Source organism: Pantoea sp. M_10, assembly GCF_008631515.1.
GTDB lineage: Bacteria > Pseudomonadota > Gammaproteobacteria > Enterobacterales > Enterobacteriaceae > Pantoea > Pantoea anthophila.
In genome coordinates this window covers 852960-910630 of the sequence record NZ_VWUL01000001.1, presented here as the reverse complement: position 1 = coordinate 910630, position 57671 = coordinate 852960, and the positions used below count along the sequence as shown (strand labels likewise).

The window sequence follows — 57671 nt, the reverse complement described above, 5'->3', positions numbered from 1 at the left end:
AAATGCAGGTCATACTGGAAGGGGAGGATGTCACCGGAGAGATCCGTACGCAGGAGGTGAGCAACACCGCTTCCCGTGTCGCTGCCTTTCCCCGGGTGCGCGAAGCACTATTGCGCCGCCAGCGTGGTTTCCGCGAGATGCCGGGTCTGATTGCGGATGGCCGGGACATGGGCACCGTGGTTTTTCCTGATGCGCCAGTGAAAATTTTCCTGGATGCCGGCCCGGAAGAGCGCGCCCGGCGCCGTATGCTACAGTTGCAGGAAAAGGGCTTTAATGTTAACTTTGACCGCCTTTTAGCCGAGATAAAAGAGCGCGACGACCGCGATCGTAACCGCGCAATTGCGCCTCTGGTCGCCGCTGGCGATGCACTGGTATTAGACTCGACTGAGATGTCTATCGACCAGGTCATTGAAAAAGCGCTACACTATGCCCGCGAAAAGCTGGGCATCCCGGCTAAACTGAATTAATAACCCTGTACCACGGATCCGGTGCAGGGCATGTGAAACAACCCCATCCGACATGAAGTCAGATGGACGTTAAATTGAAGAATCCTGAAGATTATCAATATGACTGAATCTTTTGCTCAACTATTTGAAGAATCCTTAAAAACAATCGAAACCCGCCCGGGTTCTATCGTTCGTGGCATCGTCGTTTCTATCGACAAAGATGTCGTTCTGGTTGATGCGGGTCTGAAATCTGAATCTGCAATCCCTGCAGAGCAGTTCAAGAACGCAGCCGGCGAACTGGAAATCCAGGTTGGCGACGAAGTTGATGTTGCTCTGGATGCAGTGGAAGACGGCTTCGGTGAAACCCTGCTGTCCCGTGAGAAAGCTAAGCGCCATGAAGCATGGATCACGCTGGAGAAAGCTTACGAAGACGCTGAAACTGTTACCGGTGTTATCAACGGCAAAGTTAAAGGCGGCTTCACAGTTGAGCTGAACGGTATTCGTGCGTTCCTGCCAGGTTCACTGGTTGATGTGCGTCCGGTGCGCGATACGCTGCACCTGGAAGGCAAAGAGCTTGAGTTCAAAGTAATCAAGCTGGATCAGAAACGCAACAACGTCGTGGTTTCACGTCGTGCCGTTATCGAATCTGAAAACAGCGCAGAGCGCGATCAGCTGCTGGAAAACCTGCAGGAAGGCATGGAAGTTAAAGGTATCGTTAAGAACCTCACTGACTACGGTGCATTCGTTGATCTGGGCGGCGTTGACGGCCTGCTGCACATCACTGATATGGCGTGGAAGCGCGTTAAGCATCCAAGCGAAATCGTTAACGTTGGCGACGAAATCACCGTTAAGGTGCTGAAGTTCGACCGCGAGCGTACCCGTGTTTCTCTGGGTCTGAAGCAGCTGGGCGAAGATCCATGGGTTGCTATCGCGAAACGCTATCCGGAAGGCACCCGCCTGACCGGTCGTGTGACCAACCTGACTGACTACGGCTGCTTCGTGGAAATCGAAGAAGGCGTTGAAGGTCTGGTACACGTTTCTGAAATGGACTGGACCAACAAAAACATCCATCCGTCTAAAGTTGTTAACGTAGGCGATGTGGTTGAAGTTATGGTTCTGGACATCGACGAAGAGCGTCGTCGTATCTCCCTGGGTCTGAAGCAGTGTAAATCTAACCCATGGCAGCTGTTCGCTGAGACGCACAACAAAGGCGATCGTGTTGAAGGTAAAATCAAGTCAATCACTGACTTCGGTATCTTCATCGGCCTGGACGGCGGCATCGACGGTCTGGTTCACCTGTCTGACATCTCCTGGAACGCGACTGGCGAAGAAGCCGTTCGTGAGTACAAAAAAGGCGACGAAATCGCTGCCGTTGTACTGCAGGTTGATGCAGAGCGCGAGCGTATCTCTCTGGGCGTTAAACAGCTGGCAGAAGATCCGTTCAACAACTACATCACTCTGAACAAGAAAGGTGCGATCGTCACCGGTAAAGTGACTGCAGTTGATGCTAAAGGTGCTACAGTTGAATTAGCAGACGGCGTTGAGGGTTACCTGCGCGCTTCTGAAGCTTCACTGGACCGCATTGAAGACGCCACTCTGGTTCTGAACGTTGGCGACGACGTTGAAGCTAAGTTCACCGGCGTTGATCGTAAAAACCGTGTCGTAAGCCTGTCTGTCCGTGCGAAAGACCAGGCTGATGAGAAAGAAGCTATCAACACTGTTAACACCAAACAGGAAGAAGGCAACTTCTCTAACGCGATGGCTGAAGCGTTCAAAGCGGCTAAAGGCGAGTAATCGACCTGAAGCACCGGGTGGGCAACCACCCGGTTTCGGTAAAAGCTGTCATACTTTCCCTAAGGGATAAACCGGAGGTTACATGACCAAGTCAGAACTGATTGAAAGACTGGCGGGACAGCATACTCATATACCGGCGAAAGTCGTTGAGGATGCAGTAAAAGAGATGCTCGAGCACATGGCCACGACGCTGGCACAGGGTGAGCGCATCGAAATCCGGGGATTCGGCAGCTTTTCTTTGCACTATCGCGCTCCGCGCACCGGGCGTAACCCGAAAACGGGTGACAAAGTGGATCTGGAAGGTAAATACGTTCCCCACTTTAAGCCAGGTAAAGAGCTGCGCGATCGCGCAAATATTTACGGCTAAGCCGATACCGAACCCGATAAACGACATCTCCGGATGTCGTTTTTTTTTGCCCGCTATCCTGTCTGCGATCGGCTATCCACGCTGTTCTCATCTGACGCTATCCATCGCAAGTTCTTTGCGAGCCCGCTCGGGCCAGCGCAATTATTCCCTGTTACTTTCTCCTGAGGGGTTCAGACTTACCGAACTGACCCGATGGATATGATTATGCTGACATGGACTGTTCTGGCGCGACTGACGATTGTGGCCACACTGCCGCTACTGCTGATGGCCCGGCTGCCTTCAGGCCAGATGATACTGATGTTCCTTCTTACCGGTCTGGTGCTGCTGCATTCTCCTTATCAGCCTGTTCGTCTGATCGGTATCACGCTGCTGCTTCTGAGCTGGGCGTGCTACGACGCCCGTCTGATGGTGCGGGACATTGAACATTTCTCTGCACGTACCAGGAGCTACACGATTCAGATCGCTGAACTGCGCCAGGCGCGCAGGCAAATCCAGGTTCGCCTGCTGGAAGAAGAGGGCAGAAGGATATTTCCGCCGCGCTTCGCCTGGATCTATTTCGATGCTGACTCAGCGCTCTACTGTCCCGGACAGCGCTGGACGATGCAACTGCGTCTGCGACCGGTCCATGCCCGTCTCAACGAAGGCGATTTTGATGCCCAGCGTTTCGCACTCGCTAACAATACGCCGCTACAGGGTCGGATCCTGAAGCAGGTCGCAATTGATGAGCGCTGTGACGCGCGCTGGCGGTTTATTCTGGGGCATCGGGAGAGCACCCGCGGCCTCGCTTCACGGGCGACGCTGGAAGCGCTGGCGTTTGGCGTTCGTGATGAGATGAGCCAGCAGACGCGTCAGCTTCTGCGTGAGACGGGCACTGCGCACCTGATGGCGATCTCCGGTATGCACATCGCCTTAGCGGCCAGCACCGGCTGGCTGATTGCGCGCGGCGTGCAGTTCTTTTTGCCAGCCCGCTATGTCGGCTATCTTTTTCCTCTCATCGTGAGCTGGCTGTTCGCCGCACTCTATACCTGGCTTTCAGGCGCGCAGCCGCCCGCAGAGCGTTCGTTGCTTGCCCTGACGCTATGGGGAATAACCCGGACTGCCGGTATTCAGCTGAACAGCTGGCAGGTCTGGACATTCTGTATTGCACTGCTGCTGGTGGCAGACCCCTTAACCGTACTTTCTGACAGCTTCTGGCTCTCGGTACTGGCTGTCGGCATGCTGCTGGTCTGGTATCACTGGTTTCCCTTGCCTGCCGCGCTTCGGCATCAACGACGCTGGCTGCCACTTCAGCTGCTGCATCTGCAGGCGGGCATGATGATTTTAATGGTACCGCTGCAGGTGGCGATTTTTAACGGCATCAGCCTGACGGCCCTGATGGCAAATTTCGTCGCGATTCCGGTTGTCTCATTCATTACCATGCCCCTGATGACGCTCGCCATGCTGTTGCCGGTCACACAGCTCTCCGGCTTCTTCTGGATCGCGGCCGATCTTTCCCTGCGAGCGCTGTTTTACTGCCTGAAGCAGCTGCCGTCGGGCTGGTATCCACTGAGTGGCACAACCTGGTTTACGGTCATGGTCTGGGGCGGCCTGATCCTCTGGCGCGCGCAGCTCTTTTTCGCTTTTCCTGTGAGCAGCAGCGCGATAGCCCTGGCGATGATACTCAGTCGCCAGCCCAACCAGGAACGGGGCTGGCGTATCGATATGCTGGATATCGGACACGGACTGAGCCTTGTGATCAGCCAGGGCGACGAGGCGGTGATCTATGACACAGGGCCACGCTGGCAGAACGACAATGCAGGCAGTCGGGTGATTATTCCGTGGCTGGAGCGCAGGCAGCTGCGCCTGAAGCAGGTGATCCTCAGCCATAAACATCTTGATCATACCGGCGGGCTGGATGCGATCAGAAAGCGCTGGCCCGCAGCGGAAATCAGAAGTGCGCTGGCGGACAGGACGCACTTACCCTGTGTACGTGGCACGCAGTGGCGCTGGCGACAGCTCACTTTTCGGGTCATCTGGCCGCTGACGGCCCCTTTACCCGGTGGAAATAACGACTCCTGCGTGATGATTGTTGATGATGGTCAGGTGCGGCTGATGTTAACCGGCGATATTGAAGCCAGGGCGGAGCGTCAGCTGGTGGCCCTGGAAAAGGAGGGATTGAAAGTCGATATCCTGCAGGTGCCGCACCACGGCAGTCGCACTTCGTCCACCTCACTGCTGCTGCGCAAAGCGGCAGGCCACACCGCCATCGCCTCTCTGGCGCGCTACAATGCATGGCGTATGCCTGCAAAACGGGTCGTGGAAGCTTATCACGCCGCCGGTTTTCACTGGCTGGATACCGGGCAGTCAGGGCAAATCAGCATCAGGATAGAGCAGGGCAGCGTGCAGGTTTTCAGCCTGCGGGATCAATTAATGCCCCGTTGGTATCATCAGTGGTTTGGCGTCAAACGTGATTCCAGGTAGAATGGCCGGCTATTTCCAACAGCGTGAATAAATAATGCATCAAGATAAAGATCTCTCTACGTGGCAGACGTTCCGCCGACTCTGGCCGATGATCGCGCCAAATAAAGCGGGATTAATTGTGGCCTCTGTCGCCCTGATTATTAATGCTGCGGGCGACGCCTTAATGCTCTCCCTGTTGAAACCGTTACTGGATGATGGTTTTGGTAAAGCCGACCGGTCAGTGATGCTGTGGATGCCGTTGGTGGTGATCGGCCTGATGCTGGTACGTGGCGTAACCAGCTATATCTCCAGCTACTGCATCTCCTGGGTCTCCGGCAATGTCGTGATGAATATTCGCCGTCGCCTGTTCAGCCATATGATGGGCATGCCGGTTTCATTTTTTGACCAGCAGTCGACCGGCACCCTGCTGTCGCGTATCACTTATGACTCTGAACAGGTCGCCTCATCCTCTTCCGGTGCGCTGGTCACCGTGGTGCGTGAAGGGGCATCGATTATTGGCCTGTTCATCATGATGTTCTACTACAGCTGGCAGCTGTCGTTAATCCTGATCGTGCTGGCACCTATCGTCTCCTTTGCCATCCGCACCGTTTCTAAGCGCTTCCGTTCAATCAGCAAAAGTATGCAGAACACCATGGGGCAGGTGACCACCAGCGCCGAGCAGATGCTGAAAGGACATAAAGAGGTACTGATTTTTGGCGGTCAGGAAATTGAGTCAGAGCGCTTTAACCGCGTCAGTAACCGTATGCGTCAGCAGGGAATGAAGCTGGTCTCAGCCTCCTCTATTTCCGATCCGGTGATTCAGCTGATCGCCTCTCTGGCCCTGGCTTTTGTTCTTTACGCCGCCAGTTTCCCGAGCGTCATGGATACCCTGACCGCTGGCACCATCACCGTGGTCTTCTCTTCGATGATTGCTCTGATGCGCCCGCTTAAGTCTCTGACCAACGTCAATGCCCAGTTCCAGCGCGGCATGGCAGCCTGTCAGACCCTGTTCTCCATTCTGGACAGTGAACAGGAAGTGGACAATGGCACCCGCGAAATTACCCGCGCCAAAGGCGATATTGAGTTCCGCGACGTGACCTTTACCTATCCGGGCCGTGAAGTCCCGGCACTGCGCAATATCAATCTGTCGCTGCCCGCCGGAAAAACGGTCGCGCTGGTGGGCCGTTCCGGTTCCGGTAAGTCCACGATGGCGAGCCTGCTGACCCGCTTTTATGACATCCAGCAGGGTGAAATTCTGCTGGACGGTTTTGACCTGCGTGAGTACACCCTGCGTTCGCTGCGTAATCAGGTGGCGCTGGTGTCGCAGAATGTGCATCTCTTCAACGACACGATTGCCAATAACATCGCCTATGCGCGCAGTGAGCAATACAGCCGTGAAGAGATCGAACGGGCAGCGACCATGGCGCACGCCATGGACTTTATCAATAAAATGGATAAAGGCCTGGATACGGTCATTGGTGAGAATGGCGTGCTGCTGTCTGGCGGCCAGCGTCAGCGTATTGCCATCGCCCGTGCCCTGCTGCGCGATTGTCCGATTCTGATCCTTGATGAAGCGACCTCAGCTCTGGATACCGAGTCCGAACGTGCGATTCAGTCAGCCCTGGATGAGTTGCAGAAGAACCGCACCTCGCTGGTGATTGCGCATCGACTCTCCACGATTGAGAAAGCGGATGAGATTGTGGTGATTGAAGATGGTCAGATCGTTGAACGTGGAACGCATCAGGTGCTGCTGGCTGAACGCGGTGCCTATGCCCAGCTGCACAAGATGCAATTCGGCCAATGATTGAACGTATCTGGAGTGGTCGCTCACCGCTGTGGCTTCTGCTCTGGCCATTGAGCCTGCTGTATGGGGCGATTACGGCTCTGATACGTTTCAGTTACCGCCGGGGCTGGCGAAAAAGCTGGCGTGCGCCCTTGCCGGTTGTGGTGGTGGGTAACTTAACCGCTGGCGGCAATGGAAAAACGCCGGTGGTGATCTGGCTGGTTGAGGCGCTGCAGCAGCGCGGGCTGCGTGTGGGGGTCGTCTCCAGGGGATATGGTGGCAAGGCGGATCACTATCCTCTGCGGGTGACCAACCAGACCGGCACCGATCAGGCCGGGGATGAACCGGTCCTGATTGCCCAGCGCACCGGGGCACCGGTCGCGGTCGCCCCCCGACGTCAACAGGCGATTGAGGCGTTACTGCAGCAGGGCCCGCTGGATGTCATTATCACGGATGATGGCCTGCAGCATTACGCTCTGCAGCGCGACCGGGAAATTGTGGTGGTGGATGGCCTGCGTCGCTTCGGTAATGGCTGGTGGTTGCCCGCCGGTCCGATGCGCGAACGAGCCAGTCGTCTGCAGCAGGTTGATGCGGTAATCATCAACGGCGGCGATGCACTGGCTGGCGAGATTGCCATGCATCTCCAGCCTGGCCTGGCCACTAATCTGCTGACCGGCAAAACCTGTCCGTTGCAGCAGCTGGATGCAGTGGTGGCGATGGCCGGTATTGGTCATCCGCCCCGCTTTTTCAACACCCTGAAGCAGCAGGGTATGACGCCGCTGGCAGAAGTCGCCTTTGCCGATCATCACGCCTACAGCGAAGATGAGCTGACCCGCTTACTGCAGCCGGGCCAGCAACTGCTGATGACCGAAAAAGATGCGGTGAAATGCCGCCCGTTTGCCCAGCCGTCGTGGTGGTATCTGCCGGTAGATGCCCGGTTATCCGGCCATGCCGTGACGCCCTTACTGGACGATATCGAACAGCTCTGCCGCCGCACGTCCTGACCCCCCAATGCGCATTCAGGTGAGGCCTGATAAGGAAAAGAATGAACACCACGCATTCACTTTCGTTACAGCAGGCCCGTCACCTTCATCTTGCCGCCCAGGGCCTGCTGCGCGCCCCCGCAAAGCGCGCGGTCTATCAGGATCTGATCGCGTGCATCTCCCGCATGTCGCTGCTGCAGATTGATACGATCCATGTGGTGGCCCGCAGTCCTTATCTGGTGCTTTTCAGCCGTCTTGGTGACTTTCCACAGCGCTGGCTGGAACAGGCGCTGGCTGAGGGTGAGCTGTTTGAATACTGGGCGCACGAAGCCTGCTTTATTCCCCGCGCCGATTACCGGCTTCTGCGTCATCGCATGCTGTCGCCGGAGCGGCTGGGCTGGAAATATAATGCGCAGTGGGTTGCTGAGCATCAGCAGGAGATAGCCGATCTTCTGCAGCAGATCAGGGAGAAGGGGCCGGTACGGGCCGCCGACTTCAGCCATGCTGATAACCCCAAATCGGGATGGTGGGCATGGAAACCGCACAAGCGCCATCTGGAAAATCTCTTCAGCGCCGGTGAACTGATGGTTACCGAACGGCGCAATTTTCAGCGTGTCTATGACCTGCGCAGCCGCGTGATGCCTGACTGGCAGGATGCCATCCATGGTATCAGCGAAGCGGAAGCCATCCACCAGATGTTGCTGAACAGTGCCCGCAGTCTGGGCCTCTTTCGCACTGCCTGGCTGGCCGACTACTACCGACTGAAACGGGCACCACTGAACGCGTTTATCGCTGAGGCGCAGGCAGCCGGAGAACTGGTGGCCGTCAACACGGAAGGGCTGGGGGCGATGTGGCTTCACCGGGACCTGCTGCCGTTACTGGAGACCCCGCTGCAGGCGACGCACAGCGCGCTGTTGTCGCCGTTTGATCCGGTGGTCTGGGATCGCAAACGTGCGCTGGAGCTGTTCAGCTTTGACTATCGTATCGAGTGCTATACCCCGGCGGAAAAGCGGAAATTTGGCTATTTTGTGCTGCCGATACTTCATCGCGGCCAGCTGAAAGGCCGGCTGGATGCCCGCATGCTGCGCAAGGCTAAACAGCTGGAAATTAAAAATATCTGGCTTGAAGATAAGACCCGTGTGACGGCACGCTTTGTCGTGGATATCCGGCGGGCGATCGAACGTTTCGCCGCATGGCAGGGTGCAGAGAGCGTCGTCATCCTCAACATGCCAGAGGCCCTTAGCGATTGCTGGCCTGCGCTGTGGACACTGGCATAATCTCTTTTGCGGCAGCTGCCGCAGAGAACGTTTTACCCCATCCCGCATGAAGCGGGCTATGGTATGCTTTACCCCTTAAGCATTTGCTCCCTGATGGAGGACATATGGATCATCGTTTACTCGAAATCGTTGCCTGCCCGGTCTGTAATGGCAAACTCTACTTTAACAATGCTCAGCAGGAGCTGATCTGCAAACCTGATGGCCTGGCCTTTCCGGTCAGAGAGGGGATTCCGGTACTGCTGGAAACAGAAGCCCGTACGCTCTCTGTTGAAGAGATTCATCCATGAGTTTCACCGCCATCATTCCTGCACGTTATGCGTCAACCCGCTTACCCGGCAAGCCGCTGCTCGATATTCATGGTAAACCGATGGTGGTGCATGTGATGGAGCGCGCCCGCGAGTCGGGTGCCAGCCGGGTCATTGTGGCCACCGATCATCCCGATGTGGCGCAGGCCGTGGAAGCGGCAGGCGGCGAAGTCTGCATGACGCGCGCCGATCACCAGTCCGGCACAGAGCGGCTGGCGGAAGTGATCGAAAAGTATCAGTTTGCCGATGATGAAATCATCGTCAACGTGCAGGGCGACGAACCGATGATTCCGGCAGAGATTGTGCGTCAGGTGGCGAATAATCTGGCAGGGTCGGCAGCGGGCATGGCGACGCTGGCCATACCCATCACGGATGCGGAGGAAGCGTTTAATCCCAATGCGGTGAAAGTAGTCATGGATGCGCAGGGTTACGCACTCTATTTTTCACGGGCGACTATCCCCTGGGATCGTGAACGCTATGCTGCGTCACGCGACCAGATTGGTGACACGCTGCTGCGCCACATTGGTATTTACGCCTATCGTGCCGGTTTTATCCGCCGCTATGTTGCCTGGGCACCTTGTCCGCTGGAGCAGATTGAGCTGCTCGAACAGCTGCGGGTGTTATGGTACGGCGAGAAAATTCATGTTGCTGTTGCGCAAACTATTCCCAGCGTGGGAGTAGACACGCCAGACGATCTGCAACGTGTCCGCGAGGCCATGCAGGCCTGATTATCGGGGAGCCTGTCTCCCCGTTTCCGCACAACCTTATTGATCCGCCACTAAACTTATCGCCAACACTTCCTTCAGGATATTGTGATACTCATCTGAGGAGGATGCCGCATGGAAGAGCTTAAATCGGAACTCACGCTGGCGCTGGGGGAAACGATCAGCCGCCTCGAAATCATCAGCGATCAGCCGCCCACCCGACTTTATGCGCTATACGATCGGGAAGGCCTCCCTATGCCGGTCGTGGCAAAATATTTTCGTCATCAGGGCCGGGCAGCGATAGAAGCGAAAAAGCTGACGTTGCTCGGTCAGGCCGGACGGATTGCGGTGCCAGCCGTGTATGGTCTGGTGATGAGCCAGCGTCCTCCGGTTCATGAAATGCTTCTGCTGGCGCGACTCAATGGCGTGACGGCGGAGGCCCCGGCGCGGGATGCTCAGCGCTGGCAGCAGTTTTGTGAGCAGGTAGTCGAGGGGCTGCTTGCCTGGCATCGGCTCGACAGCCATGGGCTGGTGGGTACGGTGGACAGCACTCAGCAGAATCGCTGGCCCGCCTGGTATGCTCAGCGGGTTGAGGTGCTGTGGGCGACGCTGAATTATCTGCGACCACCGGCTTTGACGCTCGAAGATCGCCAGATTCTGTTTCGCTGCCGGGCGCGACTGGCGCATCTGTTCCGCGGCTTTGACGATCCCTGCGTAATGGTGCATGGCAACGTCCGGCTGCAAAGCATGCTGAAAAACAGCCGCAGCGATCAGCTAATCGCGATGACCCAGCCCGGCCCGCTCCTCTGGGCACCGCGTGAGATTGACCTCATCCATCTGGATGACTCTCCTGCTGAAACCGCGCTGCTGCACAGCTATCTGCAGCGGGCACCGGTTTCAGAGGGCTTTGTCTGGCGTCGTTGGGTTTATCAGGTGTGGGACTGCGTCGACCAGCTGATCCAGACCGGCACCTTTAATCGTCCCCGTTTTGACCATGCCTGCGCGCAGCTACTTCCCTGGCTCGGCTGAGTCCGGTTTCTCGCCTTTCAGCCTCTGTAATAGTGCGCCAAGCGTTTCATACACCGCCCGTTCGCTGTGACTCAGCCAGATCGGGGAGGGTATCGCCCGCTCCCATCCATTCAGCGGTGAGGTAATTGCCAGCTGGTTGGCGGGTGCGGCAATCGGCTGCAATCCGACCGCGTGGAAAAAACGTATTGCCCGCGGCATATGATTCGCGGATGTGACCAGCAGGAATGGATGTTCACCCACCACGCCTTTCACCGCCTGCGCCTCATCCGCCGTATCGCGCGGCTGATCGAGAAGCTGAATATGTGCCGGGGGAACACCCAAACTTTCGGCTACCTGTGCCGCGACCCAGGCGCTGCTCTTCGGATTGGTACCGCCTGCGGCGCCGGTGAAAATCAGGGTCGATTGCGGATTGCGTTGCCACTGGCGCACTCCTTCTGCCACGCGCGGCAGGCTGTTGTTCAGCAGATTTGAGCTCGGCGCCCACGCCGGATTGAACGTGTAGCCTCCGCCCAGCACGACGATGTAATCCACCTCACGGCTGCCGTTCCAGGTCGGATAACGGCTATCCAGCGGCAACAGCAGGCGATCGGCCAGCGGTTGCAGACTCAGAAGCAGCAGTAACAGCCAGCTGACAGAGATCACGGTTTTACCGCTTTTCTGCCAGTCAGTCAGCCAAAGCAGTAAAATGCCCAATGCCATCAGCAAAAGCAGAAACGGCAGGGGTAAAAGCAGCCCGCCAGTCACTTTTTTCAGGGTAAATAACATCAAAAACGCGTCCTGTTGTCCGAAAATAGAGCACCCGGAAGGGAAGATGGGGATGAAAGGTTCATTCTTCTGGTGCCTGTGACAAAATAGCACAAGTCTTACCGCAGCATACCGGAGCGCATGCCATGCAGGATCGTAACTTTGACGATCTCGCGGATAAATTTTCGCAAAATATTTACGGCACCACCAAAGGACGGATACGCCAGGCCATTCTCCATGATGAGCTGGCGATGATCCTGCCAGGCCTGTCGCCACATCCGCTCTCCGTGCTGGATGCGGGTGGCGGAATCGGCCAGGTCTCCAGCGGTCTGGCGGCACAGGGCCATCAGGTGCTGCTGTGCGATCTCTCCGGTGAGATGCTGCGCCGGGCGGAAGAAAATGCCACGGCGCAGGGTGTGAGCCACAACATGCAATTCAGACAAATTAGCGCCCAGCAGGTGGGTGAACATTTGGATAAGCCGGTGGATCTGGTATTGTTCCACGCTGTGCTTGAGTGGGTCGCCGAACCGGAGGCGGTGCTGAAAGCGTTGTATGATGTGCTGCGTCCGGGTGGGGTCATGTCACTGATGTTTTACAATCTGCACGGCCTGACACTGCGCACCTTAACGCTGGGCAACTTTGGCTATCTGCGCACCAACCTGACCAAACGCAAAAAGCGCACGCTATCGCCTGACTATCCCCGCGATCCCGATCAGGTTTATCGCTGGCTGGAGGCCTGTGGCTTTGTGATTGAGCGGCGTGCCGGTATCCGGGTTTTCAGCGACTACATGAAACCGCCAAAGGGCGAGCCCAAAAGCGACGACGAAATTATTGAGATGGAGCGGCGTTACTGCCGTCAGGAACCCTTTTTAAGCTTAGGGCGTTACATCCACGTGACCGCGCGTAAACCCGGGCAGAAGGACGAATTATGAGTGAATTTTCCCAGACGGTACCTGAACTGGTATCCTGGGCGCGCCAAAATGACTTTTCCCTTGCGCTGCCAGTGGAACGGCTGGCCTTTTTGCTGGCTATCGCCACCCTCAACGGGGAGCGGATGGACGGCGAAATGAGCGAAGGCGATCTGATTGATGCTTTCCGTCACGTCAGTAAAGCGTTTGAACAAACCCATGAAACCGTGCTGGTTCGCGCCAATAACGCCATCAATGACATGGTGCGACAGCGCCTGCTCAACCGCTTTACCAGCGAACTCACCGAAGGCAACGCCATCTATCGCCTGACGCCGCTGGCGATCGGTATCACCGACTACTACATCCGTCAGCGGGAGTTTTCGACCCTGCGCCTGTCGATGCAGCTCTCCATTGTGGCCAGTGAGCTGAAGCGGGCCGCCGATGCCGCGCAGGAAAATGGCGATGAGTTTCACTGGCACCGTAATGTTTTCGCGCCGCTGAAATATTCGGTGGCAGAGATATTCGACAGCATCGATATGACCCAGCGTCTGATGGATGAGCAGCAGCAGGCGGTCAAAAACGATATCGCCGAGCTGCTGAACAAAGACTGGCGCGCGGCTATCTCCAGCTGCGAAATGCTGCTTTCAGAGACCTCGGGAACCCTGCGCGAACTGCAGGATACGCTCGAAGCTGCGGGTGACAAGCTGCAGGAAAACCTGTTACGCATTCAGGATGCCACGCTGAACAGCCCGGATCTCGGGTTTGTCGACAAGCTGGTGTTTGATCTGCAGAGCAAACTTGACCGAATCACCAACTGGGGCCAGCAGGCGATTGACCTCTGGATCGGCTACGACCGCCACGTCCATAAATTTATTCGTACTGCCATCGACATGGATAAAAACCGCGTCTTTGCGCAGCGTCTGCGGGTATCGGTTCAGAATTACTTCGACGCGCCGTGGGCGCTGACCTATGCCAACGCCGACCGTCTCTATGACATGCGCGATGAGGCCCTGACGCTGCGTAACGACGAAGTCATGGGCGAACTGCCGCCGGAGATGGAGTACGAAGAGATCAACGAAATCCGCGAACAGCTGGCAGCCATGATTGAAGAAGCGCTGCAGGTCTACAAGTTGCAACAAAAACCGCTCAACCTCGCGTCAGTAATGCGCGACTACCTGGCCCAGTATCCCCGCGCCCGTCATTTCGATCTGGCGCGCATTGTGGTGGACCAGGCGGTGCGTCTTGGCGTAGCGGAAGCCGATTTAGCCGGTTTGCCTGTGGAATGGCAAGCCATCAATGATTACGGAGCCAAGGTGCAGGCACATGTCATCGACAAATATTGAACAAGTGATGCCGGTTAAGCTGGCACAGGCACTGGCCAACCCGATTTTCCCTGCGCTGGACAGCCAGTTACGCGCGGGACGCCACATCGGTATTGAAGAGCTGGATAACCATGCTTTTCTGATGGACTACCAGTCGTTTCTCGAAGAGTTTTACAGCCGCTATCACGTGGAGTTAATCCGTGCGCCGGAAGGCTTCTTCTATCTGCGTCCGCGTTCAACCACGCTGATCCCGCGCTCGGTACTCTCTGAGCTGGATATGATGGTCGGGAAAATTCTCTGCTATCTCTATCTCAGCCCGGAACGGCTGGCCAATGAAGGGATTTTCACCCAGCAGGAGCTCTACGATGAACTGCTCTCGCTGGCGGACGAGAACCGGCTGCTGAAGCTGGTGAATCAGCGTTCAACCGGGTCGGATCTGGACCGCACCAAGCTGCAGGAGAAAGTGCGCGCCTCACTGAGCCGTCTGCGCCGTCTCGGCATGGTGTGGTTTTTCGGCAACGACAGCAGCAAATTCCGCATCACGGAATCGGTGTTCCGCTTTGGCGCTGACGTGCGCGGCGGGGATGATGCCCGTGAAGCGCAGCTTCGTCTGATTCGTGACGGGGAAGCGATGCTACTGGAAAACGCCACTGCACCGGTCGACACCGATGAAGGTGACGGGCAGGAGAGCGACGCGAGTGAGAACGCAGAGGAAGAACAGGCATGATTGAGCGCGGAAAGTTTCGTTCGCTTACGCTGATCAACTGGAACGGCTTTTTTGCCCGCACCTTTGATCTTGATGAATTAGTTACCACGCTGTCAGGCGGTAACGGGGCCGGTAAGTCCACCACGATGGCGGCTTTTGTCACCGCGCTGATCCCCGATCTGACACTGCTGCATTTCCGTAATACCACCGAAGCGGGTGCGACCTCCGGGTCGCGCGATAAAGGCCTGCACGGCAAACTGCGCGCCGGCGTCTGCTACTCCATGCTGGATGTGGTGAACTCACGCCACCAGCGTGTGGTGGTGGGTGTTCGCCTGCAGCAGGTCGCCGGCCGGGATAAAAAGGTGGATATCAAGCCGTTCAGCATCCACGGTCTGCCTGCCGACACCAACCCGACCGACATGCTGACTGAAGTGCTGAACAGCCGTCAGGCGCGCGTGTTGCCGCTGAATGAGGTGAAAGAGCGGGTTGAGGCGCAGGAAGGGGTACAGTTCCGCGCCTATAACTCGGTCACTGACTATCACGCCATGATGTTTGATCTGGGTGTGGTGCCGCGTCGTCTGCGCTCCGCCAGCGATCGCAGCAAGTTTTATCGCCTGATCGAAGCCTCGCTCTACGGCGGTATCTCCAGTGCGATTACCCGATCGCTGCGTGATTACCTGCTGCCTGAAAACAGCGGCGTGCGCAAAGCCTTCCAGGATATGGAAGCCGCACTGCGCGAGAACCGCATGACGCTGGAGGCAATCCGCGTAACTCAGTCCGATCGCGATCTGTTTAAACACCTGATCTCTGAGGCGACCAGTTACGTTTCGGCTGACTACATGCGCCATGCTAACGAGCGTCGGGTTCATCTCGACAGCGCGTTACAGCTGCGCAATGAACTGTTCAGCAGCCGCAAGCAACTCGCCACCGAGCAGTATCGTCATGTTGAAATGGCGCGCGAACTGGCTGAGCACAGCGGCGCCGAAAACGATCTCGAAGTCGATTATCAGTCCGCCAGCGATCACCTTAACCTTGTGCAGACGGCGATGCGTCAGCAGGAGAAGATTGAACGCTACGATGCCGATATCGAAGACCTGACGCTGCGGCTGGAAGAGCAGACCGAAGTGGTGGCCGAAGCGCGTGAGATTCAGGAAGAGAACGAAGCGCGGGCTGAAGCGGCTGAGCTGGAAGTGGATGAGCTGAAAAGTCAGCTGGCCGATTTCCAGCAGGCGCTCGACGTGCAGCAAACCCGCGCCATTCAGTATCAGCAGGCACTGCAGGCACTGGAGCGCGCCCGTACCCTTTGTCAGTTGCCCGACCTGAGCATCGACAATGCAGCCGAATGGCAGGAGAGCTTCCAGGCTAAAGAGGAGGAGGCGACAGAGCACCTGCTGCGTCTTGAGCAGAAGCTGAGCGTGGCGGAAGCGGCGCACAGTCAGTTTGAACAGGCGCTGGCGCTGGTGACCAGCATCGCCGGTGAGGTGAGTCGTCAGGATGCCTGGCAAACCGGCCGCGAACTGCTGCGGGATGCCAGCAATCAGCGCCATCACGCCGAACAGCTCTCCTCGCTGCGTCTGCGTCTCAATGAACTGGAACAGCGGCTGCGCGAGCAGCATGAGGCTGAGCGTCTGCTGGCCGAGTTCTGCAAGCGTCAGGGGCAGCACTACGACGCGGATGCGCTGGCTGGCCTGCAGCAGGAGCTGGAAGCGCAGATCGAACAGCTGAACAGCAGCGTGGCTGACGCGGGTGAGCAGCGCATGAAGATGCGCCAGGAGCTCGAACAGCTGCGTGAACGTATTACAGGCCTGACGGCGCGCGCGCCGCACTGGCTCGCCGCCCAGGAGATCCTGACGCAGCTCAGCGAACAGACCGGCCAGGCGCTGAACAGCAGCCAGGATGTCACCGAGTACATGCAGCAGTTGCTGGAACAGGAGCGTGAAACTACCGTCGAGCGCGACGAAGTGGCAGCACGTAAACGCGACATCGAGCAGCAGATTGAACGGCTCAGTCAGCCGGGCGGTGCTGAGGATGCGCGTCTGACCCAGCTGGCAGAACGTTTTGGCGGCGTGCTGCTGTCAGAGATTTACGATGATGTGACCCTGGACGATGCGCCGTACTTCTCGGCGCTCTATGGCCCGTCACGTCACGCGATCGTTGTACCTGATCTTTCACGGGTGCGCGAGTTGCTGGACGGACTGGAAGAGTGCCCGGAAGATCTCTATCTGATCGAGGGCGATCCGCAGTCATTCGACGACAGCGTCTTCAGTGTTGATGAGCTGCAGAATGCGGTCGTGGTAAAAGTGGCTGAGCGTCAGTGGCGCTACTCCCGCTTCCCGAAAATACCGCTGTTTGGCCGCGCGGCGCGTGAAAATCAGCTTGAGCTGCTGCATCTGGAGCGCGACAAGCTGGCGGAACGCTACGCGACCCTGTCGTTCGATGTGCAGAAAACGCAGCGTCTGCATCAGTCCTTCAGTCGCTTTATCGGCAGTCATCTGGCCGTCGCCTTTGATGCCGACCCGGAAGCGCAGATTCGTCAGCTGGGCGCGCGTCGCGGGGAGCTGGAGCGGGCACTCAATCAGCATGAAAGTAACAATCAGCAGCAGCGTCAGCAGTATGAGCTGGCGAAAGAGGGCGTATCGCAGTTAAACCGCCTGCTGCCGCGCGTTAATCTGCTGCTGGATGACACTCTGGCCGATCGCTGCGAAGAGATTCGTGAGCAGGTAGATGCCGCTCAGGATGCGGCGCGCTTCCTGCATCAGCATGGCGCTAAGCTGGCGAAACTGGAACCGATCATCGCGGTTCTGCAGAGCGACCCGGAACAGCACGAACAGCTGCAGGCGGACTATCAGCAGGCGCAGCAGCAGCAGCGCAACGCCCGTCAGCAGGCATTTGCCCTGACCGAGGTGGTGCAGCGTCGTGCTCACTTCAGTTATGACGATTCAGCCAGCATGCTCAGTGGCAACAATGACCTCAGCGACAAGCTGCGTCAGCGCCTGGAGCAGGCTGAAGGCGAGCGCAGTCGTTGCCGTGAACGTCTGCGTGAACATCAGGCACAGCTGACCCAATATGCTCAGCTGCTGGCCTCGCTGAAAAGCGCCTGGGATGCCAAGCGCGACATGCTGAAAGAGCTGCAGCAGGAGATGCAGACGATTGGCGTCCATGCGGACAGCAGCGCAGAAGCGCGGGCGCGGGCGCGTCGCGATGAGCTTTATACCGCACTGAGCCACAACCGCGCACGCCGGAATCAGCTGGAGAAACAGCTGACCTTCTGCGAAGCGGAGATGGATAATCTGCAGAAGCGACTGCGCCAGCTGGAACGCCAGTATCATCAGGTGCGTGAACAGGTGGTCAGCGCGAAAGCGGGCTGGTGCACGGTGCTGCGTCTGGTCAAAGAGAATGGCGTGGAGCGCCGTCTGCATCGTCGTGAACTCGCCTACATGAGTGGCGATGAACTGCGTTCGATGTCGGATAAGGCGCTGGGTGCGCTGCGTCTGGCGGTGGCGGACAATGAGCATCTGCGCGACGTGCTGCGGCTGTCGGAAGATCCGAAACGTCCGGAACGTAAAATTCAGTTCTTTATCGCCGTTTATCAGCATCTGCGTGAGCGTATTCGTCAGGACATTATCCGGACTGACGATCCGGTGGAAGCGATTGAGCAGATGGAGATTGAGCTGAATCGCCTGACGGAAGAGCTGACCGCGCGTGAGCAGATGCTGGCTATCAGTTCTCGCAGTGCGGCAAACATCATCCGTAAAACCATCCAGCGTGAACAGAACCGTATCCGTCAGCTGAATCAGGGCCTGCAGACCGTCAGCTTTGGTCAGGTGCGCAGCGTACGTCTCAACGTTAACGTTCGCGAAACCCATGCCATGCTGCTGGATACGCTGTCGGAAGAGCATGAACAGCATCAGGACCTCTTCAACAGTAACCGTCTGACCTTCTCAGAGGCGCTGGCGAAGCTCTATCAGCGTCTGAACCCGCATATCGATATGGGTCAGCGGACGCCGCAGACTATCGGTGAGGAGCTGCTGGACTACCGCAACTATCTGGAGATGGAGGTGGAAGTTAACCGCGGTTCGGATGGCTGGCTGCGTGCAGAAAGTGGCGCACTCTCAACCGGTGAAGCGATCGGCACCGGGATGTCGATTCTGGTGATGGTCGTGCAGAGCTGGGAAGAGGAGTCACGCCGTCTGCGTGGCAAGGATATCTCACCTTGCCGCCTGCTGTTCCTGGATGAAGCGGCCCGTCTGGATGCCCGCTCTATCGCCACGCTGTTTGAGCTGTGTGAACGTCTGGAGATGCAGCTGGTGATTGCTGCGCCGGAGAACATCAGCCCGGAGAAAGGCACGACTTACAAACTGATGCGTAAGGTGTTTAATAACACCGAGCACGTGCATGTCGTCGGCCTGCGTGGATTTGCGGCCGATCCGGTGCCCACTCGCGCCGGGAGCGGGGAGGCCGCTCTGCCCGATCTGACCACTGAAAAATCTCAGGCTGAGACGTAGTCAAAAACCGAACCATTGGTTAATCTGGAAACGGCATTTGTCGCATGAGGCAAATGCCGTTTTTGTTTGTATACTCAACATAATGAGTCACAGCCCGATCGCAGCGGATACAGGGAACGCTGCGCAGTTAAGAAGATAAGGGGGCAGGGATGTTGCTGGCAAAAAAGGTTAATCATCATCGTGTTATATCATTGTTAGCGCTGGCGCTAACGGTTGTTCCATTTACGCTACCACAGGCCGCTGTTATCGCCGCGATGCCCGGCACCGCGCACGCGTCAGTTTCGGTTTCCGACAGTCAGCAACGTATCCGCCAGGCGTTTTCCAGCGCCGATCAGCCATTTTATCTTGCGCCGCTGGCGACGCTGTATGCGTCCCGCCACATGCAGCCGCTCTGGCAGGATGAGCAGGCGGTTCAGAAGTTTCAGCAGCAGCTGGCTGAGGTGGCGCTCTCTGGCGTCCAGCCGCAGTTCACGCGCTGGGTTGACCGTCTGACTAACCCGGCTATCACCGGCTTTGCCCGTGACGTGACCCTCTCCGACGCCATGCTGGGCTACCTGCAGTTTGTCTCTAACGTGCCGACGCAGGGGGAAACCTGGCTCTACAGTAATGTTCCCTACAGGCTGACACAGCCGTCGGTGGCCGTGGTAAATCAGTGGCAGAATGCGGTCAATGCGGGCGCGAGCAGTACGTTTGTTGCTTCCCTGCAGCCGCAGCATCCTCAGTATCAGCCGATGCACGCTGCGCTGAAAGCGCTGCTCAGTGATAAACAGCCCTGGCCGCAGCTGAAGAACAGCGAAACGCTGCGTCCGGGGCAGGTCAGTGACGATGTCCCCGCACTGCGTGAAATTCTGCAGCGCAGCGGCATGCTGACCGCACAGAGCAACGCACCGGCTCCGGATGATGATGCCGTGCCGGTCGCTCCTTCACCGGTAACCCGCAGCGATCAGCCGGTGGCAGTGAGTCCTTCCGCTACGCCGGTCAACGATCTGCCTGCGCCATCGCCGCAGTCACCCGGCAACGTTCAGAGCCAGACGCTGGAAGGCAACACCGCCAATGTCTATGACGAGACGCTGGTGGCGGCGGTCAAACGTTTTCAGCAGTGGCAGGGACTGGATGGCGATGGCGCTATCGGTGCCAGAACGCGGCAGTGGCTGAACGTCTCACCCCAGATGCGCGCTTCGTTACTGGCGCTGAATATTCAGCGACTGCGCCTGCTGCCGGATGATATGCACAACGGCATTATGGTCAACATCGCCAACTACTCGCTGATCTATTACAACAACGGCAACAAGATCCTCTCTTCCCGGGTCATTGTCGGGCGTCCCGATCGTAAAACACCACTGATGCGCAGCGCGCTCAATAATGTGGTGCTCAATCCGCCGTGGAATGTGCCGACGACGCTGGTGCGCAAAGATATCATCCCTAAAGTGAAACAGGACCCCACCTATCTCTACAAGCACGGTTATACCCTGCTGTCGGGCTGGAGTGCTGATGCTGAAGTGATCGATCCCAGCATGATCGACTGGCGCATGGTTTCCGCTGCATCCTTCCCTTACCGGATGATTCAGGCTCCGGGTCAGACGAATGCGCTGGGCCGATACAAATTCAACATGCCTAGTTCGGATGCCATCTATCTGCATGACACGCCAAACCATAACCTATTTCAGCGTGATATTCGTGCACTCAGCTCAGGCTGCGTGCGTGTGAATAAGGCATCAGAACTGGCCGGGTTGTTACTGCAGGATGCAGGCTGGAACGACTCCCGTATTTCCAGCACCCTGAAAGAGGGGGATACCCGTTATGTGCCGATTCGCCATCGCATCCCGGTCAATCTCTATTACCTTACGGCCTGGGTTGCTGATGATGGCAAGCCGCAGTTCCGAACAGATATTTACAATTATGATGACACCGCCCGTTCGGGCAGTCAGGCACTGAGCCGGGCCAAACAGTTATTGCTCTAGTGATTGATTTTAAATCGTTAGCGGCGCACCTGGCACCGTAAGAAATATCCTCTGAGGGCGATTCCTTCGGGAATCGCCTCTCAAACACGCCCCAGATGGGTTGACGCTTACCTGAGAGAAAGTTATGGTTCGGCCTGTGCGCTTTTTGCACATTTCTATGGCTTCACTCTCAGGTAAACCGCTACATGTCTACTATTGATTCTTTTCGTCGCAACCTGCTGCTTTGCGGTAGTGCCGCCGCTGGACTGGCATTATTGCCCGCTTCTGCAAGGGCTTCGCTTTCAACATCTCGCCCGCGTGTATTGATGCTTAACAATCTTCACACCGGTGAAACCCTTAAAACTGAATTTTTTAATGGTAAGAGTTACGACAAGGATGAGTTGACACGATTAAATCACTTTTTCCGTGACTACCGCGCCAATAAAGTGAAAAGCATTGATCCGCACCTCTTCGATCAGATTTTCCGCCTGCAGGCACTGCTCGGTACGCGCAAACCTGTCCAGCTGGTCTCGGGCTACCGTTCACTGGCGACCAACAATATGTTACGTGAGAGCGGTCCGGGAGTCGCGAAGCATAGCTATCACACCAAAGGCCAGGCGATGGATTTCCATATTGAAGGGGTTTCATTAGCCAATGTACGTAAAGCGGCGTTATCTCTGCGTGCGGGTGGTGTAGGATATTATCCCCGCAGTAACTTTGTACATATTGATACCGGTCCGATCAGGCACTGGTAACGACACCGGCGACGCTGCGTGAGCCGGTCATGGAGCGTTATGAACTACCACATTATTCCTGTTACAGCCTTTGCCCAGAACTGTTCCGTTATCTGGTGCGACACCACCCGTGAAGCGGCTCTGGTCGATCCAGGCGGCGATGCCGATCTGATCAAACAAACGCTGGAACAGCTCAGACTCAGACCCGCTCAGATTCTGCTGACCCATGTGCATCTCGATCACGTCGGAGCCGCGGTCGAACTGGCGGCTTACTATCAGATCCCTATTGTCGGGCCACAAAAGCGGGATGCTTTCTGGCTGGAGGCGCTGCCCACGCAGAGCCGGATGTTCGGACTGGAAGAGTGCGCCCCTTTCACGCCGGATCGCTGGCTGGAGGAGGGGGAGAGTGTGCAGGTCGGGCTGACTACGCTGGAGGTCCTGCACTGCCCGGGCCATTCACCTGGTCATGTGGTTTTCTTTGACCGTCCCGGAAAGCTGCTGATTTCAGGTGATGTGATTTTTAATGGCGGCGTGGGACGAACAGACTTCCCGCAGGGCGATCATCAGCAGTTAATTAAGGCGATTCACACTAAATTACTGCCGCTAGGCGATGATGTGACTTTTCTGCCCGGTCACGGCCCGATCTCCACACTGGGACAGGAACGCATCAGCAATCCTTTCCTGCAGTAAATCAGACCTTTTGCTGCCATAAAAAATGGGCCCTCAGGCCCATTTTTGTTTATCGCCTGCCTCAGAGCACCGCGACAATCGCTTCGCACAGCGCCGACATGTTGTCCGGCGTCATGCCCGCCACATTCACGCGGCCAGAGTTAACGGCATACACAGCGAACTCTTCACGCAGGCGAATAACCTGCTCTTTGGTTAAGCCGCTGAATGAGAACATGCCGTTTTGCTTAATGATAAAGCTGAAGTCACGCTGCGCACCTTTCTCTGCCAGCGTGTTAACAAACAGCTGACGCATACGCTGAATGCGCTGACGCATGTCCGACAGCTCCTGCTCCCAGATGGTCCGCAGCGCGTCGTTACTCAGAATCGTCGCGACGACGGCCGCACCATGCGCCGGGGGATTGGAGTAGTTGGCACGAATGGTGTATTTCACCTGACTGAATGCGGTTTCTGCTACGCCGGCGTCGGCCGCTACCAGCGTGATGGCCCCCACGCGCTCATTGTAGAGACCAAAATTCTTCGAGTATGAGCTGGCGACGATCAGCTCCTGATGTGACGCGGCGAAAATACGCAGGCCTTCGGCATCTTCGTCCAGACCACGGGCAAAGCCCTGGTAAGCGAAGTCGAACAGCGGTAGCCAGCCATTTGCCTGTGAGATCTCTGCCAGCTTCTGCCACTGCTCCGCTGTCGGATCGATACCGGTCGGGTTATGGCAGCAGCCGTGGAAAAGCACCACATCGCCAGGCTGAACCTGACTCAGCGACGCCAGCATTCCCTCAAAATCAAGCGTATGGTTTGCTGCGTCATAATAGTGATATTCACACACCTCAAGACCGGCAGCATTGAACACATTTTTATGATTCGGCCAGCTGGGATTGCTGATCCAGACCCGTTTTACCGCCGTCTGCGTGGCCAGAAAATCTGCCGCAATGCGCAGCGCGCCTGTGCCACCTGGCGTCTGTGCCGTACGTGCACGGCGCGCGCTAATCAGTGGGCTGTCATTGCCGAACAGCAGGGCCTGCGTGCAGCGCGCGAAATCCGCCAGACCATCAATGCTGAGATAGTTTTTGGTGGTTTCGTTTTCCAGCAGATACTGCTCAGCCTTTTTAACACTGGTCAGCACCGGAGTCTTGCCGGTTTCGTCTTTATAGACGCCGATACCCAGATTGATTTTTTCAGGGCGGTCATCAGCACGAAACAGATCGGCGAGCCCGAGGATAGGATCGGCGGGTGCAGCAGAGATCGATTCAAACATGTGTCAGGTCCATTAGCGTGAACGTTTGCAAGAGGGCTCTCAGGTTAACGTCCGGCCAGGCAAATGCCAACCGTTTGCGAATCAAAATGCTCTATTTTGCGGTGCGGATTGCGCGACGGGGAGATAAAGACGTTAACGTGGGGCGGGAGGGAGTTAAGCAGCGCAGAGGTTGTAATTAACAGCCATAAAAAAACGGGGCCGTGGCCCCGTTTTTCAACATGTTGAAAGCAGGATTAGAACTGGTAAACCAGGCCTACACCCACCACGTCGTCTGTATTGATACCGAGTGGGTTGTTGTCATCCAGCTGGTTGATTTTGTAATCAACATAGGTAGACATGTTTTTGTTGAAGTAGTAAGTCGCGCCAACATCGATGTATTTAACCAGGTCAGCATCGCCCACGCCTTCGATGTCCTTGCCTTTAGACTGAACGTAGGCGAGGGATGGACGCAGACCGAAGTCGAACTGATACTGTGCTACCAGCTCAATGTTCTGAGCTTTATTTGCGAACGCTGTAAAGTCACCTGAGTTGATAGGTGTAGAGTTGCGGGTCTCACCATACATTGCAGCTAAGTAAACATTGTTAGCATCATATTTCAGAGCAGTTGCCCAGTTTTCAGCACGCTTACCTTCGCCAATACCAGTAGCTACGTTGGTATCAGTGTCAGTATTACGAACAGTGCCCGCTGCCTGTGCATTGGTACGGTCGCTGCTGCTATAAGCTGCTGCGAAGCCTACACCGATAGGTGAAACGTAGGTTGTTGACACACCATAGCCATCACCATTAGCACGACGAATGTCAGCACGATCATTTTTACCCTGATACTGAGCAGCAAAGTCCCAGCCATCTACCAGGCCAAAGAAGTTGGTATTGCGGTAGGTCAGCAGACCGGTGCTACGACCGTTCATGAAGTTATCTGAGTATCCGGAGTCGCCACCGAACTCTGGCAGCATATCGGTCCAGCCGATTGCATCGTAAACCACACCGTAGTTACGGCCGTAGTCGATTGAGCCCGCGTCACCGAATTTCAGACCGGCAAAGCCCAGACGGGTCTTGTTGCCGTCCTGTGCGTCTGAACCTTCAGAGTTGTTCGCCTGAATGTTGTATTCCCACTGGCCGTAACCGGTCAGCTGGTCATTAATCTGAGTTTCACCCTTAAAGCCAAAGCGAACATAAGAATTGTCGCCGTTGTTGCTATCGTCATCAGAGAAGTAATGCAGACCAACAGCTTTACCGTACAGGTCCAGTTTGTTGCCGTCTTTGTTATAGATTTCTGCAGCATTGGCTGCGCCGGCGGCTAACAGAGCAGGGATAACCACTGCCAGAATATTGCGCTTCATCATTATTCATTACCCTCATTGGAGTTATTTGTACACCTGCCACTGCCGTAAGGAAATCTTTACAGAACCCTCAACGAAGTTTGGTGTCTTCCTGTGTCTGCACGCATCTTTCCATCCCCCCCGCCGTAATTCTAGCGCGAAAATGCTACTAAACTCGTAATCTGGTTTCTAAAGGAAAATATGTATTACAAAGTGTAAAAAAGACGGAACTTTGTGAGAGAACTCAAAATTTACAAAAATAAAAAAAGGCCGGCAGTGCCGACCTCTTTATATATATGATTTTCTTATATTTAATGCCGAATGTCAGAAACTCGCATTACGTGGGGTGCGTGGGAAGGGGATAACGTCCCTGACATTTTGTACGCCGGTAACATAGGCGATTAAACGTTCAAAGCCCAGACCAAAGCCAGAATGCGGAACGGTGCCATAGCGACGCAGGTCACGATACCACCAGTAATCCTCTTTATTCAGCCCCATCTCTTCCAGACGCGCATCCAGCACATCCAGACGCTCTTCACGCTGTGAACCGCCGATGATCTCACCAATGCCCGGCGCCAGAACGTCCATCGCCGCCACGGTTTTGCCATCCTCGTTCAGGCGCATATAGAACGCCTTAATATCTTTCGGGTAGTTTTTCACAACCACTGGCGCTTTGAAGTGTTTCTCTGCCAGATAACGCTCGTGTTCAGAGGAAAGGTCGATACCCCAGGACACCGGATTCTCGAAGGTCTGACCGCAGTTCTTCAGGATCTCAATCGCATCGGTGTAGTCGACCTGAGCAAAATCGGTAGTGATGAAACGCTGCAGGCGTTCAACAGCCTCTTTATCGACACGCTCAGCAAAGAAGGCCATGTCGTCAGCGCGCTCTTCCAGCACCGCGTTAAACACATATTTCAGCATGGCTTCGGCCAGTGCTGCGGCATCATCCAGCGAAGCAAACGCAATTTCCGGCTCCAGCATCCAGAATTCCGCCAGGTGACGGCTGGTGTTAGAGTTTTCGGCGCGGAAGGTCGGACCAAAGGTGTAAATCTTCGACAGGGCGCTGGCATAGGTTTCACCGTTCAGCTGACCTGATACGGTCAGGAATGCCTCTTTGCCAAAGAAATCTTCAGCGAAATCGACTTTGCCCTGATCGTCACGCGGCAGGTTTTCCAGATCCAGCGTCGAAACGCGGAACATCTCGCCTGCGCCTTCGGTGTCTGACGCGGTGATCAGCGGGGTGGAGACCCAGAAATAGCCATTTTCATGGAAGAAACGGTGCAGCGCCTGCGCCAGAGTATGGCGGACGCGGGCAACCGCGCCAATCAGGTTGGTGCGCGGACGCAGGTGAGCCACTTCACGCAGATACTCAATGCTGTGGCGCTTAGCCGCCATCGGGTAGCTGTCCGGATCTTCCACCCAGCCCACCACTTCCAGATGGGTCGCCTGGATCTCAAACGCCTGGCCCTGACCCGGCGAAGCCACCACTTTACCGGTGACGATAACCGAACAGCCCGTGGTCAGACGCAGCACTTCATCCTGATAATTATTCAGAGAATTATTGACGACAGCCTGAACGGGATTAAAGCAGGAGCCGTCATACACGGCGATGAAGGAAAGACCGGCTTTGGAATCTCTTCGGGTACGCACCCAACCACGTACGGTGACTTCACTGTCAACCGCGACGCGACCGTGCAGTACGTCCGCTACAGGCACTACGCTCATAAATATCTCTCTATATAGAAGAAGTGAGTAAAAAAAGTTGCCCCATCCGGGGTTTTGCTATGTTACTTGCGAGTCTTCAGGAAACAAGCAAAATTCAGGCTGAAAACAGATTTATTACAGCAGAGGCGGGGCGTATTGACGCCCCGATAAGAGGGGATTTAACTCGCTTTTTTCACCAGCGGCAGGTCAAAGGCTTTACGCAGCGCTCTGACAAAGGCTTTGTCCTGACAAATCGTTTTACCCGGGCTGTCGGAGAGTTTTGCCACCGGTTTACCGTTGCACTGCACCAGTTTAATGACGATATTCAGTGGCGTGACGCCCGGAATATCGCAGGTCAGGCGGGTGCCGATACCGAAAACCACATTCGTTCGCTGACCAAAATGGCGGTAAAGCGCCAGCGCTTTATCGAGATTCAGATTGTCAGAAAAGACCAGATTTTTGCTTAAGGGATCGATACCCAGCTTCTGATAGTGGGCGAGTGCTTTCTCACCCCATTCAACCGGATCGCCGGAATCGTGGCGCAGACCCTGATAACGGCGGGCGAACACCGGGCCAAAGTCGCGCAGGAACGCATCCATGGCGATACAGTCGGTCAGCGCAATACCCAGCTGGTCGTCATACTCATCCAGCCACGCCTGCAGTGCTGCCCGCTGGCTGTTTGCCAGAACGGGACTGATCTGCTGGAACGCCTGAAACCACTCGTGCGCCTGGGTGCCCACTGGCGTGAGTGACAGGCGGCGCGCCAGGTCATAGTTACTGGTACCAATCAGCCAGGGGAAATCCTGTTTCAGCGTTGCGACAATCGACTGCTGCACATCCTGTGAATAGCGACGGCGGGTGCCGAAATCCATCAGGCGGAAGCGTGACATGTCGAGGTCGGCCACCTGCGCGTTAAAGTCGCTGAGCTTATGATGCAGGTGGTCAATCGCCTGCTGAGTGGTGACCTGCGGTGTGCGATGACGATGCACAATCTCGCTGATCAGCGCCAGCAGCGGCACCTCCCACAGTATTACTTCACGCCACGGCCCCTGAATACGGAGATCCAGCTTGCCGTGGTGATTGCGCACCTCAACCTGCTCCGGTTTGTAGCGGAACTGGCGAAGCCAGCTCAGGTAATCTTCGCGAAAGAAGGGAAGATGAGACAACCAGGTCGCTTCATCTTCAGTCAGCGCCAGATTTTGCATTGCGGTTATCGCGTCACGAATTTCGTCAGCGTAGAGACCCAGCAGTTCGTCGCCGCGGCAGCGAAACTCCGCCGTCACCGTTACGTCGTGGTAGCGGTGGAAAACGGCCTGCTGCATATGGAGCTTATAGGCGTCCGTATCCAGCAGCGAGGTCAGTATCGGGGAAGCATGTCCTGTCATGGCGCGTTTCAGCATCCTGTTCGGTGGCGCAGAGCCCGGTGTTGTACACAGTCATAAAGACGCAAAAGTATAATTCACTATCTGACGCCGATCACAGCATATTTCAGTCCGGCGGGTCGAGGCCAATCTGTGCCTTTGTTAACAAACTGTAGACATTTCACCCTTTAGCTGCATTGTGCGTGGCAAGCTTGTTGTAACAAGCTTAGACTTTGCCGGTAAACTTATAACAACGCGAGACGGAATATGACGCAACAGCCCCAAATCAAGTATCGCCACGATTACCGTGCGCCTGATTACACCATCACCGACATCGATTTAACCTTTGAACTGGATGCGTCGACCACCCGCGTAACGGCCATCAGCCAGGTCAAACGGCTGGGCGACAGCCAGGCTGAGCTGCGCCTGGACGGAGAGGCGTTAACGCTGATTGCGCTGGAAATCGACGGGCAGCCCTGGACGGCGTTCCGTGAAGAAGAGGGGGCGCTGGTCATCAGTCAACTGCCGGAAAGCTTCACCCTGAAAATCATCAACGATATTCATCCGGATCAGAACACCGCGCTGGAAGGACTGTACAAATCGGGTGAGGCGCTCTGCACGCAGTGCGAAGCTGAAGGCTTCCGTCATATTACCTGGTATCTCGATCGCCCGGATGTGCTGGCGCGTTTTACTACCACCATTTATGCCGATGGCAATCGCTATCCCTACCTGCTCTCCAACGGTAACCGGATCGACGGCGGCCAGGACGATCAGGGGCGCAACTGGGTGAAGTGGCAGGACCCGTTCCCGAAACCCTGCTATCTCTTTGCGCTGGTGGCGGGCGACTTCGACGTGCTGCGCGACAGCTTTACCACCCGCTCAGGCCGTGATGTGGCGCTGGAGATCTTCGTCGACCGCGGCAATCTCGACCGCGCTGACTGGGCGATGACCTCGCTGAAAAACAGCATGAAGTGGGATGAGGAGCGTTTCGGTCTGGAGTATGACCTCGACATCTTTATGATCGTGGCAGTGGACTTCTTTAATATGGGGGCGATGGAAAACAAAGGCCTCAACGTCTTTAACGCCAAATATGTGCTGGCCAAAGCTGAAACCGCGACCGACAAAGATTATCTTGGTATTGAAGCCGTAATCGGTCATGAATATTTCCATAACTGGACCGGTAACCGTGTGACCTGCCGCGACTGGTTCCAGCTCAGCCTGAAAGAGGGGCTGACGGTCTTCCGCGATCAGGAGTTCAGCTCCGATCTGGGCTCGCGCGCGGTGAACCGCATCGATAATGTGCGCATCGTTCGTGGTGCACAGTTCGCCGAAGATGCCAGCCCGATGGCGCACCCGATCCGCCCGGATCAGGTGATCGAAATGAACAACTTCTACACCCTGACCGTGTATGAAAAGGGATCGGAAGTGATCCGCATGATGCACACGCTGCTGGGTGAGGAGAATTTCCAGAAAGGCATGCAGCTCTATTTTGAGCGCCACGACGGCAGCGCGGCAACCTGTGATGATTTTGTTCAGGCGATGGAAGATGCTTCAAACGTCGACCTGTCGCAGTTCCGCCGCTGGTACAGCCAGTCGGGTACACCGGTCCTGACGGTCCGTGACGACTATAATCCGGAGCTGGAACAGTACACTCTGCATGTTACCCAGCACACGCCAGCCACCGCCGACCAGAAAGAGAAGCTGCCGCTACACATTCCGCTGGATATCGAACTCTATGATGGCGAAGGCAAGGTGATCCCGCTGCAGCATAATGGTCAGCCGGTGCATCATGTGCTGAATGTTACCGAGGAGTTCCAGACCTTTATTTTCGACAACGTCTACTTCCAGCCGGTGCCGTCGCTGCTGCGTGAATTCTCTGCGCCGGTGAAGCTCGACTATAAGTGGAGTGACGCGCAGCTTACCTTCCTGATGCGCCATGCCCGCAACGACTTTTCCCGCTGGGATGCGGCTCAGAGCCTGCTGGCTACCTATATCCGCCTCAATGTCGCCCGCTATCAGCAGGGTCAGCATCTGTCGCTGCCGCTTCACGTCGCCGACGCATTCCGCGCAGTGCTGCTTGATACCGACTGCGACCCGGCCCTGACCGCGCTGATCATGACGCTGCCGTCAGAAAATGAGATTGCCGAGCTGTTTGACGTTATCGATCCGCAGGCCATCTCACTGGTGCGGGATGCGCTGCAGCGTACGCTGGCGCGCGAACTGGCCGATGAATTCTTTGCGATTTACAACGCCAATCAGCAGCCCGAGTACCGGGTGGAGCATGAGGCGATTGGTCAGCGCAGCCTGAAAAATATCTGCCTGACCTATCTCGCCTTCAGCGATGCGCAGCTGGCGGACAAACTGGTGCAGGCGCAGTATCAGCAGGCGACCAACATGACTGATGCGCTGGCCGCTCTTTCTGCCGCTGTGGCGGCGCAGCTGCCGTGCCGCGATGCGCTGCTGGCGGCGTATGATGAGCGCTGGCATCAGGATGGTCTGGTCATGGACAAATGGTTTGTGCTGCAGGCGACCAGCCCGGCTGCCAACGTGATGCGCAACGTGCGTCAGCTTCTGACGCATCGCTCCTTCACGATGAGTAACCCGAACCGTGTTCGCTCGCTGGTGGGTGCCTTTGCCTCCGCGAACCCTGCTGCTTTCCATGCAAAAGATGGCAGCGGCTATAAGTTCCTGGTCGAGATGCTGACTGACCTCAACACCCGTAATCCGCAGGTGGCGGCACGGATGGTGGAGCCGCTGATTCGCCTGAAACGCTATGACGAAACGCGTCAGGAGATGATGCGCGAGGCGCTGGAAGAACTGCTGACGCTGGATAAACTCTCTGGCGATCTCTACGAGAAAATCACCCGGGCGCTGAACGCCTGATAATAAAAAGGCGGAGCGTCTGAGACGGCCTCCGCCTTTTTTTAGCGCTGCTGCGCCAGTCGCACCGGTGGAGTGCGTTCTGTGCGCTGCATCACCCGATCCAGCACCTCCGCTTCCAGCTCGGCAAGTCGTGCCGATCCCCGGCGTCGCGGCCTGGGCAAATCGACCTGAAGATCCAGCCCGATCTCTCCCTCCTCAATCAACAGCACCCGATCCGCCATCACAACCGCCTCACTGACATCGTGCGTGACCAGCAGCACGGTAAAGTGATGCTGCTGCCACAGCGACTCAATCAGTCCCTGCATTTCGATGCGGGTCAGGGCATCCAGCGCCCCCAGTGGCTCATCCAGCAGCAACAGACCGGGACGATGGATCAGCGCCCGGGCCAGCGCAACCCGCTGTTTCTGGCCTCCCGACAGCGCGGCAGGCCACTCATCAGCCCGATCGGCAAGTCCGACTGCCGCCAGGGCATCCCGCGCCGCGCTGCGCCATTCGCGTCCGCGCAGCCCCAGGCCGACGTTATCGATCACTTTTTTCCACGGCAGCAGTCGCGCATCCTGGAACATCAGACGGGTATCGTCGCGCGCCGACTGCAACGGTGCATTGCCCGCCAGCAGCTCACCGCTGGAGCAGTGCTCCAGCCCGGCCAGCAGGCGCAGCAGGGTACTTTTGCCACAGCCGCTGCGGCCCACGACCGCCACAAACTGACCGGAAGGGATATGCAGGTCAATTTTATTGAGAATGGTGCGGTTGCCATACTGTTTGCTGACGCCGTTGACGCCAACCGGGGTGCCGGTGTTGAGGCGTGCCGGTGAGAGAATCGGACTCATGCGTTCTCCTCCTTTAATTGATAAGCGGGATGCCAGCGCAGCCAGACACGCTCCAGCAGCAGCGCGGCGACATCCGCCAGCTTACCGAGCAGGGCGTAGAGAATGATGGCGACCACCACCACATCCGTCTGCAGAAATTCCCGCGCATTCATCGCCAGATAGCCGATGCCGGCGTTGGCGGAAATGGTCTCCGCGACGATCAGCGTCAGCCACATCAGGCCGAGGGCGAAACGCACGCCGACCATGATATTCGGCAGCGCGCCGGGCAGGATCACCTGGATAAACAGACTCCAGCCGGAGAGGCCGTAGCTGCGGGCCATCTCAATCAGCCCGCGGTCAATATTGCGGATGCCGTGATAGGTGTTGAGGTAGATAGGGAAGAGCGTGCCCAGCGCCACCAGGAAAATCTTGGCCGACTCATCAATACCGAACCAGAGGATCACCAGCGGGATCAGGGCCAGATGCGGCACGTTGCGCAGCATCTGAACCGAGGTATCGAGCAGACGCTCACCGGTTTTTGAGGTGCCGGTAATCAGTCCAAGTATCAGACCGATGGAGCCGCCGATAGCGAAACCGACCAGCGCCCGCCAGCTGCTGATCGCCAGGTGCTGCCACAGTTCGCCGCTAACCGTCAGCCGCCAGAAGGTGGTCACGATTTTCTCCGGCGCGGGCAGAATGCGGGTTGATAACCAGCCGGTTTGTGAGGCAATCTGCCACACCACGATCAGCAGGAGAGGCAGCAGCCACGGCACCAGCGTATCGGCAAGACGTTTTCGGGTTCTGGCCATTCTGCTCTCCTCAGCCCCGGGCGACTTTTTTCTCAGGGGTAAAATCGTTGGCTACCGCTTCACCGTGCGCCTGAACAACGCGAGGCTGAGGGACCAGCGGCACCTGCAGGTCGAGATGCGGGAACAGGAGTTCCCCGACGCGATAAGCCTCTTCCAGATGTGGGTAGCCTGACAGAATAAAGGTCTCGATACCCAGCGCTTCATACTCTTTGATCCGGGCGGCAACGGTCGGGCCATCACCCACCAGCGCGGTTCCGGCACCGCTGCGCACCAGACCGACACCTGCCCAGAGGTTCGGGCTGATTTCGAGCTTGTCGCGGCGACCCCCGTGGAGCGCGGCCATGCGACGCTGTCCGACAGAATCGGCGCGCTGGAATGCCGCCTGCGCTTTTGCGATGGTGGCGTCATCCACATTGGCAATCAGCCGGTCAGCCGCCTGCCAGGCCTCTTCATTAGTTTCTCGCACAATCACATGCAGACGAATACCAAACCGCACGGTCCGGCCCTGAGCGGCCGCTTTCGCGCGCACCTGCTCAATCTTCTCTTTGACCTGCGCAGGCGGCTCGCCCCAGGTGAGGTAGACATCAACCTGCTCCGCGGCCAGCTCCTGCGCCGGTTCTGAGGAGCCGCCAAACCAGAGCGGCGGACGAGGCTGCTGGACCGGTTTAAACATCAGCCGCGCCCCGCGAACGTGCACATGCCTGCCTTCATAGTCGACGGTTTCCCCCTCAAGGACCCGACGCCAGACGCGGGTAAACTCGGCGGACTCCGCGTAACGCTCGCGGTGATCGAGGAACACCCCGTCGCCCGCCAGCTCTTCCGGATCGCCGCCGGTCACCAGGTTGAACAGCGCCCGCCCGTTAGAGAGGCGATCCAGGGTGGCGGCCTGACGGGCGGCCTGCGTCGGTGAAATCACACCCGGCCGCAGCGCCACCAGAAACCGCAGACGCTGAGTGACCGGAATCAGCGAGGCGGCCACCAGCCAGGCATCTTCACAGGAGCGGCCGGTCGGGATAAGGACGCCGCCAAAGCCAAGACGGTCAGCGGCCTGCGCCACCTGCTGCAGATAGGCGTGATCAACCGGTCGCGCCCCTTCGGCCGTGCCAAGATAGTGTCCGTCGCCATGGGTTGGCAGGAACCAGAAAACAGATACGCTCATTGTTGCTCCTTATTGCGTGACGGTGTGGGGATGCCAGAGACGATCCTGAATCGTCACTTTGACTGGCAACAGATGATTGGCATAAAAGAGATCGGCGGTGCGCTGCTGCGCGGCGGCCGTTTCGGCACTGACCGGTGAAATGCGGGTCGGCGGCCGGTGATCCAGATAGCTGGCGATAACCGGTTCGGGCAGGCCCATCGCCTGAGCCAGCAGGGTGGTACTCTGCTGCCGCTGGCTGATGGTGAGCGCATCGGCCGCACTGAACGTGTCGAGCACCTGCTGAATAAAGGCGCCATGGGCTTCGGCATAGCTGCGGGTCGCTAAATAGAACGAGCCGGTCAGGTTGAGCGAGCTGCCATCGATCAGCAGGCGCGAGTTACCCTGCTGGAGCACGGAGGAGTAGTAGGGGTCCCAGATAGCCCAGGCATCAACGTTGCCCTGCTGGAAAGCGGCGCGGGCATCGGCGGGCGTCAGATAGACCGGCGTAATATCGTTAAAGGAGAGTCCCGCCTGCTGCAGCGCGCGCAGCAGCAGATTGTGCGAGCTGGAGCCTTTCTGGAAGGCGACTTTTTTCCCTTTCAGATCCGCCACCTGTTTCAGGGGGCTGTTTTTCGGCACCAGAATCACTTCTGATTTCGGTTTCGGCGGCTCAGAACCTACGTAGAGCAGATCAGCGCCCGCGGCCTGCGCAAACAGCGGCGGAAGGTCGCCGGTGCTGCCGAGATCGATGCTGTTCACATTCAGCGCTTCCAGCATCTGAGGGCCCGCCGGGAACTCGACCCACTTAATATGCGTATGGGGAAAACGCTTCTCCAGTAACTGATGCGACTTTGCCAGCACCATGCTGACTGAGCCTTTCTGATAACCGATACGAATTTCAGCCGGGTCGGATTCGGCGGCCTGAACCTGAAGGCCCGCCAGCAGAAGTCCCGCAACCAGCCACTTTCCTAATCTCTGCTTCATTGCTCTTTCCTTAAACCGCTTGCGCAACGGGGTGGTGGTGACGGGTCAGCGCCAGCCAGAAGGCGGAAACCGCTTCATCCAGACGCTCTGCCAGAGAGGCCTGCAATTCAGGCTGCCGGTCATAATGAACCACCTGATGATCCTCGGCATAAACGCCGTGCAGAATCTCCTGCGCCTTCAGGGCATTGAGAACCGGCTTCAGGGCGTAGTCGAGCGCCAGCATATGACCGGCACTGCCGCCGCTGGCCAGTGGCAGCACCACTTTATGTTCCAGCGCGCGTTCCGGCAGCAGGTCAAGCAGGGTCTTCAGCGCCCCCGAAAATGAGGCTTTATAGATCGGGGTCGCCACAATCAGCCCATCCGCTGAGGCCAGGTCCTCGCGTAATGCCAGCAGGGCAGGCGCATCAAAGCGCGCATTGATCAGATCGTCAGGCTGAAAGTTGTGAATATTCCAGGGAATGACTTCAACGCCACGCGCCTCCAGCTTGTGCTGACACAGCGTCAGCAGGGAAGTTGAGCGGGAGGGGAACCGTGGGCTGCCTGCCAGCGTAATAACTCGCATCATCACTCCTTATAACTAAAAGTTATTGATTATCAAATGTTGAGAACTTATGCCTTCATACTGTCAGAGCAGGGCAGTGGGCTTAAATGATTTATCCGGCAAAGTAAGCGTAAAAACTGCAAATAGAAGCGGCAGAAACCGGGGCGCATCCGGGGACATTCCGAATATTCTTAATTTCAGGGCAAACAGAGAAACGATTCATTAAGGAGGGTGATACAAGATTGCGAAAACAGGCGGAATGCCCGAAAAAAATCGCTCTCGTCTGATTGCCTGAACATTCTGATTGTGGCCAACAACTTCATTAAGCGCAGCGGCCGGGTCAGAAGCAGCACGGAAACTGACTGGTGGTGAGCTTCCTTCGTCTGTTATTAGGATTTATGCCATAAGGCAGAGTGTAATAAAAATGAAGCAATGGTGACGTTTTTCACGGATTCAGACGTTCGCTTACAGATTCCTGAATCTGGTTACGTCTGCTTTATCACCTATTTTTAAATCAATCCTCAACGGTTTTAACATTGCAGCAGGATATTGATGCACGTCTTTTAACAGTGATAGTCCTGTGAAACGTTAAGATATTTTTTACGACTGGTCTTTTTTTACGAAGCCGGTTTAAGATAATCGGGCTGAATCAAAGAAACAGAATATCAGCCTCTCACTCTTTTCATCGCTTCGCCTCTGGTCAGGACCTGCATCAGGCAGGTGAATCGTTTTGTTATTTTTAACAGCTGAGAATTACCTATGTCTGACATCCTGTTATCCGTAATTATTCCAACCTACAACGTTGAGAAATATATTGTCGAGTGCGTTGATTCCTTATTGCGCCAGGTTAAATCTCCCAATGAAATTCTCATTGTGAATGATGGCTCCACCGACGGAACGCTGGCCTTACTTGAACAGAATTATGCGCATCTTTCTCAGGTGAAAATAATTACTACGGAAAACGGCGGCGCCGGTCGTGCTCGCGATGTGGGCATTGAGCAGGCCAGAGGCCAGTTCCTCTTTTTCTGCGACCCGGATGATGTCGTGGTTGATGGGCTGGTGGCGGAACTTGCGACGGTCGCGGAACAGCACCCGGAAACCGACCTGTTCTGTTTCAACTCCTGCGTTTTTCGGGATGGGCAGATTGATGTCACCTCACCTAAAGTCAGACACGAAATTTTTGGCCAGCAGAAATCGCAGGAGGTCTTTTTGCATCTGCTGCGAAACGGCAGATATACCTCGGCGGCCTGGAGTTATATCGTCAGTAAGCGAATTGTCGAGCAGCATAAATTACGCTTTGTTGGACGCGTTCATGAAGATCACAACTTCACGCTCTCCGTGTTTGTAAAAAGTCAGCAGGCCTGGGTCAGCCGTCAGGTTTATTATAAACAGCGTATCCGTAATGGCTCGCTGACCAACAGTACCAAAAGTAATGAGTTTTTCTACCAGCGTTATAACGCTTTTATGCACGCCTACAGTACGTTAAACAGCTCGATCACGAAATCCGCCTGGCGCAGTTCGCTGGAGAAAGCCTATTTAGTTCATTCGTTTCGCCTGATGATCTACCTGTCACTCTATAATGGCACCCCCGTGCCGGAATATGTCCTGAATGCCATCCGCTTCCTGGGCCGTAATGTCAAAACAGAAAACGTCAAGGAGTGGCTACTGTTCAATCGCCCTGAACTCTTTATTGCGTTACAGCATTACAAAGTTAAAAAAGAGCTCAGTCGTGCCGCCTGATCCTGCAAAAGCAGCCGGATTCTGAAAAATTTGAAGCGATATTGTTTATGCCTTAGCGAAATGAGAAGGTGAGACATGCAATGTGTATAAGGTTGTTGCGTCATGGCAAAAGTACTCGATAAAAGTCTGATTATTAATATTTTTTCACTGCTGGCGTATCGCGGCGCGTCGTTTCTGTTTCCGCTGGCTACGCTGCCCTATCTGGCCCGTGTTCTGGGGGTAGAACAGATGGGTACGCTGGCGCTGGCGATCGCCTGCGTGCTCTATTGCAGCACCATCTCCGACTGGGGATTCAATGTCTTTACCACCAAAGATATTGCTCACCATCGTGACGACAAGGAGCGTGTCAGTCAGCTCTTCTGGTCCACCTTCAACGCCAAGCTGATGCTGCTGCTGCTGACCAGTGGCACGCTGCTCACCGCCACCTGGTTTAATCCCGCCTGGCACTCACTGTTCTTTATTGTGCTGGCGAACTGCACGACGCTGGTTGGCTCGCTGTTTTCCTTTGGCTGGCTCATGCAGGGCTTTGAGAAGCTGGGCAAAACCGCAGTTATTGCCACCTTCGGAAACTTCTGCGCCATTCCGCTGACCTTTTTGCTGGTGAAATCTCCGCAGGACACCTGGCTGGCTGCGCTGATCCCTGGCGTCGTCTCCATGATCAGTGCGGCGATAACGCTGAAGTTTGTGCTGGAGATGAAAGTCATTGGCCATTACCGCTTTGAACCGCGTGAAATTAAACAGCGCATCACCGACAGCATGGATGTCTTTATTGCCATTGCCGGGGCCAACCTGTTTAACAGCGTCAACGTGGTGATCCTGGCGACCTTTACCTCTACCTATATGGTGGGGATCTATAACGGTGCCGATCGCCTGCGTAAAGCGGCAAACTCCGTGCCGGAGCAGATCGGGAGCGCCTTCTTTCCGCGCGTCAGCCACCTGTTCGGCCGGGATAAACGCGCCGCGATTGCCGCAACACGCAAAAGTCTGCTGCTCTCATTCTCTCTGAGTCTGTCGATTGTCATCTTTACCTGGTTTTTTGCTGACCTTGTCGTCTCGATTTTACTGGGTAAAGACTTTATTCCGTCGGCGGATGTGCTGCGCGTCTTTGTACTCTGCTTCCTGTTTGGCAACATCGCCTATCCGGCCGGATTACAGATCCTGATCCCACACGGCCTGGCGCGCCAGCGTATGTGGGTCATGATGGCGGCGGGGGTGATTAACGTACCGCTCTGCTGTTTCCTGGCCTGGAAGTTTGGCGCAATCGGCGCGGCATGGTCGATGGTGGGCGCGGAAGCGTTTGTCTGTCTCGGCATTTTTGGCATCATGCATCGTCACGGTATCCTGCGGGAATATCTCTTTCCCTCTCAGGTGGAAAATCGCCCCGTAAACGATTCCGCTGCGTAAGATCAAAGCAAGGTGACTTAACTTCCCGCCTTTCCGCCCTTCGATTTACTTTTGCGCCAGAGCACTTTACCATTCTGGCGCACAATTTCCCGTGCACCGACTTTCACGATTGCTTCCGTCCTTCAGGAGAGTGCATGTTTTATCCTATCGTCCGACTGGCGCTGTTTAAACTCGACCCCGAACGCGCGCACGAACTCACCTTTCAGCAACTGCGCTTTATGAATGGCACCCCGCTGGAACGGTTTTATCGCCAGAATCTGCCGTCGCGTCCGGTCACCTGTATGGGACTGACCTTTAAAAATGCCCTTGGCCTGGCCGCGGGCCTGGATAAAAACGCGGAGTGCATTGACGCCTTTGCGGCGATGGGCTTCGGGTTTGTTGAAGTTGGCACCGTCACGCCGCGCGCTCAGGCAGGCAATGATAAGCCGCGCATGTTCCGACTGGTTGAAGCGGGCGGGATTATCAATCGCATGGGATTCAATAATCTGGGGGTCGATCACCTGGTCGAAAACGTGAAAAAAGCGCGTTTTAACGGCGTACTGGGGATTAATATCGGCAAAAATAAAGATACGCCGGTTGAGCAGGGAAAAGAGGATTACCTGATCTGCATGGAAAAGGTGTATGCCCACGCCGGTTATATCGCCATCAATATTTCCTCACCTAACACTCCCGGTCTGCGCTCACTGCAATATGGTGAGGCTCTGGATGATCTGCTTTCCGCCATTAAACAGAAACAAAAAGCGCTGGAACAGCGTCATCTCAAATATGTTCCGCTGGCCGTAAAAATTGCTCCGGACCTCTCTGAAGAGGAGTTAATTCAGGTAGCGGACAGTTTAGTACGTCACCAGATTGATGGCGTGATTGCGACGAATACCACGCTCGATCGCTCCCTGGTAACGGGTCTTAAGCATGCTGAGGAAGCCGGTGGCTTAAGCGGACGGCCTGTCCAGTCGCGCAGCACGGCGGTCATTCAGCGCCTCTCACAGGAACTGCAGGGACGCCTGCCGATTATCGGCGCAGGCGGCATTGATTCTCTGACCGCTGCGCGTGAAAAGATTGCGGCAGGGGCCACGCTGGTTCAGATCTATTCAGGCTTTATTTATCAGGGGCCAGGATTAATTAAAGATATCGTCACACATCTCTAAGACAATTCTCACAATGCTTCGCCGGGGGGTTTATTTATCCCCTCGGCTCGTTTATATTTTGTCCTGTTGCACGATTTTTCAGCTTTTCCTTATATTCTATTTTCGCTGAATTCTGCGTGACGTATGGCGCAGCGGTAAAAGACAGGGCAGACGATGAACATTAAACCCGACGATAACTGGCGTTGGTATTTTGACAACAGCCACGACCGAATGATGCTCGACCTGGCAGACGGTATGCTTTTTCGCTCCCGCTATTCCCGCAAAATGCTCACGCCCGATGCGTTCTCAGAGTCGGGTTTCTGTGTTGATGATGCCGCCCTCTATTACACCTTTGAAGAGACCTGCCGTCAGTGCAAACTCAGTGGCAGCCATCGCGCTGAACTGGTGCTGAATGCCCTGGTCGCCGCGCGCTTCCTGAAACCGCTGATGCCGAAAAGCTGGCACTTTACCGCGTATGCCCCGGCTATGCAGCCGCGGCCCGGTGAGATGGTGCAGGTTACGCTGGCAGAAGAGGGAACGCAGGCGCGTCTGCTGGTGGTTGAAAGCGGCAGTAACGCGGCGCTCTGCCTGCTGGCTCAGCCAGCACTGACGCTGGCCGGCAAAAATATGGTGCTCGGCGATGCCATCAAGGTGATGAACGACCGCCTGCAGCCCTGGTATGAGGATGTCGCGCCGCGCTATGCCCGCGCGGTCTGACTACTTCAGTTCGACATCGCCTGCCGGAATACAGCTGCAGCTCAGCAGCGTTCCGTCCTGACGCACGGCGCCTTTCTTCAGCGCTTTGACTTCGCCCGACACCAGATTCAGCTTACAGCTGCCGCACAGTCCCGCACGACAGGAGTAGGGGATACGAAATCCCTGCATCTCCAGCTGATCCAGTAACACCTGCTGATTATCCCCGCGGAAGGTCTGTCCCTGAAAGGTGATAGCCACGGCATCAGGGGTCTGCGGCTGCGGTTTCAGCGTCTCAATGACCTCTCCGGCACCGTAGAGGCGCGGAGCATGGCGCTTCAGGATCACCATTTCGTCACCGGCACGTACCACACCCTGATTACGGGCCACCAGATTCAGGCCAAAATCGATATCCCCGCTGCCATCCTGGGCGCTGCGGAACGTCTGCAGAGTGGCGAGCGGATGACCGGCAGGATGTTTGCGTCCGGTTTCGGGGCTGACCGTGGTCAGCACGCAGCGACTGCAGGGTTTCGGCACTTCAAAGATGACTTCACCTATCCGGATCTCCGCCCAGCTGTCTTCATCCCATGCAGCCGCACCGCTCACGACCAGATTGGAACGAAACTGTTCGGCACGTACGCTGGCCGGGCAGCGCTGTTGCAGGTCATGCAGCGAGGCGGTGTTCACCAGCAAAAACGGATAGCCATCGGCAAAACTCAGCGGGACATGGTCAAATGCTTTGACCCGGCGACGGGGTTCAGGTCCGACCCAGCGCAGCTGGACGTCACGGGGAAAGAACTGGCTCAGCCACTGATTAATGGCGGGCGGGGCGATGCGTGCGCCGAAGCGATTGCCCCAGACCTCGGTCGGGTGTTCCTGCTCCCCGAAATCGCTGAAGCGGATAAGCATGTGACTGCCGTCAGGCGCGTCCAGTAACAGCCCCTCAGGTAAAATAGCGGGTGTAAAGCGCACCATCTCCGGATGCTGCCGGGCGGTAATAAAGGTGCCGTCAGGTTCCGTCACCATAAACAGACGATCAAAAGCCAGCCCGCTGCCAGAAACCCGGGCGTGTGACAGTGCCAGCCCCCGCATCGACTTCACAGGATGAATAAATAAGCGGGAAAGCGTGATCATGGTGTTCTCCTTGAAACCCGACGCGCAAGACAAAAGAAGCTAACTTTATGACATAGGTCTGTGATTCGCTATAATGCGCGACAATTTTCTCAAGAGTTAAAAAGTGACGATATGAATTCTCTGTTTGCCAGCACGGCGCGTGGGCTCGAAGAGCTGTTAAAAAGTGAGCTGGACGCGCTGGGCGCGCAGGATTTGCAAGTGGTGCAGGGAGGCGTTCACTACGAAGCCGACGATCGCGTCATGTACCAAAGCCTGATGTGGAGCCGTTTAGCATCACGCATCCTGTTGCCGCTGGGAGAGTTTGGTGTCTATAGCGACCTCGATCTCTATCTGGGTGTGCAGGGCGTGGACTGGCCGTCCATGTTCGGCAGCGACAAAACCTTTGTCGTCCATTTCAGCGGCACCAATGACTCGATTCGCAACAGCCAGTTTGGTGCGCTGAAAGTCAAAGACGCCATTGTGGACAGCTTTACCCGTAAGAATCTGGAGCGTCCCAATGTCGATCGTGAGCAGGCGGATATCCGTATCAACGTCTGGCTGAATGACGATCGCGCCAGCATCGCGCTGGATCTGAGCGGCAGTTCATTGCATCAGCGTGGCTATCGCCAGCAGACCGGTCAGGCACCGTTAAAAGAGAATCTGGCGGCGGCGATTGTGCTGCGTTCTGGCTGGGAGCCATCCACCCCGCTGATCGATCCGATGTGCGGTTCAGGTACGCTGCTGATTGAAGCTGCGCTGATCGCCTGCGATCGTGCGCCTGGCCTGCTGCGCCGTCACTGGGGCTTTATGGCCTGGAGCCAGTTTAATGCTGCGCTGTGGCAGGACGTGAAAAACGAAGCGCATAATCGTGCCCGCACCGGCACGGAGAATACGCAGGCGCGCTTCTTTGGCTATGACACGAACGGCCGGGTGCTGGAGTGGGCGCAGGCGAATGCCCGCCGTGCGGGTGTGGAAGAGCTCTTTACCTTTGCACAGCAGGATCTGCTGAAACTGACCAATCCGGTGGATGCGGCGGTTCACGGCACGGTGCTGAGCAACCCCCCTTACGGTGAGCGCCTGGAGAGCGAACCGGCGCTGATCGCGCTGCACAGTCAGCTTGGACGCCTGATGAAACAGCATTTTGGCGGCTGGAAGCTTTCCCTGTTCAGCGCTTCACCTGAGCTGCTGAGCTGCCTGCAGCTGCGCGCCGACCGTCAGTTTAAAGCCAAAAACGGCCCGCTGGATTGCGTGCAGAAAAACTATCAGCTCGCGGTGAACAGCAGCGAAAGCGCCGGACAGATTGCGGAAGATTACGCAAACCGTCTGCGTAAAAACGTGAAGAAGCTGGAGAAGTGGGCGCGTCAGGAAGGCATTGAATGCTACCGCATTTATGATGCCGATCTGCCAGACTACAACGTGGCTGTTGACCGCTACGCTGACTGGGTGATTATCCAGGAGTATGCGCCACCGAAAACCATCGATCCCAACAAAGCGCGTCAGCGCCTGTTCGATGTGATCAGTGCGACGCTCACCGTACTGGCGTTGCCTGCAGACCGTCTGATTATGAAAACCCGCGAACGTCAGAAGGGCAAAGCGCAGTATCAGAAGCTGAGTGAGAAGGGCGACTATTTCGAAGTTAAAGAGTTTAATGCGCGTTTCCTGGTGAACCTGACCGACTATCTCGATACCGGTCTGTTCCTCGACCACCGCATTGCCCGCAAAATGCTCGGTAATATGAGCAAGGGTAAAGATTTCCTGAACCTGTTTGCTTACACCGGCACCGCCAGTGTGCATGCCGGTCTGGGCGGGGCACGCTCGACCACCACGGTCGATATGTCACGCACCTATCTGGAGTGGGCGGAACGCAACCTGCGTCTCAACGGGCTGACCGGTCGTCAGCACCGTCTGATGCAGGCGGACTGCCTGAGCTGGCTGCATGAGAGTGATGAGAATTTTGACCTGATCTTTATCGATCCGCCAACTTTCTCCAACTCCAAGCGTATGGAAGAGAGCTTCGACGTTCAGCGCGATCATATGATGCTGATGCGTAACCTGAAGCGCCTGCTGCGTCGCGGCGGCACCATCATGTTCTCCAACAACAAACGCGGTTTCAAAATGGACATGGATGGCCTGAAATCTCTGGGCCTGCAGGCGCAGGATATTACCCAGAAAACGCAGTCGCAGGATTTCGCGCGCAACCGACACATTCACAACTGCTGGCTGATCACACACGCCGGTAAGGAATAAGATTACATGTCATTAATCAGTATCCACGGCGCATATCTCTCCTTCAGCGATGCGCCGCTGTTAGACAACACCGAACTGCATATCGAAGAGAACGAGCGCGTCTGTCTGGTCGGCCGTAACGGTGCAGGTAAATCCACCCTGATGAAGATCATCAACGGTGAACAGCCCCTGGATGATGGTCGCATTATTTATGAAACCGACCTGGTCGTGGCGCGTCTGCAACAGGACCCCCCACGCAATATTACCGGTTCGGTCTATGACTTCGTGGCTGAAGGCGTTGAAGAGCAGGCAGAGCATCTGAAAGCCTATCACGCCATTTCCCATCTGGTAATGGACGATCCAAGCGATAAAAACCTCAATGAGATGGCGCGTCTGCAGAGCATTCTCGACCATCAGAATCTGTGGCAGCTGGAAAGCCGCATCCATGATGTGCTGGAGCAGATTGGCCTGAAGCCCGATACCGAGCTTTCATCGCTTTCGGGTGGCTGGCTGCGTAAAGCGGCGCTGGGCCGTGCGCTGGTGAGCAATCCGCGCGTTCTGATGCTGGATGAACCGACGAACCACCTGGATATTGAAACCATCGACTGGCTGGAAACTTTCCTGAAGAATTTCAGCGGCAGCATCGTCTTTATCTCCCATGACCGTTCGTTTATCCGCAACATGGCGACGCGGATCGTCGACCTTGACCGCGGCAAACTGGTCTCCTGGCCGGGCAACTACGATCAGTATCTGGCGGGTAAAGAGGAAGCGCTGCGCGTCGAAGAGATGCAGAACGCGGAGTTTGACCGCAAGCTGGCGCAGGAAGAGGTGTGGATCCGTCAGGGCATTAAAGCCCGTCGTACCCGCAATGAAGGTCGCGTGCGTGCGCTGAAAGCCCTGCGTCGTGAGCGTTCTGAACGCCGTGAAGTGATGGGCAAAGCGAACATGCAGGTGGGCGAAGCCTCCCGCTCGGGCAAAATTGTCTTTGAACTGGAAAATGTCGATTACGCGGTCGATGGCAAAGTGCTGGTGAAGGACTTCTCTTCCCAGGTGCAGCGTGGCGATAAGATTGCTTTGATCGGGCCAAACGGCTGCGGTAAAACCACACTGCTGCGCCTGATGCTGCAACAGCTTAAGGCCGATCATGGCCGCGTGCATTCCGGCACCAAGCTGGAAGTGGCCTACTTTGACCAGCACCGTGCGGAGCTGGACCCGGATCGCACCGTGATGGACAACCTGGCCGAAGGCAAGCAGGAAGTCCTGGTCAACGGTAAACCGCGCCACGTTCTGGGTTATCTGCAGGACTTCCTGTTCCACCCGAAACGGGCCATGACCCCGGTGCGCGCGCTCTCTGGTGGTGAACGTAACCGCCTGCTGCTGGCGCGTCTGTTCCTGCGTCCCAGCAACCTGATGATTCTCGATGAACCGACTAACGACCTCGACGTCGAAACGCTGGAACTGCTGGAAGAGCTGATTGATGGTTATCAGGGCACGGTACTGCTGGTCAGCCACGATCGTCAGTTCGTCGATAATACCGTGACCGAGTGCTGGATTTTCGAAGGGAATGGCGAGATTGGCACCTTTGTTGGCGGCTACCACGATGCACAACAGCAGCGTGCAGCCTACCGGCAGCATAAGGCCTCAGCCCCAGCCAGAGCGGCAACCAGCACCGCAAAGCCCGCCGCAGAGAAGAGCGAGGCGAAGCGTAACGTGAATAAACTCAGCTATAATCTGGCGCGTGAGCTGGAACAATTGCCGCAAAAACTGGAGCAGCTTGAAGCGCGCATCGGTGAACTGCAGGCGAAGATGAGTCATCCGGACTTTTTCAGTCAGCCACACGATCAGACGCAACCGGTGCTGGATAATCTTGCTCAGACCGAGCAGGAGCTGGAAACCGCGTTTGCGCGCTGGGAAGAGCTTGAGTCACTGAAAAACGGCGCGTAGGGCAGGGCTAACGGATGTGTTCAGCAGTGAAAAGTAACGCGTGGATGCTCTGTCCACAGTGCGATTTAACGATCAGGCTGCCGGACATTCCCGTTGGCAGCCGGGCATCATGCCCGCGCTGCCACACTGCTCTGACGGCGAACTGGCATGAACCGCGTAAACGACCAACGGGCTACGCGCTGGCAGCGCTGTTTATGCTGGTGCTGGCGAACCTGTTTCCATTCGTCTCCATGAAGGTGGCCGGGCTGACCAGTCAGATCACCCTGATGCAGATACCCAGAGTGATGGTGTCGGAAGATTACAGCAGTCTCGCCACGCTGTTTCTGCTGTTCGTGCAGGCGGTTCCCGCCTTCTGCATGATAACCATCCTTCTGCTGGTCAATCCGATACCGTTACCCACATCGCTCAGAGTGGGTCTCGCCCGAATCCTGTTTCATCTGCGCAACTGGGGCATGTCAGAAATCTTCATGGCTGGCGTGCTGGTCAGCTTCGTCAAGCTGATGGCCTATGGTGAAATCGGACTGGAAACAAGCTTCTGGCCCTGGGTCCTGTTCTGTCTGCTGCAGTTGCGTGCCTTTCAGTGCGTCGATCGGCGTGCGCTGTGGGATCGCCTCTCACCCCGACCCGCACTGCCGCATGCGCCCGAGGTGGGCGTCAGTGGCCTGGCGCAGGGCCTGCGATCCTGTCCCTGCTGCACCGCCATTCTGCCTGCGGATAAGCCCGTCTGTCCGCGTTGTGGCGTCCAGGCGCAGGCCCGGCGTAAGCACAGCCTGCAATGGACGCTGGCGCTGCTGCTCACCTCGGTGCTGCTCTACATTCCGGCTAACCTGATGCCGATTATGGTCACGGAGACGCTGGGCAGCGCCTATCCCTCCAATATCATGGCGGGGGTGATTGTGCTGTGGGCTGATGGCTCCTATCCGGTGGCGCTGGTGATCTTTATCGCCAGCATCATGGTGCCGACGCTGAAAATGCTGGCCATTGGCTGGCTCTGCTGGGATGCCAGCGGACGCGGACGGCGGGACAGCCACAAAATGCATAAGATTTATGAAGTGGTCGAGTTTGTTGGCCGCTGGTCGATGATCGACGTGTTTGTGATTGCCGTGCTCTCTGCGCTGGTGCGTATGGGGCAATTAATGAATGTGTATCCCGCGTGGGGGGCAGTTCTGTTTGCGATGGTGGTGATCATCACCATGATCGCTGCCATGACCTTTGACCCGCGATTACTCTGGGATCGTGCACGTGAAAACACAATGAAGGAGTCGCGCCTTGACGGAAACTAACCACGGCCATGCAAAGGTGGAACAGATTAAGCGCTGGTCGCCGGTCTGGATTGTCCCCATCGTCACGCTGCTTATCGGCGGATGGATCCTCTTCTATCACTTCAGCCATCAGGGGCCGGAAGTGACATTAATTACCGAAAACGCTGAGGGCATTGTGGCGGGTAAAACCACCATTAAAAGCCGCAGCGTGGATGTCGGTGTGGTGGAAAGCGCGGTGCTAAGCGACGATCTCCATCATGTGGAAATTAAAGCGCGCCTGAACGCGGGCATGGACAAGCTGCTGCACAGCGACAGCGTGTTCTGGGTCGTGAAACCGCAGGTGGGCCGTGAAGGTATCAGCGGCCTTGGCACGCTGTTGTCAGGCGCCTACATCGAACTGCAGCCCGGCACGAAAAACCAGGCACCTGAGCAGTACAAGCTGCTGGATGCTCCGCCGCTGGCGCCACCGGATGCTAAAGGGATCCGCATCATACTGGACAGCAAAAAAGCCGGTCAGCTTAATCCGGGCGATCCGGTTCTGTTCCGCGGCTACCGGGTCGGTACAGTGGAAACCAGCTCGTTTGACACCGATAAACGCATGATGACCTATCAGTTGTTTATTGCCGCGCCTTACGACCGCCTTGTGACCACCAACGTGCGTTTCTGGAAAGACAGCGGCATCGCCGTGGATATGTCCGCGTCAGGCATGCGGGTCGAAATGGGATCGCTGACCACGCTGTTCAGTGGCGGTGTCAGTTTCGATGTGCCGGATGGCTGGGATCTGGGTGAAGCGGCGACAAATCATGCCGACTATCATCTGTTTGACGATCAGCGCAGCATTCAGGATTCGCTCTACACCAATCACGTCGACTATGTGCTCTTCTTCTCAGACTCCATTCGCGGTCTGCAGGCTGGTGCACCGGTTGAATTCCGCGGCATTCGCCTCGGTACCGTGTCACAGGCACCGCTGATGAAAGCGGGTCTGGATCAGGCACTGAACAACGATTACCGCGTTCCGGTGCTGATTCGCATTGAGCCGGATCGCTTTATCAGCCGACTGGGCGAGAATTTCGATCTGGAGCAGCATCTGCAGGATGGGAAGAAACGTGGCCTGCGTGCTACGCTGAAAACCGGCAACCTGCTGTCGGGTGCGCTCTATGTCGATCTCGACTTCTATGACAATGCGCCAGCCTACAAAGGCCCGCAGAAAGTCTCAGGCTATGAAGTGATCCCAACCGTCAGCGGCGGACTGAGCCAGATTCAGCAGAAACTGATGGCGGCCCTGGATAAGATCAACAGCCTGCCTCTGAACGGCATGGTCAATGAAGCGACCGGTACGCTGAAAGAGAGTCAGAAGACGATGCGCGATCTGCAGCGCACTATCGACAATATCAACAAAGTGACCGCCAGTCCGGCAATGAAGACCCTGCCGGAAGATCTGCAGCAGACGCTGCGTGAGCTGAATCGCAGCATGAAAGGACTGCAGCCCGGTTCGCCTGCTTACAGTAAGCTGGTCGGGGATATGCAACGACTGGATCAGGTGCTGCGTGAACTTCAGCCGGTACTGAGGACACTCAACACCAAGAGCAATGCGCTGGTATTTGAGGCGAAACCGGGACAGGATCCCCAGCCGAAGAGGGCGAAACAGTGAAAAAAGGATTGATACTTTGTGCCGCGCTGGTGATGAGCGCATGCAGCAGCAGCATTGACAATACCTGGTATCAGCTGCCCTCCGGGGCGGCTTCCATGCAGGTCAGCAGCAGCCAGATGAACGAAGCTCAGCCGATGCTGTGGGTGCAGCAGGTGACGGTGCCGGATTATCTGGCCGGCAACGGGCTGGTCTACCAGACCAGTGACGTCAAATATGTCATTGCCGCCAACAACCTCTGGGCCAGTCCGCTTGATCAGCAGCTGCAGCAGACGCTGATCACCAATCTGAGCAAGGCGCTGCCTGGCCAGCTGGTAGCCGGATCGCCGCTGGGCGCGCAGCACGACACGCTGAATGTCACTATCACAGGCTTTCAGGGGCGCTACGACGGCAAGGCGATTGTCAGCGGTGAATGGACGCTGGAGCATCAGGGCCGTCTGACCAAACAGGCATTTAATATTGTCCTGCCGCAAACTGAAGATGGCTACGATGCCATGGTCAGAACGCTGGCCACCGGCTGGCAGCAGACGGCGCAGCAGATCGCCAATAATGTGGTTGCGCTAAATTAAGAATATTATGAATAAATAAGCTAAGCCCCTGATGAAATGTCGCGATATAACGGCATGATTCAGGGGTTTTTTATTAGCTTAATCAGGGCGATAGTGTTGCCATCTCCATCACAAAACTGCGCTTTCTTTTCCGATTAAGGTCACATTTATGACAGTGGCATGAAGATTGCGCATTGATCTTTAGGTGCGCAGGGGGTAGAACGTAAGAGTGGTTGAACATTAATTCACCACTTTTCTTTCCACCAGATTCCACAGACCTTACATGAGGGACACGGAGTATGAAGAGACAGAAACGAGACCGCCTCGAACGCGCCCATTCACGTGGTTATCAGGCAGGTATTACTGGACGCTCAAAAGAGATGTGTCCGTATCAGTTGATTGACGCTAAGTCTCACTGGTTGGGAGGTTGGCGACAAGCCATGGAGGACAGGTCGGTAGCAGCATAACCGGATGTCACTGAAAAAGGAAAATAACCTCCGCCTGGCGCGGAGGTTTTTGTTTCTGTGCAGAATGCTCAGAATGCCGCGGTGTCTTTGAACAGACCCACTTTGAGATCGCTGGCGGTGTAGATCAGATTACCGTCAACCAGCACTTCGCCATCTGCCACGCCCATCACCAGCTTGCGGTTGATCACGCGTTTGAAGTGAATGCGGTAGGTGACTTTCTTCGCGTCCGGCAGGACCTGACCAGTGAATTTCACTTCACCCACGCCCAGCGCACGACCTTTACCTTCGCCGCCCAGCCAGCCCAGATAGAAACCTACCAGCTGCCACATGGCATCCAGACCCAGGCAACCTGGCATCACCGGATCGCCGATAAAGTGGCAGCCGAAGAACCAGAGATCGGGATTGATATCCAGTTCTGCTTCAACAAAGCCTTTGTCATATTTGCCGCCGTCTTCGGTCATTTTGACCACGCGGTCCATCATCAGCATGTTGCCGGAAGGAAGCGGCGGACCATTTTCGCCAAACAGTTCACCACGACCTGACAGAATCAGATCTTCTTTGGTATAGGATTCGCGTTTATCTACCATGTTTTCAATAAGCCTTGTTTTAGTGAATCACGAATATTAGCGAACAGTTGTACGCTGAGCAAATCGGATTAACGCTGGTTGAACCAGTTAAGCCAGCGCAGCGCCCAGGGACGTTGCGGGACATCCGGCTGGTTGAACAGGCTGATGCGTTCCTGGATGGTGTGCAGCAGGCAATCGCCCTCGCCATCTTCCGTACGCCATATTTTACCGGTCAGCAGTGGCAGCGCCTCATCAGCACGTTCTACAGCCCAGATGTGGAAACGGCCCTGTTCTACCGCACTGACCACTGCCTGGCTGAGGCTGAGATGACGCACATTACAGGCCGGGATAATGACGCCCTGCTGGCCGGTGAGTTCACGCTGATGGCAGATCTCGAAGAAACCTTCAATCTTCTCATTCAGGCCGCCTACCGGCTGGACGTTGCCGAACTGATCAACCGATCCGGTGACGGCAATCTGCTGATTGATTGGCTGGTTAGCCAGCGCGCTGATCAATGCACAGAGCTCGGCCAGAGAGGCGCTGTCGCCATCAACCTCAGAGTAGGACTGCTCAAATACCATTGACGCTGAGAAGGGCAGTTGCTGATCGAGCTCCAGCTCTGCAATCAGGTAAGCCTGCATGATCATCATGCCTTTAGCATGGATATTGCCGCCTAGCTCCGCCTTACGCTCAATATCCATGAACTCCCCATCACCGGGGTGAACGACGCAGGTAATCCGTGTCGGATCGCCCCAGGCGCGGGGATGGCCAGGATATTCAACGACCGAGAGGCCGTTGATCTGACCGACCACTTCGCCTTCGGTTTCAATCAGAATCTGTCGCAGCAGGATTTCATCCCGCATCCGCTCATTGAGATAGTTCTCACGCCATAAGCGGGCTTCCAGTGCGTCGCGAAGCGCTTCGGCATTGAGCGTATCACCCATCAGGGCTGACTCGCGCATCTGGCGCTGCAGCCAGCGCGGACAGAGGGGCAATGTCTCCTGGTCGCCGCTATAGCGGACACCCTCTTTAATCAGTTCCGGCCAGAAGTCCGCTTCCGGAACCGGCAGACCCGCCTGACGCGCCAGCTCTTCGTTCCAGCGACACCAGGCCAGCATGTCATCTTCATCCAGAATCTGAATGTTCTCTTCAAATTCGGTATAAATCGCCATTTCATGCGCTTCAGGATCGAGCTCCTGAAAATCGGCCAGCACCTCGCGATCTCCGCACAGCACCAGATTCAGCCTGAGCGGCACAGGCGGAACAGAAACGGGCAGGGGCCGGCGCTCGTCCTGGGAAGTCCACTCCACGTAGCCCTGCTCAATCGCTTTTTTCAGGCGCAACCAGAGGATCGGCTGGGTCATAAGGCTTCGCAGTGAGAGCACCAGCGTACCGCCATTGGCGCGATGGATCAGGCCCGGCTCAGGCTGGAGGCGATCTTTATACTGGCGTACGCAGCCAAACAGCTGCTCCATCTCAACCCATTCATCAAAATGAATACCACCCTGACTGGTGAACGGGCGCTGAGGATCGGAGGGCGGCTGGAGCGTGATAGTGTCACCCATGATATGGTAATCACCGCCGTACAGCGTGGTACTGTCGGGTATCACCCGCTGCGCTGCCTGGGCAATGAAGGTCAGATAATCGCGATTCTCCTGGCTTCGAACCAGCAGTAACGGGAATCCCTGCGACTGATGATGTAAATGCGCCAGCGCATTCAGCAACCGGGGCTGTACCGTTGCCAGAGCATCAGTTTCTTCATCAGCAATTCGGGAGAAAACGGATTGGTATGGTGCGCTATCCGGCTGTAGGGTCTGCCACGTAAGTTGGGTGCTGGTCAAAATAATCGCATTTATCTGTTTTAAGAAAAGCGAGATTATACAGTATTCACCCTGGTTAAGCACTGCAGACTTCCTGGTGAAGTTGTGAAGCTGACAGCATGTTTTTCGTTGCTGCATCCGGGAAAAAAGCTGTTATTCTTAGCTCGTTACGTGATCACGATGAGATTCCGATGAAATACCAGCAACTCGAAAATCTTGAAAGTGGATGGAAGTGGAAATACCTGGTGAAAAAACATCGGGAAGGTGAACTGATCACGCGTCACCTTGAATTGAGTGCGGCGCAGGCGGCAGTCGATAAACTGCTGGCGATGGAAAATAATCCGGTGACGGTGAATGAATGGATTGCTGAACATATCCATGCCGATCTTGATAACCGGCTGAAACAGACCATTCGCGCACGGCGGAAACGCCATTTTAATGCAGAACATCAGCATACCCGAAAAAAATCGATCGACCTGGAGTATCTGGTCTGGCAGCGACTGGCCGGACTGGCACAGCGGCGCGGCTGTACCCTCTCTGAGACCATTGTTCAGCTGATCGAGGATGCGGAACGTAAAGAGAAATATGCTACGCAGATGTCGAGTCTGAAGCAGGACCTGCAGGCGATTCTGGGTAAATCAGGTTCAGAAAACGACTAGCCGGGCAGGTGGAGCAGGGTGGCCAGCTCCGAACATCCCTTTCTTACCGGTAATAAAAAACCCCGCCTGAGCGGGGTTTTTTATTACGTGTTAACTTAAGCCTGTGGCTGAGTTACAACGTCTTTGATGCCTTTAACGTCGATTTCTACGCGACGGTCCGGCGCCAGGCAGTCGATCAGGGCGTTACGGCCTTTCACGCTGTCACAGGTGTTGCCGGTGACTGGGTTAGATTCACCCATGCCACGTGCAGAGATCTTGTTAGAAGGAATACCTTTAGAAACCAGGTAATCTACGACTGACTGAGCACGTTTCTCAGACAGTTTCTGGTTGTACTGCTCTGAACCGATACGGTCAGTGAAGCCCAGTACGACAACGGAACCATCTTTAGGATCCATTGAGCTCAGCTGGCTGTACAGCTGATCCAGAGCCTGCTGGCCTTCTGGCTTCAGGGTCGCTTTGTTGAAGGTGAACAGAACGTCAGACTTCAGAGTGAAACGCTTGGTTTCAACAACGGGTGCTGGAGCTGGGGCCGGAGCCGGAGCTGGTGCAGCGACGTCATCCTGACCGAAGCGGTAAGAAACGCCTACGCTCAGCATGCCGTTGTCTGGACGTGCACCAACGGTCTGTGCATCACCGATGTTGTTAACCCACTGGTAGTCCAGGCGGGTAGCCCAGTTTTTGGTCAGTGCGTATTCAACACCTACAGCAGCCAGCGGAGATACGCCGGTGTCGTGGTCGCTGATGCGGCCAGTAGTTGGGTTAGTCTGAGTTGAATCTGCACGCCATACCATGCCGCCCAGACGGGTGTACACGTCCAGATCGTCATAGATTGGGTAGCTCAGTTTAGCTGCCAGCTGAACGCCCTGCGCTTTGAATGCGCCGTTAGTCACGGTGCCTTTGTTAGGCATGCGACCCAGCCAGTCATAGCCCAGCTCGAAACCCAGGTATGGGTTTGCCTGATAACCAACGAACGCACCTGCGCCCAGCTGGCTTTCATGAGTTGGACCGTTGTTGTTCTCATAACCGTTACCGTAGTAACCAGTGTCGTGATACTGAGACCAGCCCAGTTTAGCACCGGTGTACCAGGTGTCATCTTTAGGAGCGGCCTGCGCTACGGTAGCGAAGCCAGCCAGTGCCACTGCAATTGCGATAGCTGTCTTTTTCATTTTGCGCCTCGTTATCATCCAAATAGGCAATGAGCAAAAAGGTTGCTCTTGGTTTAAATCCTTCGCCGGGTCAAAACGCTCGCTTATGACTCTACCGCAAAAAAACGGAGGTTATTGAGCACCCTGGCGAGATAAAGTCTACAACGAGATTGGAAACTTACAAGTATGATGTGAGGCGCTTCTGTAAAAAAACAGCGATTTATACACAATTTCTAACAATTAGCTTGGTAGTATTGTCGCGGCAGCAAGCCTGAAAAACCTGCTAAACCATTGTCAATGCTCGAACTAACAGAATCAGTGGTTTAGCGACGACAGATAAGAAAAATAGCTTGAGAAACTTCTTATTTTTACTTAATGAAACAAATCCGACTGAATTTTTATGGGGTTTTGTGGTCTGAGAGGCGCTTCCGATGTCCCGCCTGAACGCAAAATCAGCCCCAGCGCTTCACCCTCTGCTGCCGCATTTTCCAGTTGACGACGCTCATCTTCATCCAGCTCGTAGGGGATCCATGCCAGTACCACGCTGTAATTGCCTGTGCGTAACGCCCTGACCATCGCCTCAACCGCATTCAGTCGTTCTGAATCGGCGATGTGCATGCTTTTATTCAGCGGTAATCCCGATTCCTGCAGCCAGGCGCGATTCAGCTTATGCGCGGGGGTTAACCACAGCTGCCAGCGTGACTGCTGACTCAATTGCTGCAATAACGGTAGCAGTAACATCTGCATCATTCCGGGCTGCTCACTGTAACGTAACTCTGTAATTCCACCAGGCTGAGCCGCCGGAACAGAAGAGGACGCATAACGATGAGCATAGCGTGCATTATCAGGATGTTGGGTTCGCATAAGTTAATCACCAGCAGTTGACTGTATGAATATACAGTACTGTCATCCTGGATAAAGATCAACCCAAATTTCTGAAAACGCCTCGCAAAAACGCGACAAGATTAGGCGAACCACTATTTATTCGTTGAACCCGCTTACGCTTTTTCCTATCTTCTAATTGCCTGATACCCAAGGCAATTTACGGTCTGTTTCTGACATGGAGGTGGTACAATGAAAAAGGTGAATCCGGTTGTAGAGCGCTCCAGAGCGCATCTGGCCCCACTGGGAGCCATTGAGTCCCGTACCCAATTTGGCGGGTATGCACTGGCGGTAGAGAGTGTGGTTTTCGCGTTAATTAATCAGGGTGAGCTCTACCTGCGCGCCAGTGAACCCCTGCAGGCGTACATCACCGATCGGCCTCTGCAGCCGCTGGTGTTTCGCAAGCGGGGGAAGCTGGTCAGTCTCAATTACTACCGCGTCGATGAGACGTTATGGCGCGATCCTGAGCATCTGCTGGCGCTCTCCGCCGCCTCACTGGAAACGGCGCAGCTGGAGCTGCAGGACAGGCAGGGTTCACCGCGACTCAAAGATCTGCCCAACCTCAGTGTCCGTCTGGAGATGATGTTGTATGACGCGGGTATCATGAGCGTCAATCATCTTTACCAGATGGGGGCCAAACAGTGCTGGCTGAAGCTGAAAGCCATCAACCAGCACGTCGGATTTCAGACATTGCTGGCGCTGCAGGGCGCAATCACCGGTCATCATGCTGCTGCACTGCCGCAGGCAACCCGGGCCGAGCTGAACGCCTGGTTTCAGCGTACGCTGTTGTCTGACACAGCGTCCGGAAGCAGCAAAGGTTAGTCGGCGAGTAGCGTGCGGCGCAGGCGAGCCATTTCAGGCATCAGTGCCACCAGCAGCCCGAGTTGCTGGAGCACCAGTGGCGCACGCGTGTCTGCATCCGCGGCCAGCTGGCTGATGCGCTGAGCTAACGGCTGGCGCATCGCCTCTGCCTGTTCGTCACTGACCACCTCCGTCTGCAGCACATCCTCCACGTAGCAGACGGTGTCATCCAGCAGCGTGAGGAGTGCCGGGTCGCTGATCTTATCGCGGTGAGCACCCAGCGCAGAGATGTAACTCAGAAACGAGTGGTTAGAACAGAGCAGCTGAAAAGCGGATTCACGCAGTTTCTGGCTGGTGCGACTTTCACTGCTCATATTTGACACCACAGAGGCCAGCTCAGCATCGGCATTGTGCGCATCACGACGCGCAATGCGATAGGCGAGTCGGTTGTCTTTGCCCTGATGGTACTGCTCCATGATGGCGTCAAGATAACGACAGTTCGCCTGCAAAGTCCGTTCTGCCACGGCCGGTAACTGACGGAAACGCCAGTCAGGCCAGATAAAGGCCACAGCCAGCCAGGCCAGCCCACAGCCCAGTAAGGTATCCACCACCCGTGGCAGGGCGACCTCAAATCCTTCACCTAACAGATTGAAGCAGAGCAGCACCAGCAGCGTAATAAACAGCGTGGCCTGCGCATACTGGACCTGTCTGAAGGCAAAAAAGAGCACGCCGGAGATAACGATCAGGATCAACTGACCTTCTATGGAGGGCACCAGCCATAAAACGGGCAGGCCAATCGCAATACCGGCCAGCGTCCCGCCGATACGCAACGCCAGGCGTCGCTGCGTTGCATTGTAGTTAGGCTGACAGACAAACAGACTGGTCAGCAGAATCCAGTAACCGCGTTCCAGTCCGGTCACCTGAATAAAACCGTAGCCGATACAGAGCACCACAGACATCCGGACAGCATGCCGGAACAGCGCCGACGCGGGCGTGAGATGCCGGCTGAAGCGCAGCCGGATATCACTCCAGCCACTCAACCCTTCACGCGACAGCAGATTGTCACTGTGCTGAGTGTCTTCCCCTGACAGGGTCTGTTCAGATTCAATCGAAGCGAGTTGAGCGTCGATGGCACGCAGATTACGCAGCAGCCAGAAGAGCGCACGCGTATGGGCGGCTTCCGGTTCACGCTGCTCCAGACGCTCTATGGCTTTCTGCAGACGTTCAAATGCGCGCTCAAACCGGCTGTCATGCACCCATCTTTCGCGCATCAGGATGCAATGCGCCAGCTGCCGACACGCCTGAGCCTGCATATTCAGCAGTCGCTGGAAGCGAAACAGAATTTCGTTATAGCGCCAGTCACCCCGCAGCAGGTGATATTGCAGGTGAGATGAGCTGGCCCGTTCATGAATGTCCTGCGCCACAAAGTAGTAGTGGAGGCTGCGGCGGGTTCCGCGTGAGCCGCGATCGCCGCGCAGACGACTCTGCAGCGTGGTTTTGGTCAGGTTGAGCTGGGCCACTAACTGGCTGTTGACCATTGCCGCCTCAACAAAGGCGGCATCATCCTGTTCACCCGCATCCGGGTCGAACAGATTCGCTTTCGCATCCAGATAACGCGCCAGTTGTGAAAAACTGCCGGCCAGCTGCTCCTGCACCGGTCGCACCGGGAACATCAGGTGACCCAGCAGTGTCAGCAGGTTGTACCAGAGCGCGCCGACCAGCAGCAGGATCGGCTGCATGTACCACTGACTGAACAGCCCGATGCCAAGCATGGTGTAGACCGCAATCAGCAGCGCGCCAAAGGCGATCGTCGCGTAACGCTGACCCAGCGCGCCCAGCAGAATAAAACCCCAGGTTGAGATCGCGAGGCCAGCGATAAAGGCCAGAGGCCAGGGAAACAGTAACTCGACGGAAACTGAGGCGATGCAGAAGCAGAGCAGGGTAATCAGCAGATTCTTCAGGCGACCCGCCAGACGATCATCGAGATCGGCCAGCGCCGCCGCTACCACACCCAGCGTCAGCGGGATGGTCCACTCAATCTGGTGCAGCCACCAGGGAATGGCGGCGCATCCGCTCAGCGCAAACAGGATGCGCAGCAGATAGCGCCAGGCGCTGTTAAACAGATATTTGCGCCAGCCCGGCAGCGTAGCTGA

General features: G+C 56.1%; 46 protein-coding genes (2 of these 46 cut by a window edge). 30 read left to right on the top strand and 16 right to left on the bottom strand.

The annotated features are described in order from the left end of the window. The 10 genes from cmk to F3I47_RS04320 all read left to right on the top strand — a co-directional run. Window positions 1-467, top strand: partial view of a (d)CMP kinase gene (cmk, locus tag F3I47_RS04365; protein ID WP_150029726.1) — the 3' portion only. It extends 229 nt beyond the left edge of the window; the window shows 467 of its 696 coding nt (coding positions 230-696); its start codon lies off the left edge, out of view; its stop codon occupies window positions 465-467. A gap of 99 nt (window positions 468-566) precedes the next feature. Further along, window positions 567-2240 (top strand): 30S ribosomal protein S1, encoded by a 1674-nt coding sequence (gene rpsA / locus F3I47_RS04360; protein ID WP_009091109.1) that lies wholly within the window; start codon window positions 567-569, stop codon window positions 2238-2240. Between the two features lie 82 nt (window positions 2241-2322). Then, window positions 2323-2607, top strand: a complete 285-nt coding sequence (gene ihfB / locus F3I47_RS04355) for an integration host factor subunit beta (protein ID WP_003849360.1) — start codon at window positions 2323-2325, stop codon at window positions 2605-2607. A 204-nt stretch (window positions 2608-2811) separates the two neighbouring features. Beyond that, a complete protein-coding gene (locus tag F3I47_RS04350) occupies window positions 2812-5067 on the top strand; it encodes a DNA internalization-related competence protein ComEC/Rec2 (RefSeq protein WP_190311347.1) in 2256 nt (751 codons plus the stop codon). Window positions 5068-5101: 34 nt separating this feature from the next. Beyond that, window positions 5102-6850: a lipid A ABC transporter ATP-binding protein/permease MsbA gene (gene msbA / locus F3I47_RS04345; protein ID WP_046101523.1), complete on the top strand. Its 1749-nt coding sequence runs from the start codon at window positions 5102-5104 to the stop codon at window positions 6848-6850. Then, window positions 6847-7833 (top strand): tetraacyldisaccharide 4'-kinase, encoded by a 987-nt coding sequence (gene lpxK / locus F3I47_RS04340; RefSeq protein WP_150029724.1) that lies wholly within the window; start codon window positions 6847-6849, stop codon window positions 7831-7833. Before msbA ends, lpxK begins: the two co-directional genes overlap by 4 nt. A gap of 41 nt (window positions 7834-7874) precedes the next feature. Beyond that, on the top strand, window positions 7875-9089 hold the full coding sequence (locus tag F3I47_RS04335; RefSeq protein WP_150029723.1) for a winged helix-turn-helix domain-containing protein: 1215 nt from the start codon (window positions 7875-7877) through the stop codon (window positions 9087-9089). Between the two features lie 104 nt (window positions 9090-9193). Next, window positions 9194-9376: a Trm112 family protein gene (locus F3I47_RS04330; RefSeq protein WP_009091101.1), complete on the top strand. Its 183-nt coding sequence runs from the start codon at window positions 9194-9196 to the stop codon at window positions 9374-9376. Further along, complete coding sequence (gene kdsB / locus F3I47_RS04325) at window positions 9373-10122, top strand: 3-deoxy-manno-octulosonate cytidylyltransferase (RefSeq protein ID WP_150029722.1); 750 nt, start codon at window positions 9373-9375, stop codon at window positions 10120-10122. Before F3I47_RS04330 ends, kdsB begins: the two co-directional genes overlap by 4 nt. A gap of 111 nt (window positions 10123-10233) precedes the next feature. After that, window positions 10234-11127 carry a hypothetical protein gene (locus F3I47_RS04320; protein WP_009091097.1) on the top strand — a complete coding sequence of 298 codons (894 nt, stop codon included), beginning with the start codon at window positions 10234-10236 and terminating at the stop codon, window positions 11125-11127. On the opposite strand, the gene elyC is transcribed toward F3I47_RS04320, so the two are convergent. After that, window positions 11107-11892 (bottom strand): envelope biogenesis factor ElyC, encoded by a 786-nt coding sequence (gene elyC, locus F3I47_RS04315; protein WP_058957451.1) that lies wholly within the window; start codon window positions 11890-11892, stop codon window positions 11107-11109. The two genes, F3I47_RS04320 and elyC, sit on opposite strands and share 21 nt — an antisense overlap. A gap of 125 nt (window positions 11893-12017) precedes the next feature. On the opposite strand from elyC, the gene cmoM reads away from it, so the two are divergent. The 7 genes from cmoM to F3I47_RS04280 all read left to right on the top strand — a co-directional run bounded on the left by cmoM (window position 12018) and on the right by F3I47_RS04280 (window position 22676). Then, a complete protein-coding gene (gene cmoM, locus F3I47_RS04310; RefSeq protein ID WP_058957450.1) occupies window positions 12018-12803 on the top strand; it encodes a tRNA uridine 5-oxyacetic acid(34) methyltransferase CmoM in 786 nt (261 codons plus the stop codon). Then, the gene (mukF, locus tag F3I47_RS04305; protein ID WP_150029721.1) at window positions 12800-14122 is read left to right on the top strand and encodes a chromosome partition protein MukF; all 1323 of its coding nucleotides are present in this window, start codon (window positions 12800-12802) and stop codon (window positions 14120-14122) included. The genes cmoM and mukF overlap by 4 nt, the downstream gene beginning before the upstream one ends. Beyond that, window positions 14103-14828 (top strand): chromosome partition protein MukE, encoded by a 726-nt coding sequence (mukE, locus tag F3I47_RS04300; protein ID WP_009091092.1) that lies wholly within the window; start codon window positions 14103-14105, stop codon window positions 14826-14828. Before mukF ends, mukE begins: the two co-directional genes overlap by 20 nt. Then, window positions 14825-19312, top strand: a complete 4488-nt coding sequence (gene mukB / locus F3I47_RS04295; protein ID WP_009091089.1) for a chromosome partition protein MukB — start codon at window positions 14825-14827, stop codon at window positions 19310-19312. Before mukE ends, mukB begins: the two co-directional genes overlap by 4 nt. Window positions 19313-19461: 149 nt before the next feature. Beyond that, window positions 19462-21273: a L,D-transpeptidase gene (ldtD, locus tag F3I47_RS04290; protein ID WP_150029720.1), complete on the top strand. Its 1812-nt coding sequence runs from the start codon at window positions 19462-19464 to the stop codon at window positions 21271-21273. Window positions 21274-21458: 185 nt separating this feature from the next. Continuing rightward, window positions 21459-22007 (top strand): YcbK family protein, encoded by a 549-nt coding sequence (locus F3I47_RS04285; protein WP_009091085.1) that lies wholly within the window; start codon window positions 21459-21461, stop codon window positions 22005-22007. Window positions 22008-22046: 39 nt separating this feature from the next. After that, window positions 22047-22676: an MBL fold metallo-hydrolase gene (locus F3I47_RS04280; protein ID WP_150029719.1), complete on the top strand. Its 630-nt coding sequence runs from the start codon at window positions 22047-22049 to the stop codon at window positions 22674-22676. Window positions 22677-22737: 61 nt separating this feature from the next. Here the strand turns inward: F3I47_RS04280 and F3I47_RS04275 are convergent, their stop codons facing one another. From F3I47_RS04275 to pncB, 4 genes are all read right to left on the bottom strand, one after another. Next, the gene (locus F3I47_RS04275; protein ID WP_009091082.1) at window positions 22738-23928 is read right to left on the bottom strand and encodes an amino acid aminotransferase; all 1191 of its coding nucleotides are present in this window, start codon (window positions 23926-23928) and stop codon (window positions 22738-22740) included. Between the two features lie 233 nt (window positions 23929-24161). Continuing rightward, on the bottom strand, window positions 24162-25271 hold the full coding sequence (gene ompF, locus F3I47_RS04270; RefSeq protein ID WP_009091081.1) for a porin OmpF: 1110 nt from the start codon (window positions 25269-25271) through the stop codon (window positions 24162-24164). Window positions 25272-25571: 300 nt separating this feature from the next. Continuing rightward, window positions 25572-26972, bottom strand: a complete 1401-nt coding sequence (asnS, locus tag F3I47_RS04265) for an asparagine--tRNA ligase (protein ID WP_009091079.1) — start codon at window positions 26970-26972, stop codon at window positions 25572-25574. Window positions 26973-27130: 158 nt separating this feature from the next. Continuing rightward, window positions 27131-28336 (bottom strand): nicotinate phosphoribosyltransferase, encoded by a 1206-nt coding sequence (gene pncB, locus F3I47_RS04260; protein WP_009091077.1) that lies wholly within the window; start codon window positions 28334-28336, stop codon window positions 27131-27133. A 243-nt stretch (window positions 28337-28579) separates the two neighbouring features. Here pncB and pepN point away from each other — a divergent pair, with 243 nt between their 5' ends. Next, window positions 28580-31195, top strand: a complete 2616-nt coding sequence (gene pepN / locus F3I47_RS04255; RefSeq protein WP_150029718.1) for an aminopeptidase N — start codon at window positions 28580-28582, stop codon at window positions 31193-31195. A 41-nt stretch (window positions 31196-31236) separates the two neighbouring features. Here pepN and ssuB read toward each other — a convergent pair whose 3' ends face one another. Genes ssuB through ssuE form a run of 5 tightly spaced genes read right to left on the bottom strand, consistent with a single transcriptional unit; the run spans window position 31237 to window position 35497 of the window. Beyond that, window positions 31237-32025: an aliphatic sulfonates ABC transporter ATP-binding protein gene (gene ssuB, locus F3I47_RS04250; protein ID WP_150029717.1), complete on the bottom strand. Its 789-nt coding sequence runs from the start codon at window positions 32023-32025 to the stop codon at window positions 31237-31239. Further along, complete coding sequence (gene ssuC / locus F3I47_RS04245) at window positions 32022-32813, bottom strand: aliphatic sulfonate ABC transporter permease SsuC (RefSeq protein WP_150029716.1); 792 nt, start codon at window positions 32811-32813, stop codon at window positions 32022-32024. The genes ssuB and ssuC overlap by 4 nt, the downstream gene beginning before the upstream one ends. A 10-nt stretch (window positions 32814-32823) precedes the next feature. Continuing rightward, window positions 32824-33972: an FMNH2-dependent alkanesulfonate monooxygenase gene (gene ssuD / locus F3I47_RS04240; protein WP_111209024.1), complete on the bottom strand. Its 1149-nt coding sequence runs from the start codon at window positions 33970-33972 to the stop codon at window positions 32824-32826. 9 nt (window positions 33973-33981) lie between these two features. Beyond that, the gene (locus tag F3I47_RS04235; protein WP_009091067.1) at window positions 33982-34935 is read right to left on the bottom strand and encodes a sulfonate ABC transporter substrate-binding protein; all 954 of its coding nucleotides are present in this window, start codon (window positions 34933-34935) and stop codon (window positions 33982-33984) included. Between the two features lie 10 nt (window positions 34936-34945). Continuing rightward, window positions 34946-35497 carry an NADPH-dependent FMN reductase gene (gene ssuE, locus F3I47_RS04230; RefSeq protein WP_009091065.1) on the bottom strand — a complete coding sequence of 184 codons (552 nt, stop codon included), beginning with the start codon at window positions 35495-35497 and terminating at the stop codon, window positions 34946-34948. Between the two features lie 738 nt (window positions 35498-36235). Here ssuE and F3I47_RS04225 point away from each other — a divergent pair. From F3I47_RS04225 to F3I47_RS04210, 4 genes are all read left to right on the top strand, one after another. Then, on the top strand, window positions 36236-37216 hold the full coding sequence (locus tag F3I47_RS04225; protein ID WP_140028306.1) for a glycosyltransferase family 2 protein: 981 nt from the start codon (window positions 36236-36238) through the stop codon (window positions 37214-37216). A gap of 102 nt (window positions 37217-37318) precedes the next feature. Next, the gene (locus tag F3I47_RS04220; protein WP_009091062.1) at window positions 37319-38620 is read left to right on the top strand and encodes a flippase; all 1302 of its coding nucleotides are present in this window, start codon (window positions 37319-37321) and stop codon (window positions 38618-38620) included. A gap of 134 nt (window positions 38621-38754) precedes the next feature. Continuing rightward, window positions 38755-39765 (top strand): quinone-dependent dihydroorotate dehydrogenase, encoded by a 1011-nt coding sequence (gene pyrD, locus F3I47_RS04215; protein WP_150029715.1) that lies wholly within the window; start codon window positions 38755-38757, stop codon window positions 39763-39765. Window positions 39766-39918: 153 nt separating this feature from the next. Continuing rightward, complete coding sequence (locus F3I47_RS04210; RefSeq protein ID WP_150029714.1) at window positions 39919-40461, top strand: cell division protein ZapC; 543 nt, start codon at window positions 39919-39921, stop codon at window positions 40459-40461. Here the strand turns inward: F3I47_RS04210 and F3I47_RS04205 are convergent, their stop codons facing one another. After that, on the bottom strand, window positions 40462-41571 hold the full coding sequence (locus tag F3I47_RS04205) for a YcbX family protein (RefSeq protein WP_150029713.1): 1110 nt from the start codon (window positions 41569-41571) through the stop codon (window positions 40462-40464). 111 nt (window positions 41572-41682) lie between these two features. Between F3I47_RS04205 and rlmKL the strand changes: the two genes are divergently transcribed. From rlmKL to rmf, 6 genes are all read left to right on the top strand, one after another. Next, window positions 41683-43797, top strand: a complete 2115-nt coding sequence (rlmKL, locus tag F3I47_RS04200) for a bifunctional 23S rRNA (guanine(2069)-N(7))-methyltransferase RlmK/23S rRNA (guanine(2445)-N(2))-methyltransferase RlmL (protein ID WP_009091055.1) — start codon at window positions 41683-41685, stop codon at window positions 43795-43797. 6 nt (window positions 43798-43803) lie between these two features. Further along, complete coding sequence (locus F3I47_RS04195; RefSeq protein WP_009091054.1) at window positions 43804-45720, top strand: ABC transporter ATP-binding protein; 1917 nt, start codon at window positions 43804-43806, stop codon at window positions 45718-45720. Between the two features lie 14 nt (window positions 45721-45734). Beyond that, on the top strand, window positions 45735-47003 hold the full coding sequence (pqiA, locus tag F3I47_RS04190; RefSeq protein ID WP_150029712.1) for a membrane integrity-associated transporter subunit PqiA: 1269 nt from the start codon (window positions 45735-45737) through the stop codon (window positions 47001-47003). Then, complete coding sequence (gene pqiB / locus F3I47_RS04185; RefSeq protein ID WP_009091050.1) at window positions 46990-48633, top strand: intermembrane transport protein PqiB; 1644 nt, start codon at window positions 46990-46992, stop codon at window positions 48631-48633. The genes pqiA and pqiB overlap by 14 nt, the downstream gene beginning before the upstream one ends. Beyond that, window positions 48630-49199: a membrane integrity-associated transporter subunit PqiC gene (gene pqiC, locus F3I47_RS04180; protein WP_150029711.1), complete on the top strand. Its 570-nt coding sequence runs from the start codon at window positions 48630-48632 to the stop codon at window positions 49197-49199. The genes pqiB and pqiC overlap by 4 nt, the downstream gene beginning before the upstream one ends. Window positions 49200-49477: 278 nt before the next feature. After that, window positions 49478-49645, top strand: a complete 168-nt coding sequence (rmf, locus tag F3I47_RS04175) for a ribosome modulation factor (RefSeq protein ID WP_008925875.1) — start codon at window positions 49478-49480, stop codon at window positions 49643-49645. A gap of 68 nt (window positions 49646-49713) precedes the next feature. On the opposite strand, the gene fabA is transcribed toward rmf, so the two are convergent. Next, window positions 49714-50232: a bifunctional 3-hydroxydecanoyl-ACP dehydratase/trans-2-decenoyl-ACP isomerase gene (gene fabA, locus F3I47_RS04170; RefSeq protein ID WP_009091047.1), complete on the bottom strand. Its 519-nt coding sequence runs from the start codon at window positions 50230-50232 to the stop codon at window positions 49714-49716. 68 nt (window positions 50233-50300) lie between these two features. Next, a complete protein-coding gene (locus F3I47_RS04165; RefSeq protein WP_150029710.1) occupies window positions 50301-52169 on the bottom strand; it encodes a Lon protease family protein in 1869 nt (622 codons plus the stop codon). Between the two features lie 53 nt (window positions 52170-52222). Here F3I47_RS04165 and matP point away from each other — a divergent pair, with 53 nt between their 5' ends. Next, a complete protein-coding gene (gene matP, locus F3I47_RS04160; protein WP_009091043.1) occupies window positions 52223-52690 on the top strand; it encodes a macrodomain Ter protein MatP in 468 nt (155 codons plus the stop codon). A 95-nt stretch (window positions 52691-52785) separates the two neighbouring features. Here the strand turns inward: matP and ompA are convergent, their stop codons facing one another. Together ompA and sulA are read right to left on the bottom strand one after the other, a co-directional pair. After that, window positions 52786-53856 carry a porin OmpA gene (gene ompA, locus F3I47_RS04155; protein ID WP_150029709.1) on the bottom strand — a complete coding sequence of 357 codons (1071 nt, stop codon included), beginning with the start codon at window positions 53854-53856 and terminating at the stop codon, window positions 52786-52788. 351 nt (window positions 53857-54207) lie between these two features. Continuing rightward, window positions 54208-54699: an SOS-induced cell division inhibitor SulA gene (gene sulA, locus F3I47_RS04150; protein ID WP_111208080.1), complete on the bottom strand. Its 492-nt coding sequence runs from the start codon at window positions 54697-54699 to the stop codon at window positions 54208-54210. A gap of 210 nt (window positions 54700-54909) precedes the next feature. Here sulA and F3I47_RS04145 point away from each other — a divergent pair, with 210 nt between their 5' ends. Then, a complete protein-coding gene (locus F3I47_RS04145) occupies window positions 54910-55539 on the top strand; it encodes a TfoX/Sxy family DNA transformation protein (RefSeq protein ID WP_150029708.1) in 630 nt (209 codons plus the stop codon). Here F3I47_RS04145 and yccS read toward each other — a convergent pair. Then, window positions 55536-57671, bottom strand: the 3' portion of a protein-coding gene (gene yccS / locus F3I47_RS04140; protein WP_369750594.1) for a YccS family putative transporter. 6 nt of this gene lie beyond the right edge of the window; only the last 2136 of its 2142 coding nucleotides appear in the window; its start codon lies off the right edge, out of view — the gene reads right to left on this strand; it ends in the stop codon at window positions 55536-55538. The two genes, F3I47_RS04145 and yccS, sit on opposite strands and share 4 nt — an antisense overlap.

What these genes read in the sequence shown, in the direction of transcription:
- pncB (WP_009091077.1), bottom strand. Translation starts at nt 28,336, where the DNA reads ATGACAGGACATGCTTCCCCGATACTGACCTCGCTGCTGGATACGGAC.
- ldtD (WP_150029720.1), top strand. Translation starts at nt 19,462, where the DNA reads ATGTTGCTGGCAAAAAAGGTTAATCATCATCGTGTTATATCATTGTTA.
- pepN (WP_150029718.1), top strand. Translation starts at nt 28,580, where the DNA reads ATGACGCAACAGCCCCAAATCAAGTATCGCCACGATTACCGTGCGCCT.
- F3I47_RS04165 (WP_150029710.1), bottom strand. Translation starts at nt 52,169, where the DNA reads ATGCAGCAACGAAAAACATGCTGTCAGCTTCACAACTTCACCAGGAAG.
- pqiA (WP_150029712.1), top strand. Translation starts at nt 45,735, where the DNA reads ATGTGTTCAGCAGTGAAAAGTAACGCGTGGATGCTCTGTCCACAGTGC.
- F3I47_RS04210 (WP_150029714.1), top strand. Translation starts at nt 39,919, where the DNA reads ATGAACATTAAACCCGACGATAACTGGCGTTGGTATTTTGACAACAGC.
- ssuC (WP_150029716.1), bottom strand. Translation starts at nt 32,813, where the DNA reads ATGGCCAGAACCCGAAAACGTCTTGCCGATACGCTGGTGCCGTGGCTG.
- msbA (WP_046101523.1), top strand. Translation starts at nt 5,102, where the DNA reads ATGCATCAAGATAAAGATCTCTCTACGTGGCAGACGTTCCGCCGACTC.
- ihfB (WP_003849360.1), top strand. Translation starts at nt 2,323, where the DNA reads ATGACCAAGTCAGAACTGATTGAAAGACTGGCGGGACAGCATACTCAT.
- F3I47_RS04320 (WP_009091097.1), top strand. Translation starts at nt 10,234, where the DNA reads ATGGAAGAGCTTAAATCGGAACTCACGCTGGCGCTGGGGGAAACGATC.
- cmoM (WP_058957450.1), top strand. Translation starts at nt 12,018, where the DNA reads ATGCAGGATCGTAACTTTGACGATCTCGCGGATAAATTTTCGCAAAAT.
- elyC (WP_058957451.1), bottom strand. Translation starts at nt 11,892, where the DNA reads ATGTTATTTACCCTGAAAAAAGTGACTGGCGGGCTGCTTTTACCCCTG.
- rpsA (WP_009091109.1), top strand. Translation starts at nt 567, where the DNA reads ATGACTGAATCTTTTGCTCAACTATTTGAAGAATCCTTAAAAACAATC.
- ompF (WP_009091081.1), bottom strand. Translation starts at nt 25,271, where the DNA reads ATGATGAAGCGCAATATTCTGGCAGTGGTTATCCCTGCTCTGTTAGCC.
- kdsB (WP_150029722.1), top strand. Translation starts at nt 9,373, where the DNA reads ATGAGTTTCACCGCCATCATTCCTGCACGTTATGCGTCAACCCGCTTA.
- F3I47_RS04330 (WP_009091101.1), top strand. Translation starts at nt 9,194, where the DNA reads ATGGATCATCGTTTACTCGAAATCGTTGCCTGCCCGGTCTGTAATGGC.
- rlmKL (WP_009091055.1), top strand. Translation starts at nt 41,683, where the DNA reads ATGAATTCTCTGTTTGCCAGCACGGCGCGTGGGCTCGAAGAGCTGTTA.
- F3I47_RS04275 (WP_009091082.1), bottom strand. Translation starts at nt 23,928, where the DNA reads ATGTTTGAATCGATCTCTGCTGCACCCGCCGATCCTATCCTCGGGCTC.
- F3I47_RS04145 (WP_150029708.1), top strand. Translation starts at nt 54,910, where the DNA reads ATGAAAAAGGTGAATCCGGTTGTAGAGCGCTCCAGAGCGCATCTGGCC.
- F3I47_RS04235 (WP_009091067.1), bottom strand. Translation starts at nt 34,935, where the DNA reads ATGAAGCAGAGATTAGGAAAGTGGCTGGTTGCGGGACTTCTGCTGGCG.
- lpxK (WP_150029724.1), top strand. Translation starts at nt 6,847, where the DNA reads ATGATTGAACGTATCTGGAGTGGTCGCTCACCGCTGTGGCTTCTGCTC.
- F3I47_RS04350 (WP_190311347.1), top strand. Translation starts at nt 2,812, where the DNA reads ATGCTGACATGGACTGTTCTGGCGCGACTGACGATTGTGGCCACACTG.
- ssuB (WP_150029717.1), bottom strand. Translation starts at nt 32,025, where the DNA reads ATGAGTCCGATTCTCTCACCGGCACGCCTCAACACCGGCACCCCGGTT.
- pyrD (WP_150029715.1), top strand. Translation starts at nt 38,755, where the DNA reads ATGTTTTATCCTATCGTCCGACTGGCGCTGTTTAAACTCGACCCCGAA.
- mukF (WP_150029721.1), top strand. Translation starts at nt 12,800, where the DNA reads ATGAGTGAATTTTCCCAGACGGTACCTGAACTGGTATCCTGGGCGCGC.
- F3I47_RS04205 (WP_150029713.1), bottom strand. Translation starts at nt 41,571, where the DNA reads ATGATCACGCTTTCCCGCTTATTTATTCATCCTGTGAAGTCGATGCGG.
- matP (WP_009091043.1), top strand. Translation starts at nt 52,223, where the DNA reads ATGAAATACCAGCAACTCGAAAATCTTGAAAGTGGATGGAAGTGGAAA.
- F3I47_RS04280 (WP_150029719.1), top strand. Translation starts at nt 22,047, where the DNA reads ATGAACTACCACATTATTCCTGTTACAGCCTTTGCCCAGAACTGTTCC.
- fabA (WP_009091047.1), bottom strand. Translation starts at nt 50,232, where the DNA reads ATGGTAGATAAACGCGAATCCTATACCAAAGAAGATCTGATTCTGTCA.
- rmf (WP_008925875.1), top strand. Translation starts at nt 49,478, where the DNA reads ATGAAGAGACAGAAACGAGACCGCCTCGAACGCGCCCATTCACGTGGT.
- ssuD (WP_111209024.1), bottom strand. Translation starts at nt 33,972, where the DNA reads ATGAGCGTATCTGTTTTCTGGTTCCTGCCAACCCATGGCGACGGACAC.
- F3I47_RS04195 (WP_009091054.1), top strand. Translation starts at nt 43,804, where the DNA reads ATGTCATTAATCAGTATCCACGGCGCATATCTCTCCTTCAGCGATGCG.
- asnS (WP_009091079.1), bottom strand. Translation starts at nt 26,972, where the DNA reads ATGAGCGTAGTGCCTGTAGCGGACGTACTGCACGGTCGCGTCGCGGTT.
- mukE (WP_009091092.1), top strand. Translation starts at nt 14,103, where the DNA reads ATGTCATCGACAAATATTGAACAAGTGATGCCGGTTAAGCTGGCACAG.
- F3I47_RS04335 (WP_150029723.1), top strand. Translation starts at nt 7,875, where the DNA reads ATGAACACCACGCATTCACTTTCGTTACAGCAGGCCCGTCACCTTCAT.
- F3I47_RS04285 (WP_009091085.1), top strand. Translation starts at nt 21,459, where the DNA reads ATGTCTACTATTGATTCTTTTCGTCGCAACCTGCTGCTTTGCGGTAGT.
- ompA (WP_150029709.1), bottom strand. Translation starts at nt 53,856, where the DNA reads ATGAAAAAGACAGCTATCGCAATTGCAGTGGCACTGGCTGGCTTCGCT.
- sulA (WP_111208080.1), bottom strand. Translation starts at nt 54,699, where the DNA reads ATGCGAACCCAACATCCTGATAATGCACGCTATGCTCATCGTTATGCG.
- F3I47_RS04220 (WP_009091062.1), top strand. Translation starts at nt 37,319, where the DNA reads ATGGCAAAAGTACTCGATAAAAGTCTGATTATTAATATTTTTTCACTG.
- F3I47_RS04225 (WP_140028306.1), top strand. Translation starts at nt 36,236, where the DNA reads ATGTCTGACATCCTGTTATCCGTAATTATTCCAACCTACAACGTTGAG.
- ssuE (WP_009091065.1), bottom strand. Translation starts at nt 35,497, where the DNA reads ATGCGAGTTATTACGCTGGCAGGCAGCCCACGGTTCCCCTCCCGCTCA.
- mukB (WP_009091089.1), top strand. Translation starts at nt 14,825, where the DNA reads ATGATTGAGCGCGGAAAGTTTCGTTCGCTTACGCTGATCAACTGGAAC.